This window comes from Leucothrix arctica, from assembly GCF_003172895.1.
GTDB classification, from domain to species: domain Bacteria; phylum Pseudomonadota; class Gammaproteobacteria; order Thiotrichales; family Thiotrichaceae; genus Leucothrix; species Leucothrix arctica.
In genome coordinates this window covers 1-49,006 of record NZ_QGKL01000038.1, presented here as the reverse complement: position 1 = coordinate 49,006, position 49,006 = coordinate 1, and the positions used below count along the sequence as shown (strand labels likewise).

Annotated in this window: 52 protein-coding genes and 2 pseudogenes; 22 read left to right on the top strand and 32 right to left on the bottom strand. The window is 43.5% G+C overall.

Features of this window, described 5'->3' with window-relative positions; all coding sequences use genetic code 11:
* Together DKT75_RS22055 and DKT75_RS14125 are read right to left on the bottom strand one after the other, a co-directional pair.
* Window positions 1-205, bottom strand: a pseudogene (locus DKT75_RS22055) (IS3 family transposase); the annotation flags it as partial.
* 47 nt (window positions 206-252) lie between these two features.
* Window positions 253-564: a transposase gene (locus tag DKT75_RS14125; RefSeq protein ID WP_109821425.1), complete on the bottom strand. Its 312-nt coding sequence runs from the start codon at window positions 562-564 to the stop codon at window positions 253-255.
* Window positions 565-640: 76 nt separating this feature from the next.
* Here DKT75_RS14125 and DKT75_RS14120 point away from each other — a divergent pair, with 76 nt between their 5' ends.
* Both DKT75_RS14120 and DKT75_RS14115 read left to right on the top strand, forming a co-directional pair.
* On the top strand, window positions 641-1,117 hold the full coding sequence (locus DKT75_RS14120) for an IclR family transcriptional regulator domain-containing protein (RefSeq protein WP_109824086.1): 477 nt from the start codon (window positions 641-643) through the stop codon (window positions 1,115-1,117).
* 15 nt (window positions 1,118-1,132) lie between these two features.
* Window positions 1,133-1,981, top strand: a complete 849-nt coding sequence (locus tag DKT75_RS14115) for an amidohydrolase family protein (RefSeq protein ID WP_109824085.1) — start codon at window positions 1,133-1,135, stop codon at window positions 1,979-1,981.
* 16 nt (window positions 1,982-1,997) lie between these two features.
* On the opposite strand, the gene DKT75_RS14110 is transcribed toward DKT75_RS14115, so the two are convergent.
* From DKT75_RS14110 to DKT75_RS14100, 3 genes are all read right to left on the bottom strand, one after another.
* Window positions 1,998-2,327 (bottom strand): L-rhamnose mutarotase, encoded by a 330-nt coding sequence (locus DKT75_RS14110; RefSeq protein ID WP_109824084.1) that lies wholly within the window; start codon window positions 2,325-2,327, stop codon window positions 1,998-2,000.
* Window positions 2,328-2,474: 147 nt separating this feature from the next.
* Entirely contained in the window at window positions 2,475-3,728 is a 1,254-nt protein-coding gene (locus tag DKT75_RS14105) for an ATP-binding protein (RefSeq protein ID WP_109824083.1), read from the bottom strand.
* Between the two features lie 107 nt (window positions 3,729-3,835).
* Window positions 3,836-4,093: an ATP-binding protein gene (locus DKT75_RS14100; RefSeq protein WP_109824082.1), complete on the bottom strand. Its 258-nt coding sequence runs from the start codon at window positions 4,091-4,093 to the stop codon at window positions 3,836-3,838.
* A 113-nt stretch (window positions 4,094-4,206) separates the two neighbouring features.
* Here DKT75_RS14100 and DKT75_RS14095 point away from each other — a divergent pair, with 113 nt between their 5' ends.
* From DKT75_RS14095 to DKT75_RS14070, 5 genes are all read left to right on the top strand, one after another.
* Window positions 4,207-4,470 carry a TraY domain-containing protein gene (locus DKT75_RS14095; protein ID WP_109824088.1) on the top strand — a complete coding sequence of 88 codons (264 nt, stop codon included), beginning with the start codon at window positions 4,207-4,209 and terminating at the stop codon, window positions 4,468-4,470.
* The gene (locus tag DKT75_RS14090; RefSeq protein ID WP_109824081.1) at window positions 4,455-4,760 is read left to right on the top strand and encodes a type II toxin-antitoxin system RelE/ParE family toxin; all 306 of its coding nucleotides are present in this window, start codon (window positions 4,455-4,457) and stop codon (window positions 4,758-4,760) included. Before DKT75_RS14095 ends, DKT75_RS14090 begins: the two co-directional genes overlap by 16 nt.
* Window positions 4,761-4,905: 145 nt before the next feature.
* On the top strand, window positions 4,906-6,450 hold the full coding sequence (locus DKT75_RS14080) for an ATP-binding protein (RefSeq protein ID WP_109824080.1): 1,545 nt from the start codon (window positions 4,906-4,908) through the stop codon (window positions 6,448-6,450).
* 178 nt (window positions 6,451-6,628) lie between these two features.
* On the top strand, window positions 6,629-6,871 hold the full coding sequence (locus DKT75_RS14075; protein WP_109824079.1) for a type II toxin-antitoxin system ParD family antitoxin: 243 nt from the start codon (window positions 6,629-6,631) through the stop codon (window positions 6,869-6,871).
* Window positions 6,872-7,204 carry a type II toxin-antitoxin system RelE/ParE family toxin gene (locus tag DKT75_RS14070; RefSeq protein WP_109824078.1) on the top strand — a complete coding sequence of 111 codons (333 nt, stop codon included), beginning with the start codon at window positions 6,872-6,874 and terminating at the stop codon, window positions 7,202-7,204.
* 97 nt (window positions 7,205-7,301) lie between these two features.
* On the opposite strand, the gene DKT75_RS14065 is transcribed toward DKT75_RS14070, so the two are convergent.
* From DKT75_RS14065 to DKT75_RS14025, 9 genes are all read right to left on the bottom strand, one after another.
* On the bottom strand, window positions 7,302-7,979 hold the full coding sequence (locus tag DKT75_RS14065) for a hypothetical protein (RefSeq protein WP_109824077.1): 678 nt from the start codon (window positions 7,977-7,979) through the stop codon (window positions 7,302-7,304).
* On the bottom strand, window positions 7,960-9,096 hold the full coding sequence (locus DKT75_RS14060) for a hypothetical protein (RefSeq protein WP_109824076.1): 1,137 nt from the start codon (window positions 9,094-9,096) through the stop codon (window positions 7,960-7,962). The genes DKT75_RS14065 and DKT75_RS14060 overlap by 20 nt, the downstream gene beginning before the upstream one ends.
* The gene (locus DKT75_RS14055; protein WP_109824075.1) at window positions 9,093-10,103 is read right to left on the bottom strand and encodes a PD-(D/E)XK nuclease domain-containing protein; all 1,011 of its coding nucleotides are present in this window, start codon (window positions 10,101-10,103) and stop codon (window positions 9,093-9,095) included. The genes DKT75_RS14060 and DKT75_RS14055 overlap by 4 nt, the downstream gene beginning before the upstream one ends.
* A 168-nt stretch (window positions 10,104-10,271) precedes the next feature.
* Window positions 10,272-10,979 carry an urea ABC transporter ATP-binding subunit UrtE gene (gene urtE / locus DKT75_RS14050; protein ID WP_109824074.1) on the bottom strand — a complete coding sequence of 236 codons (708 nt, stop codon included), beginning with the start codon at window positions 10,977-10,979 and terminating at the stop codon, window positions 10,272-10,274.
* The gene (gene urtD, locus DKT75_RS14045) at window positions 10,972-11,802 is read right to left on the bottom strand and encodes an urea ABC transporter ATP-binding protein UrtD (RefSeq protein ID WP_109824073.1); all 831 of its coding nucleotides are present in this window, start codon (window positions 11,800-11,802) and stop codon (window positions 10,972-10,974) included. Before urtD ends, urtE begins: the two co-directional genes overlap by 8 nt.
* Window positions 11,799-12,887 (bottom strand): urea ABC transporter permease subunit UrtC, encoded by a 1,089-nt coding sequence (gene urtC, locus DKT75_RS14040; protein ID WP_109824072.1) that lies wholly within the window; start codon window positions 12,885-12,887, stop codon window positions 11,799-11,801. The genes urtD and urtC overlap by 4 nt, the downstream gene beginning before the upstream one ends.
* A 12-nt stretch (window positions 12,888-12,899) precedes the next feature.
* Entirely contained in the window at window positions 12,900-14,522 is a 1,623-nt protein-coding gene (gene urtB / locus DKT75_RS14035) for an urea ABC transporter permease subunit UrtB (protein WP_245923216.1), read from the bottom strand.
* A 106-nt stretch (window positions 14,523-14,628) separates the two neighbouring features.
* Window positions 14,629-15,933: an urea ABC transporter substrate-binding protein gene (gene urtA / locus DKT75_RS14030; protein ID WP_109824071.1), complete on the bottom strand. Its 1,305-nt coding sequence runs from the start codon at window positions 15,931-15,933 to the stop codon at window positions 14,629-14,631.
* 180 nt (window positions 15,934-16,113) lie between these two features.
* Window positions 16,114-16,773, bottom strand: coding sequence for a response regulator transcription factor (locus tag DKT75_RS14025; RefSeq protein ID WP_109824070.1), 660 nt, complete (start codon window positions 16,771-16,773; stop codon window positions 16,114-16,116).
* Window positions 16,774-17,170: 397 nt separating this feature from the next.
* Here DKT75_RS14025 and DKT75_RS14020 point away from each other — a divergent pair, with 397 nt between their 5' ends.
* Window positions 17,171-17,950 carry a tetratricopeptide repeat protein gene (locus DKT75_RS14020; protein WP_109824069.1) on the top strand — a complete coding sequence of 260 codons (780 nt, stop codon included), beginning with the start codon at window positions 17,171-17,173 and terminating at the stop codon, window positions 17,948-17,950.
* 69 nt (window positions 17,951-18,019) lie between these two features.
* Here the strand turns inward: DKT75_RS14020 and DKT75_RS14015 are convergent, their stop codons facing one another.
* Window positions 18,020-19,168 (bottom strand): sirohydrochlorin chelatase, encoded by a 1,149-nt coding sequence (locus DKT75_RS14015; RefSeq protein ID WP_109824068.1) that lies wholly within the window; start codon window positions 19,166-19,168, stop codon window positions 18,020-18,022.
* Between the two features lie 198 nt (window positions 19,169-19,366).
* Between DKT75_RS14015 and DKT75_RS14010 the strand changes: the two genes are divergently transcribed.
* The 4 genes from DKT75_RS14010 (at window position 19,367) to DKT75_RS13995 (ending at window position 23,309) form a co-directional block, all read left to right on the top strand.
* Window positions 19,367-20,194 carry a DUF533 domain-containing protein gene (locus DKT75_RS14010; protein ID WP_109824067.1) on the top strand — a complete coding sequence of 276 codons (828 nt, stop codon included), beginning with the start codon at window positions 19,367-19,369 and terminating at the stop codon, window positions 20,192-20,194.
* Between the two features lie 128 nt (window positions 20,195-20,322).
* Entirely contained in the window at window positions 20,323-21,234 is a 912-nt protein-coding gene (gene cbiB, locus DKT75_RS14005; protein ID WP_109824066.1) for an adenosylcobinamide-phosphate synthase CbiB, read from the top strand.
* A gap of 10 nt (window positions 21,235-21,244) precedes the next feature.
* Complete coding sequence (cobD, locus tag DKT75_RS14000; protein WP_109824065.1) at window positions 21,245-22,198, top strand: threonine-phosphate decarboxylase CobD; 954 nt, start codon at window positions 21,245-21,247, stop codon at window positions 22,196-22,198.
* A gap of 82 nt (window positions 22,199-22,280) precedes the next feature.
* The gene (locus DKT75_RS13995; protein WP_109824064.1) at window positions 22,281-23,309 is read left to right on the top strand and encodes a LacI family DNA-binding transcriptional regulator; all 1,029 of its coding nucleotides are present in this window, start codon (window positions 22,281-22,283) and stop codon (window positions 23,307-23,309) included.
* 76 nt (window positions 23,310-23,385) lie between these two features.
* Here the strand turns inward: DKT75_RS13995 and DKT75_RS13990 are convergent, their stop codons facing one another.
* The gene (locus DKT75_RS13990) at window positions 23,386-24,033 is read right to left on the bottom strand and encodes a bifunctional 4-hydroxy-2-oxoglutarate aldolase/2-dehydro-3-deoxy-phosphogluconate aldolase (protein ID WP_109824063.1); all 648 of its coding nucleotides are present in this window, start codon (window positions 24,031-24,033) and stop codon (window positions 23,386-23,388) included.
* A gap of 38 nt (window positions 24,034-24,071) precedes the next feature.
* A complete protein-coding gene (gene edd, locus DKT75_RS13985) occupies window positions 24,072-25,892 on the bottom strand; it encodes a phosphogluconate dehydratase (protein WP_109824062.1) in 1,821 nt (606 codons plus the stop codon).
* A 131-nt stretch (window positions 25,893-26,023) separates the two neighbouring features.
* Here edd and DKT75_RS13980 point away from each other — a divergent pair, with 131 nt between their 5' ends.
* Window positions 26,024-26,878 carry a MurR/RpiR family transcriptional regulator gene (locus tag DKT75_RS13980; RefSeq protein ID WP_109824061.1) on the top strand — a complete coding sequence of 285 codons (855 nt, stop codon included), beginning with the start codon at window positions 26,024-26,026 and terminating at the stop codon, window positions 26,876-26,878.
* Window positions 26,879-26,958: 80 nt separating this feature from the next.
* Here the strand turns inward: DKT75_RS13980 and gnd are convergent, their stop codons facing one another.
* Both gnd and DKT75_RS13970 read right to left on the bottom strand, forming a co-directional pair.
* Entirely contained in the window at window positions 26,959-28,407 is a 1,449-nt protein-coding gene (gnd, locus tag DKT75_RS13975) for a decarboxylating NADP(+)-dependent phosphogluconate dehydrogenase (RefSeq protein WP_109824060.1), read from the bottom strand.
* A gap of 165 nt (window positions 28,408-28,572) precedes the next feature.
* Window positions 28,573-29,256: an efflux RND transporter permease subunit gene (locus tag DKT75_RS13970; protein WP_109824059.1), complete on the bottom strand. Its 684-nt coding sequence runs from the start codon at window positions 29,254-29,256 to the stop codon at window positions 28,573-28,575.
* A gap of 385 nt (window positions 29,257-29,641) precedes the next feature.
* Here DKT75_RS13970 and DKT75_RS13965 point away from each other — a divergent pair, with 385 nt between their 5' ends.
* Both DKT75_RS13965 and DKT75_RS13960 read left to right on the top strand, forming a co-directional pair.
* A complete protein-coding gene (locus DKT75_RS13965; RefSeq protein WP_109824058.1) occupies window positions 29,642-30,547 on the top strand; it encodes a hypothetical protein in 906 nt (301 codons plus the stop codon).
* A 45-nt stretch (window positions 30,548-30,592) separates the two neighbouring features.
* The gene (locus tag DKT75_RS13960; RefSeq protein ID WP_109824057.1) at window positions 30,593-30,916 is read left to right on the top strand and encodes a hypothetical protein; all 324 of its coding nucleotides are present in this window, start codon (window positions 30,593-30,595) and stop codon (window positions 30,914-30,916) included.
* A gap of 83 nt (window positions 30,917-30,999) precedes the next feature.
* Here DKT75_RS13960 and DKT75_RS13955 read toward each other — a convergent pair whose 3' ends face one another.
* Window positions 31,000-31,479, bottom strand: a complete 480-nt coding sequence (locus DKT75_RS13955) for a MarR family winged helix-turn-helix transcriptional regulator (protein ID WP_109824056.1) — start codon at window positions 31,477-31,479, stop codon at window positions 31,000-31,002.
* A gap of 230 nt (window positions 31,480-31,709) precedes the next feature.
* Window positions 31,710-32,618 (bottom strand): DMT family transporter, encoded by a 909-nt coding sequence (locus DKT75_RS13950; RefSeq protein WP_109824055.1) that lies wholly within the window; start codon window positions 32,616-32,618, stop codon window positions 31,710-31,712.
* 134 nt (window positions 32,619-32,752) lie between these two features.
* Between DKT75_RS13950 and DKT75_RS13945 the strand changes: the two genes are divergently transcribed.
* Complete coding sequence (locus DKT75_RS13945; protein ID WP_109824054.1) at window positions 32,753-33,631, top strand: helix-turn-helix transcriptional regulator; 879 nt, start codon at window positions 32,753-32,755, stop codon at window positions 33,629-33,631.
* Between the two features lie 10 nt (window positions 33,632-33,641).
* Here the strand turns inward: DKT75_RS13945 and DKT75_RS13940 are convergent, their stop codons facing one another.
* The gene (locus tag DKT75_RS13940; protein ID WP_109824053.1) at window positions 33,642-34,790 is read right to left on the bottom strand and encodes a glycerate kinase; all 1,149 of its coding nucleotides are present in this window, start codon (window positions 34,788-34,790) and stop codon (window positions 33,642-33,644) included.
* A gap of 85 nt (window positions 34,791-34,875) precedes the next feature.
* On the bottom strand, window positions 34,876-35,769 hold the full coding sequence (locus DKT75_RS13935; protein ID WP_109824052.1) for a LysR family transcriptional regulator: 894 nt from the start codon (window positions 35,767-35,769) through the stop codon (window positions 34,876-34,878).
* A gap of 99 nt (window positions 35,770-35,868) precedes the next feature.
* On the opposite strand from DKT75_RS13935, the gene DKT75_RS13930 reads away from it, so the two are divergent.
* The 3 genes from DKT75_RS13930 to DKT75_RS13920 all read left to right on the top strand — a co-directional run bounded on the left by DKT75_RS13930 (window position 35,869) and on the right by DKT75_RS13920 (window position 38,988).
* Window positions 35,869-36,456 (top strand): FMN-dependent NADH-azoreductase, encoded by a 588-nt coding sequence (locus DKT75_RS13930; protein WP_109824051.1) that lies wholly within the window; start codon window positions 35,869-35,871, stop codon window positions 36,454-36,456.
* A gap of 67 nt (window positions 36,457-36,523) precedes the next feature.
* Window positions 36,524-37,114: a glutathione-regulated potassium-efflux system oxidoreductase KefF gene (kefF, locus tag DKT75_RS13925; protein WP_109824050.1), complete on the top strand. Its 591-nt coding sequence runs from the start codon at window positions 36,524-36,526 to the stop codon at window positions 37,112-37,114.
* Between the two features lie 2 nt (window positions 37,115-37,116).
* Window positions 37,117-38,988 (top strand): monovalent cation:proton antiporter-2 (CPA2) family protein, encoded by a 1,872-nt coding sequence (locus tag DKT75_RS13920; RefSeq protein WP_109824049.1) that lies wholly within the window; start codon window positions 37,117-37,119, stop codon window positions 38,986-38,988.
* A gap of 5 nt (window positions 38,989-38,993) precedes the next feature.
* Here the strand turns inward: DKT75_RS13920 and coq7 are convergent, their stop codons facing one another.
* The 3 genes from coq7 to DKT75_RS13905 form a co-directional block, all read right to left on the bottom strand.
* Window positions 38,994-39,638 carry a 2-polyprenyl-3-methyl-6-methoxy-1,4-benzoquinone monooxygenase gene (gene coq7 / locus DKT75_RS13915; RefSeq protein ID WP_109824048.1) on the bottom strand — a complete coding sequence of 215 codons (645 nt, stop codon included), beginning with the start codon at window positions 39,636-39,638 and terminating at the stop codon, window positions 38,994-38,996.
* A gap of 3 nt (window positions 39,639-39,641) precedes the next feature.
* Window positions 39,642-40,604: a thiol:disulfide interchange protein DsbA/DsbL gene (locus DKT75_RS13910; protein WP_109824047.1), complete on the bottom strand. Its 963-nt coding sequence runs from the start codon at window positions 40,602-40,604 to the stop codon at window positions 39,642-39,644.
* 163 nt (window positions 40,605-40,767) lie between these two features.
* Complete coding sequence (locus DKT75_RS13905; protein WP_109824046.1) at window positions 40,768-41,382, bottom strand: c-type cytochrome; 615 nt, start codon at window positions 41,380-41,382, stop codon at window positions 40,768-40,770.
* A gap of 228 nt (window positions 41,383-41,610) precedes the next feature.
* Here DKT75_RS13905 and yihA point away from each other — a divergent pair, with 228 nt between their 5' ends.
* Window positions 41,611-42,249 (top strand): ribosome biogenesis GTP-binding protein YihA/YsxC, encoded by a 639-nt coding sequence (gene yihA / locus DKT75_RS13900; protein WP_109824045.1) that lies wholly within the window; start codon window positions 41,611-41,613, stop codon window positions 42,247-42,249.
* A gap of 333 nt (window positions 42,250-42,582) precedes the next feature.
* Here the strand turns inward: yihA and DKT75_RS13895 are convergent, their stop codons facing one another.
* Window positions 42,583-43,692 (bottom strand): trypsin-like peptidase domain-containing protein, encoded by a 1,110-nt coding sequence (locus DKT75_RS13895; RefSeq protein ID WP_158278878.1) that lies wholly within the window; start codon window positions 43,690-43,692, stop codon window positions 42,583-42,585.
* A 53-nt stretch (window positions 43,693-43,745) separates the two neighbouring features.
* A complete protein-coding gene (locus DKT75_RS13890; protein WP_109824043.1) occupies window positions 43,746-44,633 on the bottom strand; it encodes a DnaJ C-terminal domain-containing protein in 888 nt (295 codons plus the stop codon).
* A 208-nt stretch (window positions 44,634-44,841) separates the two neighbouring features.
* Between DKT75_RS13890 and DKT75_RS13885 the strand changes: the two genes are divergently transcribed.
* Both DKT75_RS13885 and DKT75_RS13880 read left to right on the top strand, forming a co-directional pair.
* A complete protein-coding gene (locus DKT75_RS13885) occupies window positions 44,842-45,900 on the top strand; it encodes a Gfo/Idh/MocA family protein (protein WP_109824042.1) in 1,059 nt (352 codons plus the stop codon).
* A gap of 156 nt (window positions 45,901-46,056) precedes the next feature.
* Complete coding sequence (locus DKT75_RS13880; RefSeq protein ID WP_109824041.1) at window positions 46,057-46,677, top strand: Fic family protein; 621 nt, start codon at window positions 46,057-46,059, stop codon at window positions 46,675-46,677.
* Here the strand turns inward: DKT75_RS13880 and DKT75_RS13875 are convergent.
* From DKT75_RS13875 to DKT75_RS13865, 4 genes and pseudogenes are all read right to left on the bottom strand, one after another.
* Window positions 46,674-47,090: a DUF6896 domain-containing protein gene (locus tag DKT75_RS13875; protein WP_109824040.1), complete on the bottom strand. Its 417-nt coding sequence runs from the start codon at window positions 47,088-47,090 to the stop codon at window positions 46,674-46,676. The genes DKT75_RS13880 and DKT75_RS13875 overlap by 4 nt on opposite strands.
* Window positions 47,091-47,250: 160 nt before the next feature.
* On the bottom strand, window positions 47,251-48,150 hold the full coding sequence (locus DKT75_RS13870) for a polymorphic toxin-type HINT domain-containing protein (RefSeq protein WP_484167220.1): 900 nt from the start codon (window positions 48,148-48,150) through the stop codon (window positions 47,251-47,253).
* Window positions 48,145-48,474 (bottom strand): annotated as a pseudogene (locus DKT75_RS22560) (RHS repeat-associated core domain-containing protein); the annotation flags it as partial. The pseudogene DKT75_RS22560 and the gene DKT75_RS13870, both read right to left, overlap by 6 nt.
* Before the next feature lie 53 nt (window positions 48,475-48,527).
* Window positions 48,528-48,959, bottom strand: a complete 432-nt coding sequence (locus tag DKT75_RS13865; protein ID WP_109824038.1) for a hypothetical protein — start codon at window positions 48,957-48,959, stop codon at window positions 48,528-48,530.
* Window positions 48,960-49,006 lie beyond the last annotated feature (47 nt).

Sequence of the window (49,006 nt, the reverse complement as noted above, 5' to 3'; positions counted from 1 at the left end):
CTGCTTGTTTCATGAGTTTGCTCACGAACCATCGGCTGACGTTAAAACCAGTACTAACAAGCAGTGTAACTAAGCTTCGCTGACCTGCTGACCCTCCACTTAGGCCAAACCAGCGCTTGAGCTCCGCGATCAGTTTAAGGCGTTGTGGTGAAACAGTTTTAGATGGTTTGCACCAGTAACGGTAACTACTTCGGTTGACCGCCAATACTCGACATAAACGGCTGACACTGTGGCTCTCTTGCTGCTGACGGATCAGCGCAAACCTTTGATTGAGTCCTGCATCAAGAGAGCTGAAGCCTTTTTTAGGATGTCGTTATCGCCTTCCAACCGTTTGATTTTACGTTCAAGCTCACGAATTTTAAGTTGATCAGAGGTCAGTGGTGCAGCGCTAGAAAGCTGACCGTTACGCGCTTGTTTAAGCTGTCTTGCCCATTTATCGACCGTCGATTTTCCTAATCCTAAACTCTCTGAGACGTCCTTAACATTGCGCCCTTTATCGACGACCTCTTGAGCAACTTCAAGGCGGAACTCGGGTGAGTAGGTTGGTCTGGTTCGTTTTGTCATATTTACACCTGCTTAGTTAAAGTGAGTTTATCACCTCTAATCAGGTGGCCAAATTTAGTGTGCCACTACACCGTTGATGGATCAGTTTGCCGTCAACAGTAAGCAATCCCTTCACCTTGTTGCACCAGACAGAGGTTCGGCACTGGTACTGGCTCAAGCAAGCCCTCCTGGACACTGGGAGTTTCGATTGAGAGTCGGCGCTAAGCTAAATTTATTCCAAACCAGCTCAGGCATAAGCTTGATGGCTTTTCTAGAAGATGAACATAGAGAAGAACTCTTTGCCGAAGCGGTACTTGCTGGCTATAAAGCACCTGCGAAAAAGACTTTCTATAAACAGTGCAAGGATGTAAAAGCGCAAGGGCATCAGGTTGTCGACAGCAAACAGTTAGTCGGCATGAAAGATATCTCAGTCCCTATTCGCTCACCTTATGGCGAAGGGTTTGCAGTACTAACCTGTCCTTATATGCAGCGCCTAGAAGACAGTAGTGAAGTCGACCCTCAAGCAACACTAGACTTGCTACTCACATTAGCCAATGAGTTATCCATTAATTAACATTAGGAATACGCCATGCCACGTGTAGATGCCCACCACCATTTTTGGGACCCACTCACCCGAACATACCCGTGGATGGTCGGTGATGCGCTATCACCTATTCGTCGGCCATTCTCGCCAGAAGACCTGAAGTCATTACTTGCTAAGGCTAACATTGATAAAACAGTGCTAGTACAAACGGTGTCAGACATTGACGAGACGCGTGAATTCTTAAAAATAGCAGTAGATACTGACTATGTCGCAGGTGTTGTTGGCTGGGTGGATTTAACCGCTACCGATATTACTCAACAACTTAATACACTAAAGTCTGGGGTCGGCGGTGAATACCTTGTTGGCATTCGTCATCAAGTACATGATGAGAATAACCCAGACTGGATTTCTCTACCTGAAGTGATGCGAGGCATCACAGCAATTGGCGAGGCAGGCTTGGTTTACGACTTATTGATTAAGGAACGGGAGCTACCTGCGAGTATCCTCTGTATAAAAGCCAACCCAAACGTTAAATTTGTTATTGATCACATTGCAAAGCCCACTATTGCAAGCGGTGAGCTACAACCTTGGTCTGATTTAATGACTGAAATAGCCGCTCAAAAAAACGTGTGGTGCAAGCTTTCAGGGATGGTTACTGAAGCTAACTGGGATGATTGGACACCACAAACACTAGCGCCTTATGTGAATAAGCTACTCGCCCTATTTGGTGATGACAAACTCATGTTCGGCTCAGACTGGCCAGTATGCCTACTTGCGAGCGATTATGCGGGAGTAACTAACGCGCTAGAAAACCTAACCCAACACCTCGACCAAAGTGCCAAGGAAAAGCTCTGGGGCCAAAATGCAATGCAGCTTTATTCATTAAAAATTTAAGACCCATCCACTGTAATTAATCGTGATAAAACACTGACTCCATCATTGCCCAGTGCTCCCCTTCACCTCTAATTTCCAGTGGCTCCTGACAAGGCGTACACAAATCCCACCAACGGTGAGTCACTTCTTGATCAGAAATGGATTTCATATCTGCTTCAAAATCACTGCCATGATATTCCCAATACCCAAACAATAAGTTTTCAGGCTCACGCAAGAAAATGGAGTAATTCTTAATATTCGCATCGGACAAGCTCTGTAAAATCTCAGGCCAGCATTCGGCATGTAACTGTTTATAGTCCGCAATTTTCTCAGGCTTAATCCCGATTACCATTCCCATACGCTCCATTACTTCCTCCTTTTATTTAAAAAATACTTAGTATTATTAATTACTTAAAGCTTTCAATATTGAGGAAGAAGTATAGTAATACGCATTATCGTAACCTGTATTACTATAATCCGCTCTTCCACTTTCCCAACGATCATAGAGCTATGATTATGAAAACAACCAAGCCGCTGGAAGTGCAGTAATACTTCCCTCATCCCAAGTCTGCACCCGTGGATCGTTCGAGACCACCAAGGAGTGCAATAACGGTTTATCCAGAATATCCCCTAACTTCCGTAGATGCCTAGCATCCGATAGCGATACATTCTTAGTCTTCTTAACTTCAATAGCAATATACCCAGCCTCAAGCTCTAGCAGCAAATCAACCTCTTTACCGTCTGCTGTGCGTAAGTGATAACACTCAACTTCTAAACGATTATTTTTAATTTGCTTATAGAACTCTGAAATAATAGCACTTTCGAACTCTCCTCCTGTTAGCTCACCTGTGCGTGACAACAAGATACGCTGAATACCAGAATCAAGAAAATGCACTTTTGGTGATTTCGACAAACGCTTATTTTGATTACGAAACCAAGGCGGCAGCAAAATAATCTGGTAGCTCACTTCAAGATAGTGAATAAAACGCTTTGCCGTCACATTAGTAATACCCGCCTGCTTTGCCAACGTACTGGTGTTTAATAACTGTGACGTTAACGATGCGAGTGTTTTTTGTGCCCTAACAAAAGGCTCCAGCTCCCTTAAATTGGCAAGGTCGCGAATATCACGCTGCAAGTAGGTGCTCACATAATCACGCAGCCAGTCACGCTTCTCAGTACTCTCCAAAGAATCATCAACAATCGCAGGCATTGCCCCGTATTGAAGATACTCATCAAACTCAACGCAGGCTTTAGCGAACTGTTCGCTAGTTTGCGGGATACCTTGCAAGTAAGTAGTGTTATTGGTGTCTTTTAAAAAACTCACCAACCGAGACTCTTTAATCTCATCATCCCATGAATGAGTCAGTCTCTCTGGCAGTGTCAGCGGATAGAGTTCAATCAAAGCAGTACGCCCAGCAAGACTCTCCTTCACTTGCTCTAGCAGAAGTATTTGACTAGAGCCAAGCAACACAAAACGAGCATCTGCAAATTGGTCGTATACTGCCTTTACAGACTCAACAAGCTGCGGCAGCTTTTGCACTTCATCCAACACAACTAACGGATGTTGCTCATGCCATTGCACAGCAGACAACGCCGCATAATCTGGCCGGGTAATGGGGTCTTCCAAAGAAATGTAGTCAAAGTCAGGAAAAGCCTCTTGGACAAGCGTGGTCTTTCCCGTTTGCCTCGCTCCAGTGAGCGTCGTGATGCGACCAAACTTCGAGGCTGATTTCTTCTGGATGAACTTATAAACCGTTCTATTTATCATAAGCAATACAATTTAGGCGTAATATTTAACACCAATAATACAATATTACGCCCAAATTGCATACCTGAAAAATAAATCACTTGGTTTCATATGAAACTACTCAGCATTTACAAGCTGTCACTGACATCATAAACCTCACTCAAGCGCTGTAAATAACCACCCGTGTTGATACCCAGAACTGACTCAATCTCGCCACGCCCTGTTTTACCGCTAGCAATAAGTTCCAATATCGAGAAATACGTCCCATAGTCCTTACCAAACTCCTCGATGAGTAAATGACGTCCTTCCGATAGAAAAGGAGAGTTTTTACTTAACACGAAGTCAATCATCTCTGCTTGAGAAAAACGGCCGTTATCAATCAACATCCACAGAAAAACTCAGCACCTCACAAACTTTGCTGATTATCATGGTTTCTATTGCTCTACTTACAATAGTGTTACACTTGTTAAACATTGAAAACAAGCATACGGAGTTATCTATGTTAGGTATCCGCTTAGATGAAACATTAGAACACCGCCTCGATGCATTAGCTGAGCGCACTCAACGCTCCAAAAGCTTTTTAGCTAAAGCTGCACTATTAAGATACATCGAAGAAGAAGAGCGCAAGCAATATGAAAATGACCTCACCGTTGCTCGCTGGGAGGAATATCAAGAAACAGGTGAAACCATCAGCAATGATGCAATGACCGATTGGCTTGAGTCATGGGGTACTGATCAGGAAAAATCATGCCCTACGAAGTAACTTGGTTACCACAGGCAGCTAAAGATGTTGAGCGCCTAAGAGGCTTTCTAAAATCTAAGAATCCAGTTGCTGCACAACGGGCCGCGAAACGCATTTTAGAAGGTGCGAAAATACTTCAAGACAACCCAAGTGCGGGCGTGCCTGTGGAAGAACTTATTGATTATCGCGAGTTGATCCTTACGTTTGGGAGTGGTGAATATATTATTCGTTACAGATTAGACAAAGACATAGTCATTATTGTGCGAGTCCGACATAGCCGTGAAAACAACTTCAGCGTAGAGAATATATGATACGGTCAGCACGACCAAACAAAGGCTCTTTATTATTCTGGAAAACCTTGATCATCAAAGAATAAATAGAGCCGATGAACAAATCACTACTCGTAACACAAGGCAATGCTAAAATAAAACCACTAACCACATAGAAACCAATACGATGAGCCGAAAAAAGCTACCCATAGGAATACAAACGTTTAGCGAAATACGCCAAGGCGGCTACTACTATGTAGATAAAACATCGTTGGCGCTTGATATGGTAGAAAATGGCAAACACTACTTTTTGTCTCGCCCACGTCGGTTTGGAAAGAGCTTATTTTTAGATACCCTGAAAGAGATTTTCGAAGGGAATGAAGCTCTATTTGAAGGCTTAGCAATCCATGACAAATGGGATTGGTCGGTTAAGTACCCTGTACTGCGCTTTAGTTTTGGACGTAAGAATTACAACCAACAACAAAGCTTAGCAGAATCCCTAAATCAACAACTCTCACGTCTTGAGCAAACATTCGATGTGAAACGCCAGTTTGATGATGCAGGCAGTCGCTTTGCAGACTTGATGGATAACGTTAGCTCAAAAGCTAAACTACCCGTTGTGGTTTTGATCGATGAATACGACAAGCCTATTTTAGATGCGATCAGCTCACCTGAGCTAGCAAAAGAGAATCGTGACTTTTTACGTGGCTTTTACAGCACAATTAAAGACTATGACTCACACATCAAATTCACTCTCCTCACAGGCGTTAGTAAGTTCTCGAAAGTAAGCCTATTTTCAGGGCTAAATAACCTAACGGACATTACGCTAGACCCTCGCTACTCCACTATCTGTGGCTACACCGACCATGATATTGATACCATATTTGCTCCAGAGCTTACGGGCTTAGACCGCGAACAAGTTAAAGAGTGGTACAACGGCTATAACTGGCTAGGTGGAAGTGTTTATAACCCATTTGATGTGTTACAGCTTTTTGACAGACGAGAGTTTAAAAACTACTGGTTTGAAACGGGCACACCTACCTTTTTGATTGACCTGATTAGCACTCAAAAAGTCCCCACACCCAACTTATCTAGTCGCAACAGTGACGACGCTTTGCTATCCAGCTTTGACCTTGAAAACATGCCTATCGAAGCAGTTATGTTTCAAACTGGCTACCTCACCATCAAAGACTCAACAGACTTAGGTGGAAACCGTTTTTATCGACTAGGCTACCCAAACAAAGAAGTCTACCAAAGCTTAAATAATAGCCTGCTCCAGTACTTAGTTCAGAATACAGAAACACAAGTCACGCAACGTATGAGCTTGTATACATTGCTGCTGGAAAATGACTTTGACGGACTGAAGCAACTGTTTCATAGCTTTTTTGCTAGCATTCCGCACCACTGGTATTCGAATAATAAGATTCAAAACTACGAAGGCTTTTACGCTAGTGTTTTTTACTCATACTTTGCTGCGCTGGGGCTAGATGTCACGGTTGAAGACTGTACGAATGTAGGCCGTATTGACATGACACTGAAGTTTAACAGCCAAGTGTACATATTTGAATTTAAGGTGGTTGAACTAGCACCTGATGGGAATGCATTGCAGCAGATTAAAGATAAGGGTTATGCGGATAAGTACCGCGCTTTAAAGCAGCCAATTTATATGGTTGGAGTGGAGTTTAGTAAAGACTCTCGGAATGTGATTGGGTTTGAGGTGGAGCAAACATAGAAACACTACCAACTATTCCAATACCCTGCGTGCTATGAGTGTAGTTTCACGACCGTAGAATTTCATCATAGTAACCTGTATTACTATAAAAACCCGATAGCCATAAAACGCTGATCACCACAAATTGACAAAGTTTGCCAAAATGGTAGTCTAGTCTCATTAAACTAGGAGTTAAGTCATGGCAACTATGAATGTTTCACTACCAGACAACTTAAAAGATTTCGTTCAACAGCGCGCTAAAAGCTCAGACTACAGCAATCCTAGTGATTATATTCGAGCGTTGATCCGTGCAGATAAACAACGAGCCGCTGAGGAAAAGCTTGAGCAAGCACTTTTAATAGGACTGAGTTCTGAACCATCTACACCCGTAGACAATACTTTTTGGGAGCGCCTTAATAAACGCGCAAGTAAGTTAAGCTAAATGTTAAACCTATACATCCGACCAGTAGCCTCTGATGACATTGATGAGATCGTCGACTACCTTGCTGAGTCCAGCATCCCCGCAGCTCAAGGCTTTGTGAAAGACCTTCAGCAATGCTTTGTCCTACTCACTGAGAACCCCAAGATCGGTATAAAACGAGAATATCACTCTGCTGCGTTATCTGGTATGAAGATGTTTCCACTGAAAAAACTCTCAACGTATCTGGTCTTTTATCTATCGGATGATCAAACCATTGATATTATTCGTGTGTTACATGGACAACGAGATATTGAGCGCTTATTCAATAACTCTTTTCAAGAACCACGGTCATAGGAGGTTTTCAGGATATCAATATTTTCTGAAAAACTACTGGCAAGTATGTGAGTATGATCGAAATACGCGTAACTAAGTACAACTAAAATTACACTCTCTAAGCTAGAAGCAAACATAGTTGCTCAAGCAAAATAGGCTTTAGATACTCTTCGCCATACTTATCACTACAAAAAAAGCCACACCTGTTGTTTATAGTTGCCTTGTGTAAACCCTTATCAGACCTAAACGTGAATTCTACTTTCGTAATTTTCCCGCCATCGGACCTACTCTCAAGTATAGAAATAAGATCCCCTCCACCTCTAAGCGTAACGGTCGCTGAGGCACTTTCGCCAAATCCTACCTGAACAGCATCAACTCTTCTCAAACTAAAATCACTTAACTTTGATTTAAGCTGAGAAACCCATGACTTCAAATCAACTTTAGCATCATAGAAAGTTACTCGCTGACTTGTAACATCTGCAAGTGCAGAGCCGAGCTCGGAGACCCCCCTAGGTGAATCATAAACCAGTAGAGATAACTTATTACTTGTATTTATTTCAAAGTGATAGGTTGCATATATGAAGCGTTCATAATCACTTAAAAAGCCTTGAGGTGATAGTGACTGCTCAGTCACTATTTTTTTAGTCGCGTAGCGCCCAGTGATACAACCCTGTGGAAAGGCAGTATCAATGAAAAAGCCCTGCCCTTCAGACTCAGAATAGGCGTTACTTAACAGCCCCTCTCTTAATTCATCAAAAGGAAGGTTCCATACAACTTTATACCACTGATTCCTCATCTGATTTTTTCAACCTCGCGAAAAGCTCGTAGGCTTTTTCGCCTAACATCGTTTTATATTTTGCTTTATGATCACTACTAATGCTCATAAAGCCTTTACGATACTCAAAGGAACTAACTTTCTCAGGCTTATACCTGAGCACATCATAGCTGAAGTTTTTACGTGTACTACTTGGAGAAGCTTTAATTTCCACCAAAAGTATAGCATTTACAGATGTTATCTTTTCTTTAGGTCTAGCGTTTTCTATTGCTACTGGCTTTGTCTCCCAGCGAAGACTAACAATATAATACTCTCCACTGTTTATAAACTCTTGAACTTGAGGTGATGAAAGTACAGTATCACCAGACAAAGAAGCACTTTTAATATTCCCTAATAGTTCAGCCCCTACCTTTTTAGCCTCCTCTTCTTCCTCTTCTTCATCTCCTAAACTTAGCTCTGCCTTTTTTAATTTAATATCAACAGCTTTCTTAAACTGGAGACCTGTAGTGCTCTTTGTAAACTCTAGAAAGAACTTATTTACTTCACGAGTATTATATGAAGAAAGGTCTATACGTTCAGGCTCAGGGTTTTTACTGGTTTCAGTTTTTATTTGGTTAACCATAAGATTAACCATCATCCTAGTATGCTCAGTGTCTGGGCCATTGATTACTAGCTTATTATCCTTCCCACGAATAATATTTACTACTGCCTCTCTCTCCACTCTCTGCTTTAATCGAGTATGCTTATGATCAAACTCGGTATATTCCGCTCTGATTTGAATCCTAGAACCTTGATGCCTTGTTATTTTAATGCTGTGATTAGGCAAACTTTTCAGTACTTCTGCTCCCAACTCAACATCTTCTTCTGTGATTGATGAGTTTAATTTTGTAGTTTCTGTTTTCGCCGTTCTTTTACTTGATAACAATGAATCAGATAACGCACAAAACTCCTTATAAGAAAAAGGAAGGAGTGATATCCGCTCGCAAAGTTCTTTTCGAGACAACTCAGGCGAAAGCATCAAGCCTTTAACGACCGCAATACGATGTAATTTAGCCAAAGAGTATTGTCCTGCACTGGAAAGCAAAGCATCTTTAATATCAACAGGCATCGGGTAAAAATAACTAGCCTTTTTCCTCATTTTGGCATTCCCACTTCAACCTCATAGAACTTAGGCACCTTTTTATCAAAAGACGTAAATGTAATCATATCAAGTCTTTCCATCATCAATTCTACAATAAAGTCATCATGAGAAGAGTAAGCTGCAAATAACTCTTTAGCTCTTTTAAATAAAGGGAAAGCATCATCAACAGGATCATATGCCCTGATTTGAATAGTATTTGCTTGGCTGACAATTTGATAACTAATCAACTGATCAAAAAGATACATAAACTCTTCATGACTTTCCCCTTTGTCTCGGTAATACACCAAAAAGTCAAACTTCTCACTTTCAGAGTAGTAACACCGAAAAATTATATTTGAGTCTATTTGGTCTGGAAGTAACGGAGTTTCATAGTAGTCAAGAGGCGCTAATAACCTTTCATTATCATTGAGGATTTTATTAGGATGAAAAAAACCTCTTTTACTCATATCAGGGATTTGCTTTTCGCTCTCTAACTCAGCTAAATCTGAGTACATGCTATTCAAAAAAGTAATCGTTTCAGGGTCTATAATAATAATTTCTTGGCGCTTAGTGACCTGAGGCCACTGTTCTGGAAAACTATCAAACAGCTTGCCTTCAACATGCCTTGCTAAATCACGCTTATAAGCATCATCTCTGTTATAAACCAATAATCCACCAATATTGTCATGACTTGCATCACCCGCGTAGCGCCTATTCCATGTTTCACTCACTTTTGAGCAGTCTAAGGTCAACGCCATGCTCTTTAAAGAGCTAACAATATTCGTAGGCTGAATACTATCTGACGCCATACTTTTAAAATCAAAAATGATGTAGTTTTCTCGACCTGTATACGGATGAATAAAACGATAAACTGCATCAGTTGGGTGATCTTTCTTTTTATGCTCAGGCTTCTCACAAGGCCAACTAGTATCAGCAGGGCCTTGAACTTCCTCCCAATATAGCTTTGGCAATATTTTTCTGGCTAATATAGCTGCCATTTCACCGATATTTTTAGTTTCAGCCACTCTTAAACCTCATAGACATTACTCTTCTGATACAGACTTTATACTGATAAAAACAAGCCTATTCATGGCTTTTGAAGTAACAGTCATCAAAAACTATACGGTACTTACAATATCATTACAATAATTCGCCAACCCAGACTATTTGATGATACTGAGTAGAATTAAAATTTAAACCGTCAAATACTTCTCAATCAACCCATCATTCAGCCCAGCAATCTCACCCTGCGCCACAGACCTACCACGATCAATAATACAAAACGTATCCGCAACCCGTCTCGCAAATGGCAGCTTCTGCTCAACCAGCAAAACAGTCAAACCAAGCTCCTCATTCAACTGAGTAATAATGTCTCCAATCTGACGTACGATATTCGGCTGAATACCCTCAGTCGGCTCGTCCAATATCAACATCTTCGGATCAATCATCAAAGCACGTGCAATCGCTAACTGCTGCTGCTGACCACCTGACAAATCACCACCACGACGCTTGAGCATATCCTTCAATACAGGAAACAAGTCGTACACGAATTCTGGCACTTGTTTCACACCATCAGTACGCGCCAGCAACCCTATTTCAAGGTTCTCTTGCACGGTCATCAGTGAGAATATTTGACGACCTTGCGGCACATAACCTATTCCCAATGAGGCACGCTCTTCAGCACGCACACCTTCGATACGAGCGTCATCAAATACCATTTGCCCAGACTCAGTCGGCAGCAAGCCCATAATAGATTGAAGCAGCGTGGTTTTACCCACGCCGTTACGTCCCATTAAGCAGGTACATTTACCTTTAGGAACTTCTAAAGCAAGATCCCAAAGTGTATGGCTTTCACCGTAATACTGATTTAAACCACTGATTTTTAGTAGACTATCACTCACCGAGATACACCTCTATAACGCGTTGATCTTGCTGAACATCATCCATCGAGCCTTCAGCCAATACATGACCTTGGTGCAATACCGTGACTCGCTGTGCGATCGAGCGAACAAAGTCCATATCGTGCTCAACGACAACCACCGTATGATCACCCGCGAGCGATGTTAGTAGCTCGGTGGTTTTATCCATTTCTTGGTGAGTCATACCAGCCGCTGGCTCATCGACCAGCAAGACATGCGGACGCTGCATCAGCAACATACCAATTTCTAACCACTGCTTTTGTCCATGAGACAAAGAGCCAGAACGACCCTTTGCACCATCTTGCAAACCAATCGTTTCAAGCACCTCACCCAAGTAGTCTTGCTGGCTGCCACTGAGCTTAGCGCGGAAGGTCGACCAGACTGACTTATCTCCCTGCATCGCTAACTCAAGGTTTTCCGCAACCGTCAGTGCTTCAAATACCGTTGGTTTTTGAAACTTACGACCAATACCTGCTTGGGCAATTTCAGGTTCGCTCATGCCTAGCAAGTTCATGGTTTGACCAAAACGAACACGACCTGTATCAGGCACAGTTTTACCCGTGATGATATCCATCATGGTGGTTTTACCCGCACCATTCGGCCCGATGATGCAGCGCAACTCGCCTGCATCAATCGCCATGTTCAAATCATTGATCGCTTTAAAACCGTCAAATGACTTATTCACGCCTTCCAGACTGAGAATCACGCCTCGGTCGGTAATCGGCTGAATATTTGCATCGGGCTTTACGAAGGAAAAGACTTCGTCACGGCGCATTGTTTCGCGCAAAGTATCTAGTTGCTTCATGCCCCTATCTCCTTTTGGCGACGACGCATCAAGCCAACAATACCTTTAGGCATGTACAGCGTTACGAAAACAAATAAACCACCCAGCGCGAACAACCAAACTTCTGGCAGCGCACCTGTTAGGTAAGTCTTTGCATAGTTAACAAGGATCGCACCTAGTGCAGCACCGTATAAGGTTCCACGACCACCCACAGCAACCCAAACCACTAATTCGATTGAGTTTAGCGGAGAGAACTCACCCGGATTGATGATACCGACTTGTGGCACATACAACGCACCCGCAATACCGGCAAGCACTGCTGAGAAAGTGAAAATAGCCAACTTAACTTTATCAACACGATAACCGATAAAACGTACACGGTCTTCCGAGTCTCTAATCGCAACGGCAACACGACCTAAACGTGATGCAACAATGGCACGACAGCTCAAGTAACCCAGTATCAATGCGATACCCGATGCGACAAACAAACCTATTCGCGTTTCATCTGACTGTAGGTTAAACCCTAATATGTCTTTGAAGTCGGTCAGTCCGTTGTTACCACCAAAGCCCATTTCATTTCTGAAGAAAGCCAGTAGCAATGCGTAGGTTAATGCTTGCGTGATGATCGACAAGTAAACACCCGTTACACGCGAACGGAATGCTAACCAACCAAACACATAAGCCAATACACCCGGCACAAACATCACCATGATCATGGCAAACCAGAACATATCGAAGCCTTGCCAAAACCACGGTATCTGATCCCAGTTCAAAAACACCATGAAGTCAGGTAGATCAGGGTTTCCATAAACACCACGATCACCAATTTGATGCATCAGGTACATACCCATCGCATAGCCACCGAGTGCAAAAAACGCACCATGACCCAGACTCAAGATACCCAAATAACCCCAAACCAAGTCAACCGACAACGCTAACAGCGCATACGTTAGGTACTTACCCAACAGCGTCACCGTAAACGTAGACAAGTGGAACGGACTGCTCGGTGGCACATATAAATTCAAATAAGGAACAATGGCACAAGCCAATACAACTAGGGCAATCAGGATTTGACCACCGTAATCGCCTCTTAACATTCTAAACATTTCATCACCCCTTTATGAGTCAGCTGCTCGCCCTTTCTGCGGGAATAACCCACGAGGACGTTTCTGAATGAATAGAATAATGAAGACCAGTACGAGTATTTTTGCTAATACTGCACCCGCATACGGCTCCATAAACTTATTGGCAATACCTAATGAGAAGCCACTAATCAGCGTGCCCCACAAGTTACCTACCCCACCAAATACAACCACCATAAAGGAGTCGATAATGTAGCTTTGACCAAGGTTTGGTCCAACATTAGTTAGCTGCGATAGCGCAACACCTGCGATACCTGCAATACCTGCACCTAAACCGAATGTCATCGCATCAACTTTGGATGCTTTCACACCCATCGCGCGCGCCATGCCACGGTTTTGCGAAACGGCACGTACTTGTAAACCTAATGAGGTTTTCTTTAGCACAATAAATAGTGCCGCAAAAACTACTAAGCAGAAGGCAATCACATACAAACGATTTAACGTCAGCGACAACACTTCATTAATTTGAATAGAACCTGACATCCACTCTGGCGTTTCAACCGAGCGATTCAGTGGAGAGAAGATGCTTCGCACCGCTTGCTGCAAGATTAGACTGATACCAAAGGTCGCCAGTAGCGTTTCCAAAGGACGTCCATACAAATGACGAATCACCGTTTTCTCGATAATTATTCCAACTAAACCTGCAACCACAAAAGCGGCTGGAATAGACAAAATAAGCGAGACACCCGGATAGTTCGGCATAATGTAATGCTGAATCGTATAAGTGGTGTAAGCGCCAATCATGATCAATTCACCATGCGCCATGTTGATCACGCCCATCACACCAAAGGTAATCGCTAGACCAATCGCCGCAAGTACCAGCACAGAACCCAAACTCAAACCAAAGAATAAGGTTTCAAGGTGACCGTACCACGTGACTTTTTTATTAATTGCCTCTAGCGTGGTTTTAGCACTCGCCGCAATTTCTGCACTTTCAGACGTCAGTAAGTCTTCAAGCTTAGGACGAACCTGCTGGTTCATATTTCCCTTTAGACCAATGATTGCTGCTTTGACAACGTCTTCATCACTAGACTGAAGCTCTGACAACTGAACCAATGTTTCCATTTCACGCTTAACTTCTGCGTTAGGCTCGCTCTCAGACAATGTTTTGACCGCATCAATTTGATCAGACGTCACCTTCCCCATGATTTCTTTGACCGCCGCTAAGCGCTTAACAGGGTCAGGGTTAGATAACTGAATGTTGGCAATCAATCGCTTGATGACGCCACGCATTTTGTTATTCGTTCTAATACGTTGAAGCGACTTAACATCAGTCACTGGCAGAATTTCACCGCTAACGACTTGCTTGGCTTGAGTTGCATCCGTGTCTTTGTCGAAGAACACCAATGTCTTATCAGATTTGGTAGAAAAGAGCTGTCTGTCGAGTAGCGCTTTTAGAATTTGTTCTGCTCGGTCATCACCGCTTTCGGCAATTTGTTGAGCGCCTTGGGTTTTGTCGTTGAAGCTTTTAGCTAAGAGGTTTTCGATACCACCTTGGAAGATAGCCTCATCAGCATGGACTGCCGTTGAAAAACCGGCTATCAAACTTAGTATGAACGCAAAAACCCAGTGCCTTATGGCAATACTGGTTGGTCGCACTTAACCATCCTCCTTGTATTTCTTTTAACTAAAAAATTCGTACATGTGCGCTGTGGAGGCTACGCGCGCATGTACGAATCTATTTTTGCAAAGTATTCAGAGTGAATTACTTAGCTGCAACTGCACCTACACACTTCTTCTCAACAGTGTTGTAGTTACCGCAGTTCATTGGGTCAGTCCAGTCAGATACTAGATCTTTAGAACCCGGTAGGAAGTCAGACCATGCATCACCAGCTACTGTACCGTCAGTTTCAGAAACAACTTCAAACTGACCGTCTTCTTGGATTTCACCAATTAGAACAGGCTTAGTGATGTGGTGGTTAGGTAGCATCTTAGCGATACCGCCAGTAAGGTTTGGCGTCTCTAGACCGATGATTGCTTTAGCAACTGCATCAGTATCTGTAGTACCAGCCTTCTCAACCGCTTGAACCCAAAGGTTGAAACCGATTACGTGAGCTTCCATAGGGTCGTTAGTGACACGCTTGTCGTCTTTAGTGAATGCCTTCCACTTCTTGATAAACTCAGCATTAGCATCGTTCTCAACGCTCATGAAGTAGTTCCATGCAGCTAGGTGACCTACTAGAGGCTTAGTGTCAAAACCTGAAAGCTCTTCTTCACCAACAGAGAATGCAACAACAGGGATAGACTCAGCGTCTACGCCTTGATTACCCAATTCTTTATAGAAAGGAACGTTAGCGTCACCATTGATAGTAGATACAACTGCTGTCTTCTTACCTGCGCTACCGAACTTCTTAACGTCAGCAACAATTGACTGCCAGTCAGAATGACCGAAAGGCGTGTAGTTGATCATGATATCTTCTTCAGCAACACCTTTACTCTTTAGGTATGCTTCTAAGATTTTGTTAGTTGTACGTGGGTAAACGTAATCCGTACCTGCTAGAACCCAACGCTTTACGCCTTGCTCCATTAGGTATTCAACCGCTGGAATAGCCTGCTGGTTTGGCGCTGCACCTGTGTAGAATACGTTTTTAGAAGACTCTTCACCTTCATACTGTACAGGGTAGAAAAGTAGACCGTTTAGCTCTTCAATGACTGGAAGAACTGATTTACGAGATACTGAAGTCCAGCAACCGAAAATAGAATCTACTTTATCTTTAGTAAGAAGCTCACGAGTCTTCTCAGCGAATAGTGGCCAGTCAGATGCAGGATCAACAACAACTGCTTCAAGCTGTTTACCTAGTAGACCACCTTTTTTGTTTTGCTCTTCAATCAGCATCAACATTGTGTCTTTCAATGTTGTCTCACTGATTGCCATTGTTCCTGATAACGAGTGTAATACGCCGACCTTAATAGTCTCAGCTGAATGACTTCCAGCAGATGCCACAGTTGCCCCAAATACTAATCCAGCAGTCACAACAGACGCTAGAACTCCTTTGAATTGCTTCTTCATTACTTATAATCTCATATTATTGGACTTCAGTAATGAAGAAAGCAAAGAGCGTGCCACTTTGAAAAACGTTTAAATTAAAGCTTAACGCTGACCAAACAAGTTAATTGAACAACGGCTTAACGCACTAAAAATAGACCATTCTTTAATATATGCGCCAAAATAGTGCGAAAGAGATTGCAGCTATATTCGAGGCAATAACCCTAAACTTGAAGCGCGTGTAACGCATTTAAGGCGCTCCTTAACCTCAAGCGCGGCAAATAATGCACTAGTATGACTTTTTATAGTGTTCTCACTTACAAACTGCATTTTAGCAATTTCTACTGTGTTGTAACCCTTATGCATCAGGTTCAGCACTTCAAATTGTTTAGCGCTAATACCAAATTGTGCAAGCAAGCGATCGACTTCGTCAGAAGGCGTAACTTGAGGTAAGCACGAGATAGCCACTTTAATATCATCGGGTAAATAAGGCTCTTTATCACCCTCGATAACAGCCTTCAAGACCTCAAGAAGCTGCTTAGGTTTATTCGTTTTTGGTACAAAACCAGCAGCACCGGACTCCATAACTGCTCGAATTTCCCACAGGTCTTCACTGCCGGAAATAACAATAACGGGAATATCCAGCCCTCTTTGATTAATAGCTTCCAGCATAGAAAACCCATTAATATCAGGCATATCTAGATCCATTAATATCAAATCGATATTTTTTTCTGTATCTAATAATGCCAAAGCCTCTCGACCGCTGGCCAAGCTTAAGACGTCCATAGTGGAGTCATGCAAACTGAGCAGACTGCTCATGCCCTCTGAGAAAAGGGGATGATCATCTACGTGGATTATTTTCATATGCCGCTACCAGTAAAACTAACTATTGATGCTTATAGAACGCGCTCACTCGAGCCCCCCTCTAACTATACCTGAAGGAACAACTCAATATAAATAAACACTACTGGACGGCAGCCGTTACTTATTTGTAAAAAAATCCACACCTTTATCTTACACCCTCTTCGCCCAGCTAATTTCTTTAAAGAGAACTTCAAATGAACTTTTTAAAGTAGGTCTAGACCGTCTTTTAAATTTCCGGTCGCTATTCAACGGATTTGCGCCATTAAAGAAAAAATAGGATCTAGCATTCACCCTACAGGGTGATTAACAAATTGTTAAGAACCCTTAACATAAGCTGTACGGAATATAGGACGATGATATATCGCCCAATTAACTAGACCTGGGGAGGCAAGTAACCGTGAATGAAGCAAACAACGCTAGAGTGTGTAAATTATTTTTACAATTTGATGAGTCAAATATCGAACACACGAATGCAAAAAAACTCTCTGACTCCTACATAAGCTCAGAAAGTTATGACCAAGCGCTAGGTGTGTTTTTAAAGCTCGCGAATACAGGCGATCGATTTTTTCAGCACAATGCAGGCGTATTGATGCAATGCATTGAGTCTGTACGTGACTATGACTCTGCTTTTCGCTGGTTTCGTGCGTCAGTGGAGCAAGACTACGCACCTGCAAAAGAGAGACTAGGCTGCATGTATGAGTTTGGTGACGGCAGCGTACCCGTCGATATGACAACAGCGATGACACTATATAGTGAGTCTGCTGCGCAAGGAAACATTCACGGTATATACAACCTAGGCATGCTGATTTCAGAAGGCGGAACTAACGTACCGCATAACCCTGACGCTGGCGAACAACTCCTTATCCAAGCGGCCGAACAAGGCCACGCATTGATGAAACTAAATTTAGGACTGTTTTACCTTGGCTTCCCCGAGCATCAAGATAAAGCATCAAAATGGTTTAACCTTGCAGTGCAGCAGGATTCAATCGTTGCGATTGATCTGGGCCTTTGGTACCTAGAAATAGCAGAAGACCACCCGCACAACCTGCAACTTAGTCACTTCTGGCTTGGTGTCGCTGCAGCATTAGGACATGAAAAAGGTGTACTAGCAGCCTTAAGCAACGACGATGATGAAGAGATAACACAAAGCTTGGCTTACACCGACACGCTACATTAATACCCCCACCTGCTACAGCCATTCCATAAACCCTTTTAGGAATGGCTGATTTTTTAAGTACGAAGTCGCTTAGTGAGGTGGCTCAGCCTGTACAGGCTTAATGCCCTGCTCTGCTCGTATACGTCGCTCCTCTTCAATGACCTCCGCAGGTAACTGACTCATAAAGCAATGACATAAATGATCATCAACCATGGTGCGCGGCCCGTGTGGGTGCGCTATGTGCTTGTAAACACCATGTGAGTGGCCGTGAGCTTTAACATGCTCTTCTGCACTAACCGCACTTTTGTTTGACGCTGGTTTTTTCTCATGGGTATGAGTATGTGTGTGACCATCATGAGAGTGCGTATGACCACCTTCTGGTTGGTACTCAGCATGGTGATGATGAATATCAATCTCACCTTTCGCTAAACGTTCATGAAAAGACTTCATCAAGTCATTACTTTCAACAATTTCACCTGCAGCACACTCGTCAATGCGCGCCATAAACGTGTCTAGTACATGCGCTTGGTCACTAAGATAGTGCGCAGTCATAATGTTTACATCTGGGTTTTCATTGACTACTTTATCCACATAGTTATGAATACGTGTAATCAAACGTCCAGAGAATAGGAAGTAAGGCGCTACAACGATTTTCTTATAGCCCAACTTCAACGCCATCTCTAAACCACGACCAACTGAAGGAAAGGTAACACCAGAGTAAACTGTCTCAGCCCAACCAAAACCAAGGTCCTCGGCAACAATACGTGTCAATTTTGCTGCTTCTGCATTGGCAGCTGTATCAGACGTACCACGTCCAACGACCACTAACATTGTGTCGTAAAGAGCGCCCGGCGCTGGGACTTCGGTCATGTCCATCGCTTCGAGAATACGCGCTTCAAATGCTTGAATCATTAAAGAATGCAAACCAAGCTCGCGGCCATAATGAATTTTCAAGCCATCATGTTTTTGCTGGTATGTTGTCAGTACTGATGGAATGTCATTTTTCACGTGAGTAGCAGCAAACAACATACCTGGCACAGCGTAAATCTCTTCTACGCCCTGCTCGATCATACTGTCAAGGCCCATATGGATGTTTGGAGAAGAGTATTCTAAGAAGCCATATTCAACAGGAATATGCGGGTAACGGGCCTTTAAACCCTTCGCCAATAAACCAAATTCTTCGCCGGCAATCTTTGAACGGCTACCATGGCCGCAAATCATAATTCCTGTCTTTTTCATAGCAATACTGCGCACTGAGATTTAAAGGTGCCATTATCAACGCTGAACACCCCATATTACAAGAAGACAGACCACACGTAGGAAAATGATTAAAATTGAACCCTTTTATCTGCTTTGTCACTAAAAGGGTAAGTAATTAAGTCTCTTAGCGGCTATTATCAGTACGCTAATTAATAATTTTAAAGAGGAGTACACCAAATGAGTTTAATGGGAACATTAGGAAAAGTCGCGATGGGCGTTATCGTGGCAAAGGGCGTTGGTAAAGTTATGGGCGGCAACAGTGGTAGTTCTACTGGCGGTCTTGGCGGCATGTTAGGTGGTCTTATGGGTGGCCAGCAAGGCGGTTCAACGGGCGGTCTTGGTGGACTTCTTGGTAGTTTGACGGGTGGCAGCACGTCACAAACAGGTGGCAGCGCTGGTGGTCTAGGTGGTTTACTAGGTGGCCTTATGGGCGGCCAACAAGGCGGTTCAAGCGCTGGCGGTCTAGGTGGTTTACTATCTGGTCTTGCAGGTCAAGGTCAGCAAGGTGGCGCAACAGGCGGACTTGGTGGACTTCTTGGTCAACTAGGTGGCGCAACAGCTGCAACTAGCGGCAGTACTCCAGACTTCGGCAGCATGTTTAATGACGCACTTCAAGGTAATGCACCTGAGCAAGTGTCTGATGCTGACGAAAGAAATGCTGCGGTTCTACTTCGCGCAATGATCAGTGCAGCTAAGTCTGACGGTCAGCTAGACGCAGACGAAAAAGCGAAAATCACTGAACACCTAAGTGAAGATGGCGTGACTGAAGAAGAAGCTGAGTTTGTTCGTAACGAACTAGCAGCACCTTTAGACCTTCAAGGTTTAATCGCTGACGTACCAAGCGGCCTAGAGCAGCAGGTATATCTTATGTCTCTAATGTCTATCACTCTAGACACTAAAGAAGAAGCTGTTTACCTAGACGCACTACGTCAAGGTTTGAACATCTCTGAGCAAGCTAGCAACGAGATTCACACACAGCTAGGTGCACCAACACTTTACTCTTAAGTTAAGTCGTTAAAGCATCATAAAAGCGGCTCAGTAGAAATACTGGGCCGTTTTTTTATGCTAAAAAATAGTGATAACCGTTACCGCTACTGATACCCTCTGCACCATTATCGCTACTCGCCAAATCAATGCTTCAGCTTTTAACTATTCCACTATCATTAGCCTTCGACCGAGTACTTGGTGAGCCTTCACGCTTCCATCCGCTAGTGGGCTATGGCGCGATAGTTGATCGTATCGAAAAAACACTCAATCATGGCAACGCCAAAATCAGCAAAGGCGTTATTGCTTGGACACTTGCTGTCATTCCTATTGTTTTTATCACATGGATAATCGACCAACTGCTAGGCGGATGGTGGATGAGCATTCTATGTGGATACCTAGCGATAGGCTGGCAAAGCCTCAGGCAACATGGCCAATGGGTTGAACAAGCCCTACTCTCTGGCGACATAGCTACCGCACGCACCAAACTAAGCTGGATAGTCAGTCGAGATACTTCATCATTAAACGAAGAAGAGATCAGCCGCGGCTGTATTGAGTCTTTATTAGAAAATGGTAGCGACGCTATTTTTGCTCCTCTGTTCTGGTTAGCCATTGGCGGTGCGCCTGCTGTCGTGCTTTATCGCTTATGTAACACGCTTGATGCCATGTGGGGATATCGTAACGATCGATATGAGCAATTTGGAAAATTCTCTGCTCGCGCTGATGACGTACTTAACCTAATACCTGCACGCCTTACCGCTTTTAGTTACGCCCTCACCGGTAATTTTATGGGCGCAATGAAAGCATGGCGTGCCCAAATAGGTCAGTGGTATAGCCCAAATGCGGGCGTAGTAATGGCTACTGGCGCAGGCGCTCTTTCTATAAGTCTTGGCGGCAATGCGACTTATCACGGTAAACAAAAATCTCGTCCGACACTCGGCTCTGGCTCTGCACCTAAGGCCAAAGACCTTAGTCGAGCACTCATTTTGATTGATCGCTGCGTATACCTCTGGAGCAGCATCGCTTTAATTTTAGCAGGCACCTATGCCCTGCTTTCGTAAGGAATAACCAATGCAACCAAGCCACCAACACGGCGGGCAGCTCAAAAAAGCCAGTGAACAGTACAATATTCCACTGGACAACTGGATCGACCTCTCAACAGGTATTAATCCTAACAGCTACCCATTACCTGCCGTGCCTGCCGCTGTTTGGCAGCGACTACCAGAAGTGAATGATGGGTTAGAGGCAGCGGCAGCTGTCTATTATGGAAGTGCTCAACTATTACCTGTAGCAGGCTCTCAAGAAGCGATTCAACGACTACCACTCCTTCGAAACACTAGCCGTGTCGGCATTATTACTCCGGCTTACCACAGCCATCAAAAAGCGTGGGTAGACGCTGGGCATACGGTTACTAGTATTGCAGCGGAAGATATTGAAAGTGCTATCCCTAATCTAGACGTGCTGCTACTCGTTAACCCGACCAATCCAACCGCCGAACGTTATTCGATAGAACAACTACAGTATTGGCACGCCATTATTAGTAGAAACGGTGGCTGGTTAGTGGTCGATGAAGCCTTTATGGACCTAACGCCAGAAGGAAGTCTTATTCAATCACAAGCAGTAGAAGGCCTTATTGTTTTGCGCTCTATCGGTAAGTTTTTTGGTTTGGCGGGTGTTCGTTTAGGCTTTGTGTGGACTGACCCTAAGGTATTAAAGGGTTTAGTGGGTCTGCAAGATGATTGGTCTGTGAGTCACCCTGCTCGCTGGGCTGGACGATTAGCCTTAAGTGATTTTGAATGGCAACGTAAAGAACGCATTCGAATTCCTAAGGCAATGGCGGGATTAAAAGCGCGTCTACAGGCTATTTATCAGTGCGAAGTGTCAGAAGCAGGATTATTTGCCTACGTTTCTATGGGTGAAGAAATGGCGGCAGAAGAACACGAAAGACTTTGTACAAATGGTGTACTAACACGAATATTTAAAGAAACTGGCGCACTAAGGTTTGGACTAAGCCCCACTGATTAGACTAATATATTAGATAGACAAAAATAGATATCTGTAAATTGGCCTGTGGTCCCCCTCAAGCCCAGACAAAGGACCACTCGCCATGGTTACACTAAAACAAATAGCTGAAAAAGTTGGCGTATCGACGTCGGCAGTCTCACGCGTATTAAATTACGATGACACGCTATCGATTTCAGAAAAAAAACGAGTCAGCATTTTCGACACGGCAGAGTCACTCAATTATTCAACGCCTCGTCGCCGTAATCGCTCAGAACCATTACGCTCGATAAAGCAGCAATCTCAACTACGAACCGTTGCTATTGCTCACTACCTAACACGCGTAGAAGAACTGGCTGACCCATACTTTGTAGGCATTCGCTTAGGCATAGAGAGCCGCTGTGAAACACTCGGTATAGAGCCGATTATGCAATACATGACTGACGGTAAACATAGTTTGTCTACCATGGCCGACTCCTCTGCAGTGATTGCCATCGGCCCTCATAATGCCGCTCAAGTTAAGCAGCTTAAGTCTTTAAATATCCCAATTACGTTTATAGACGCAGAAAAAGAAGACGATGAGACATTTACGGTTTCATGCGACCTAGCCTTGGCAATGAAGAAAGTAGTTCGCTCATTACAACAGTATGGTTATAAAAGGATTGGCTTTGTAGGCTCACCGCTTCCAGAAAATGACCTTTATAATAATTTCTCAGAAGAACGCTATAAAGCATTCCTTCGGCACATGCATGACAGCCAAGAACTCAACCCTAACTGGGTACGTTTTAGCCCTGACACGTCAAGTGGTTACGAGTTAAGCAAAGAGATTTTATCTAACCCTAAAGAGCTGCCTGATTCAATTATCGCGGCGAATGACACAATAGCGGTTGGTGCTTACCGTGCTATTAAAGAAGCTGGGCTAGAAGTTGGAAAGGATATTGGGGTCATTGGCTTTAATGATATTCCAGCAGCTCAATTTTTGGAGCCACCCTTATCTTCAATACACTTACCGGCTCAACAACTGGGTGAGGCTGCTGTTGACTTGGCAGTTGAGTCTAGTATTGAGGGGAAAGTTGCCCGCAAAGTAACACTAGCAACAAGTTTGATCTGCCGCCAAAGTATTATCGAAAGATAAACCTATCACTTAGAACATAAAAAAAAGGCCGTACCCAATTAAGAGTACGACCTTGGTGTGACTACTTAGCAGTTATTTAGCTCGCTAAAATGCCATCTGCTTGAGCACGTGCTTCAGCAGCGATACGAGTGATTTCACTCCACTCGCCATTGTTCATCATTTCAGACGTTACCAACCATGTACCACCAACCGTTACAACGTTTGGTAGAGACAGGTAGTCAGCCATATTACCCGGCTTCACTCCACCTGTTGGGCAAAAACGAACGCCAGCAAATACCGTTGAGAAACCTTTCAGTGCCGCTGCACCACCCGATGTTCCAGCAGGGAAAAACTTAAGATCAGTAATCCCAAGCTCCATTGCTCTAATGACTTCAGATGCTGTCACAGCACCTGGTAGGTATGGCATTTCGTTATCAAGTGCTGCTTGAGCTAGCGTCGGTGTCAAACCTGGGCTTACAACAAACTGTGCGCCGGCTTTTTTCACCTCATCAAACTGCTCAGGGCGAGTAACAGTACCAACACCAATGATTGCTTCTGGTACTTCATTTGCAATACGCTCGATTACTGAAAGCGCACAATCAGTACGCAAAGTAACTTCTAAAGCCGTTAAGCCTCCAGCAACTAGCGCTTTTGCCATTGGTACCGCATGCGCAACATCTTCAACCACTAGTACTGGTATTACAGGGTTACCGCCTAATGCTGCAAACACATCAATCTTTGACATCAGTTCTTCCTCTATTATCACATATATAAGTTAAGTAGTTATTCTACATCAAATACACAAGCTCCGGCCTCTGCATCGCCTGCATTTTTTCTGAAGGCCGAAAATAGTTCTCGACCGAAGCCAAAGTCTTCTTTTTCTGAAGGTGTCGTTTGTAGCTCACGTGCATTCCACTCAGCATCATCAACTAACGCACCTACCGTACCATTTTCACAATCAACACGAATAACATCACCGTCACGTAGTCGTGAAATACCACCACCCACCAAACACTCTGGCGTCATGTGAATAGCCGTTGGCACTTTACCCGACGCGCCTGACAAACGACCATCAGTGACCAATGCAACGCGCTGGCCACGATCTTGAAGCACACCCAACACTGGCATCAACTTATGTAGTTCAGGCATTCCGTTAGCTTGTGGGCCTTGAAAACGAACTACAACCACGACATCATGATCTAATTCATTCGCTTTAAATGCTTCTTGTACGGCTTCTTGTGAGTCAAAAATGCGACATGGTGCTTCAATTAACCAATTCTCAGGATCAACCGCTGAAATTTTTGTAACAGAGCGACCCAAGTTACCCGCTAACAATTTCAATCCACCCTTCTCACGGAATGGCTTAGCCACCGTTGAAAGAATTTCTGCGTTATCGCCAGCTGCTGGAGATGGACGCCAAGTTAGCTTTCCTTCTTCGAGGAATGGCTCAGTCGCATAATCCGCTAGACTAGAACCCGACACTGTTTCAACATTTTCATGCAACAAGCCTGCTTCCAATAGCTCACGAATAACCGTACCGACACCACCAACGGCGTGGAACTGATTAATGTCAGCTTGTCCATTTGGATAAACCTTCGCAATCAACGGCACAACTTCTGACAACTCAGTAAAGTCATCCCAGTCAATTTTGATACCTGCAGCACTCGCAATCGCAACCAAATGGATCGTGTGATTAGTCGAACCACCCGTTGCCATCAAACCAATCATGCCATTTACAATCGCACGCTCGTCAATGATGTCAGTCAATGGCTTGTAAGTCCCACCCGCTTTTGTCATTGCTAAAAGCTGGTCAACAGCTCGGTTAGTCAAGGTATCTCGTAAGCCTCCATGCGGTGGTACAAATGCAGCACCTGGCACATGTAAGCCCATAATTTCCATCAGCATTTGGTTACTATTCGCCGTACCATAGAAAGTACAAGTACCTTCGCTGTGGTAAGCCGCTAACTCAGAGGCAAGTAACTCTGCACGCCCTGCTTTACCTTCTGCATAACGCTGTCTAACTTTAGCCTTGTCGCTATTACTAATACCTGTACCCATCGGTCCTGAAGGTATGAAGATAGCTGGAAGGTGACCAAAACGTAGCGCACCGATCAATAAACCCGGTACGATTTTATCGCAAATACCAAGGTACATTCCCGCATCAAATACATTGTGAGACAGTGCAATACCGGTACTCATTGCGATCAAGTCACGGCTGAATAATGACAACTCCATGCCCGGCTCACCCTGTGTCACACCGTCACACATAGCAGGTGTAGCGCCTGCAACCTGCGCAACTGCTCCGCCTCGACGTGCTGCTTCTTTAATTAAGTCAGGGTAGCGCGCATAAGGAGAATGAGCTGACAACATGTCGTTGTAAGATGTGATAATACCAAGGTTAGCTGGACGCTCTTGAACAAGCATGATCTTGTCACTGGCAGGAGCAGCAGCAACACCGTGCGCAAGGTTGGTACAACCAAGGCCGTGACGGCCTGTATGTTTTGTGGCCTCTTGCATACGTTTTAAATATAAGCTGCGAGACTCAGTACTACGTTTACGAATTCGATCCGTGACACGATCAACCACTGCGTTTAAAATAGTCATTTGTTTGACTCTACTGGTAAATTTATATTTATGTAGTTTAACTACATTTTACTCCTAAAATCAAGGAGAAAACTAATTCACCGTCACCACAAGCAGACTAATTGTAGCTAAACTATTGGAATTTTTGATTAATGAGTAATACAAGCATGCTATCCCACATTGAGACGTCACTAAGCACTCTAAGCAAGTCTGAGCGTAAGGTTGCAGAGTATGTGCTCGACAATGCTAAAAGCATTATTGATCAAAATATAGCTCAAATTTCTAGCGCCATTAGTGTGAGCGAGCCGACTATCATTCGCTTTTGTAGGCGACTAGGCTTTACTGGCTACAAAGACTTTAAACTCAAACTAGCTCAAACCATGTCGCAACCTAACCATCACTTGTTAAGCGACATTAGTGAAGACGACACGCCGCTTAACATTGGTCAAAAGATCATTGATCGTGCCATTTCTAGTTTGAGCCAGACGCGTTCGACACTGAATGGCGACAACCTAAATGAGGCGGTTATCGCACTACGCAAGGCAAGCCGCATTGAGTTTTATGGCCAAGGAGGCTCGGGAATTGTTGCGAGCGATGCTCAACAAAAGTTCTTTCGTTTAGGTACACCAACGGTTGCCTATAGTGATCCCTACATCCATAGCGTCTCAGCGACATTGTTAGATAGTGAGTGTGTTGTGGTTGCGGTCAGTCGATCCGGTACATCTAAAGACTTACTCAAAAGTATCTTGTTAGCCAAGCAAGCGGGCGCAACGACTATTGCGATAACCGCCAGCGGCTCAGCATTAGCAAAGGCCTCTGATATCACTTTGCATATTGATGTTAAAGAAGACAGCGACTACTACGCGCCCATCAAGTCACGCATGTCGCAGCTCGTTATTCTAGACACTTTAGCCATTGCAGTTGCGTTAGAAGATGAAGAAACACTGACTAAAAAGCTACTGACCGCTAATTTAGCGTTGAGCGACAAACACGTCACCTCTGATTAATTTATTATTCTATAAACACTAAAAACAAAAACGGCACTATCAAAGTGCCGTTTTCTATATCTACTTAAACCCGTCAGATGTTAAACATCGTAACTTGTACTCGACACATCACCACCGGTACCTGTCCAGTTTGAATGGAATCGTTCACCTTCTGGCTTGTCTACACGTTCATAAGTATGAGCACCAAAGTAATCACGCTGAGCTTGTAGCAGGTTAGCAGGTAACGTTTCTGTACGGTAGCCATCATAGAATGCTAATGCTGAGGTCATCGTAGGCATTGGAACACCTGTCTCAATTGTCTTAGCTAAAACTTTGCGCCAGCCCGCTTGAGATACTCCAATCTTATCTAAGAAGTAGTCATCTAGTAACAAATTAGCCAGTGCTGGGTTTTTATCATAAGCCGCTTTGATGTCATCAAGAAAGACAGAACGGATAATGCAACCACCGCGCCATAAATGCGCAATTGAACCGTACTGTAAATCCCAGCCAAAGTTTTCAGAAGCGGCGCGCATCAACATAAAGCCTTGTGCGTATGAAACAATTTTCGAGGCTAGCAGTGCCTGACCTAAAGCTTCGACCAACACTTCTTTCTGACTAGACAAGTCTTGTGCCGCTGGAGCGTTTAATACTTTGGAAGCTGCAACACGCTCACTCTTTAGTGCCGACAAGCATCTTGCGAATACTGCTTCACCGATCAATGTCACTGGCATACCAAGCTCTAGCGAGTTAATCGCCGTCCACTTACCTGTGCCTTTCTGACCTGCTTTATCTAAAATCTTATCGACGACAAACTCACCGTCTTCTTTGAAGCCAAGAATATCAGCCGTAATTTCGATCAAGTAGCTACCAAGGTCACCTTGATCCCACTCTTTAAAAACTGCCTGCATTTCTTCGTTGCTCATGTGCAACTGGTCTTTCATGAATTGGTAAGCTTCGCAGATTAGCTGCATATCACCATATTCGATGCCATTGTGAACCATTTTCACAAAGTGGCCTGCACCATTTTCACCTACCCACTCACAACAAGGCGCACCGGACTCAGTTTTAGCACTAATCGCTTGGAAGATATCTTTTACTAATGGCCATGCTTCTGGGTTACCACCTGGCATGATTGACGGACCAAAACGAGCGCCCTCTTCACCACCTGACACACCTGCACCGACAAAACGGAAACCTTTTTCTTTAAGGTCAATGGCACGTCGTTGAGAGTCAGGGTAATTTGCGTTACCACCGTCAATAATTACATCACCCTTTTCTAACATAGGAAGCAAAGACTCAATCACAAGGTCAACAGGATCGCCTGCTTTAACCATGATCATGATTTTGCGGGGTACTGACAACTTTAAAACCATCTCTTCCAATGACTCAGCACCAACAATATCTGTTCCCTTTGCAGGTCCCGCTAGAAACTCTTGGGTAACAGAAGCTGTACGATTATAAGCGACCACCTTGTAGCCATTATCATTCATGTTAAGGACTAGGTTTTGACCCATTACAGCCAGACCAATTAACGCGATATCACAACTCATAGCAACCTCTTGCAGGGGAATTTTAAAGCAAAATGTTATTGAAAACGGTAGGTAAAGTAATCACTTGGAACATTACATAAGATACCATTCAACAGCAGTCGTCAGTATCAGCAACGTTGGGGGTGATTTGAAACCATTTTCAAAAAAGAACGTGTATTCTAACACTTACTCCCCAGCAACTGAAACCTCTACACCCGACCACTTAAAATTTTCCGGCTGATCACCCACACTCCACTTTGCAGTAAAGTTTTTGAAGTCATCACTAAAGGCAAAGGCCACTTTTCCTGAGCCATACTTATCCTGCCAATAACAATCCAATACTTGGGCAAGTTTACGCTTACAGTTGAACAAACTGCCCCGTATAACTTGCTTTGCTTCGTTCATTAAGTAGCTACCAGCGGAGGTAGCAACGAGGTCATTACTTTCAAAAAATGTCGTGATAATGGGTAATAATTCATTAGAGCTTTGTATGTGCCCTAAGTAACTCCCTGAGTGTGATCGAACAAGTGCTTCTCGTACTTTATCGTTAGAATTTTCAGGCAATAGATTGGCTAAGCTGACCGATAGCGTCACTATGTTTTCAGGCAACTTATTCATATTGTCATCAAGCACCTTGCGCACTTGATCGACTAAGCCTGCCTTAGCGGCAGCACTCTCATTAAATTTAACCGTTATTTCAGCTTCGTTATCTTGGTATTTCGCTGAAATCAACAATACATCCGTTAGGTTACTCATCAGCATCTCAATCGGGTTAGCGATGCTTTCTTCAACCTTATCTGCGGTCATGTGGTTAGTCACCACCTCAATCACTACAGAGTGCTCAAGCTCTTGTGCATGCGCCATAGACATATAAAAACAAACCCCTGCCAAACAAATCGCGTTAATTAACTCCCTAATCCCCATCATTAATCTCTCGTATGCCGCCCATAAGATGTACGCACTAAGATTCGCATAAGCATAAGCAACAAACAAGTACTTCAATAATGAGGCTGCTCATTTTCATACATTATCGTCTTTAAACATACAATCAATTCGCTTAAAAATTAAACTTATTTAATTAGTATAAGTAATAACAAAGAACAACGCAGACTATTACTAGCTCTCCTCTGAAACTGAACACCAGCTTAACTATTGGTAAGTTTACAGACTACTGCTCCACAATTTAATGTTTAAGTGCGCCCAACAACAAGAAAACACCAAAAAGGCGTCATAATATAAAACTTGAGGCAGGAATATGACCATTAGCACCTACTTAACCATAGTTGCAAGCACAGTACTCGCTACTGCTTGCGCGACAAATAACGCACAAAAAAACCAATATATCACCAAAAATGGCCTTATTTATATTGAGCAAGTCGATAGTCTATTGACTGAAACGCTTGACGTTATTATTGACGTCGACTCGACTGAGTTATGGCGTTCGCGTCCACACAGCCCCAAAAAAAGTCGTAAAAAGGTCATGCTCCACGAGAAAAACCACGAAACAACGAAGTTGACCTATGAGATCGCTGAGTTTCGTAAAGGCAACGCTAACACTAAGCGCTACTTTCTCGCGCTTGAAGCGCTTATCAACGACCCTGCTCGACAAAGTATCGCAAACACTATTGGAGATGCTAGTACTGCGATAGCACGAGAGCAACACCGACGAGCCAACAATAGTCGCTTTTATACGGATAGCTACGATAGAGAGGGCTCTATCAGCAAACTGTCTCACATTGCTGTTAACGCTCATTACTCAAAGCGGATACAAGATATTTTACGAAAGGATGCCGCCATCATCGGCCCTCACCTAGACTCGCAAGAGGCTCAGTTAAAGAACATTGTGTCCATATTAAAAGACCGCATGAAAACTGCAGAACTGCTCTACCTTATAATTAATATCGAAAAGCCGTACCTAGGAAACCAACCTTTACCACTGGGTACTTGGAAAGCTAATCGACGTGAATGGTTTGAGATGCAACAAGCAGCACCCGCGCTTGATGATCTAATACAAGCACAGCTGGATGTTAGAAAGGCATGGGACCGTGTTTTATTTGGGGATAACAAAGTCACTTCAGTCAGTCATATGCTTAATGACACAAGCAAAATCACCCAGTCGATAGGAAGCTTTACCAACGCACCACAATCACTAAGTTACTAGTGATTGACCAATAAAAACGCCATTAATAATAAAAGAGGTAACAACATGAGCACACACTTAGCAGATTCAAAGTTGTCTTTAACAGAGTCTTATCACACACTTTTGTTAGTCGATACAGATGGTTATACAAGCGAATGCTTAGAAAAATATTTCGATAATTTACACCGCGTCAGTGTAGAAATCACCAAGCTTGATACAAGTGAACTTCAATCAGTGAACGAGCTAATCAGTAAGGAAGCACAGAACCTGCACCTGATTATCGAAAAATTAACACTCACAGCCGTTAATGATGATAGTTATTTGATGGTACTCAATGCAGTTAACCACAGCCTTCAGATTATGGAAAGCTTTCTTCCAATAGCCCTATAACTCGGACATAACTTGTTTAAAGATAATATCGTTGCAGCACAAGACTCGTTTTTTCTTGGCTGCAATTCTGTTACTGGTTGATACTATTTGGTACTGTAAAAGTATTCACTCTCGTTTTCTGCGTACTTTAGTAGTCTATCAAGTGACTCATTAAATGAACTTTGCTCTTCCAATGTAGCTAACATCCGCTCATCTCTTTCAAGAAAGATGGGATGAATCCGATTGAATAACTCCTGTCCAGCAGGTGCTATACTTAGAATAAGTAAGCGACCATCAGCAGGATCAGGCTCACTAAAGATAGCGTTTGTACTTGTTAACCGCTTCACTACTCGGCTAACCATTGCTTTATCCATCTTAGATATCGCTGAAAGTTCACGAACGGACATTTGCCTCCCACCCGCTAAAATCGCGATCACTCTCCAGTCTGGAATAGCGATATTATAATGTGTTTTTAAATAACGCTCTGCGTGCCGATTTATTACACTGGTTAATACATTTAACCGAAATGAAACAGAGTCCTTCATTGGCTTATTATCTATTTTTTCTTTGTTTTGCAGTGTCATTTATTTTATCTTATCGAAACATTTGTACGCAAATTGTAGCAGACTGTTGCACAATATTTCACAAAACAGGCTAAAAAACATCGTTAATCAGTCAACAACGATATATTTAAGCCTATTAATTAACAATATAAGACATAAACTACAATTCGGCTACAAAAATAAATAAAACCACAAAGTGCAGAGCCACATTAGCTGACTTAATGAATTAATTACTTTAGTTAATTAATTCATCAAACAGCGTGTTTTAGTAAACTTTTACTCATTCTTTTAATGCCAATAAGATTCATCGCCACCGCATTTCCGAGCAAGATCAACGTTAAACCTAAGCCATTCATTATTTCCCAAGTATACCCCTCATAAACCGATGATAAGGCTAGGGCAATAACAGGAAAAACGACTGTCGCATAAGCAGCCTGGTTAGCACCTATCCTATTCACTAATGATAAATAAGCCGTAAAACCAATGACCGATGCAAAGACGGCAAGGTAGACCAAACTATAGAGGTATTCAGTTCTCACATCCCAAGTAATAGGTGTCTGTGTAACGGTAATAATTAATAACAGAGTTAATGCGCCATAAGACATACCGTAGGCCGTGCTGGTCAGCGGATTAATATTATTTTTCTTATGCCTTACTGTGATCATATTTCCTAGAGAAAAACCAAACGTGCCTAAGGCGGAAAGCCCGATACCCAGTAATAACTCACTGGATGCTGAGGTACTCTGTAACTCTGGCCAAAACAATAGAAGTAGCCCGATAACACCCAACACCCCTGCGCCATAAACGGATGAACTTGGCTTAACACCCCAAAACACTCTGTTATTGATCGCGTTATAAAAAATGGCCATCGAAAATACAATCGACAGTAAGCCACTCGGCATATAGGCAGATGCCTTATAAAAACAAATGAAGTTAAAACAAAATAAACAACACCCTTGTAGAAAGTACCAAACATGATCAATGCGCCGTGACTTTTGTAAGCGCCCGGTCAAATACAAAAATGGAAGCAATAGCAGACTCGCTAAACCAAAACGATAGAATATAGAGACTAAGCTATCGACTGAGCCATTCTGGAAGGAAATCGCAATCCATGATGTTCCCCACACAAGTACCGTTACAATGTATAAAAAGATAGTCATGGTCGTACTCGTTAAGTAGAAAAACAGTAGTGTAAGAGCAAAACCAAGACCACTTAGAACCAATTCTTGTGCTTTTTAAACGAGCTAGTCTTAACGGCATTGTCGTTATAACTCAGTTGACTTACTGTTAGCCTATGAGTTTAAAGACCGAATCAAATACCAAGCGACTGTTATCACAAGCGATGCTTCAATCTAAAGCAACGTGCTTAGACTATGCGGACATCCAAAGTGATGTTTCGCTTGCTGTCTGGAGTAATCAGCAAGACCGAGTCATGACTCATAACAAGCATATTCATACATTGAGCATGTATATTGAAGGTGGCCAAAACACTTACCGTACCGATCAGAAAAATCGCCTAGGTAGCCCTGAAAAACTGTGTTTTTTCCCCGCTGACCACACATCTGACTGGGTTGTAGGGCAACCACTAAAGCTTGTTCACTTGTATTTTACAGAAGCCCATTTGAATTATCTTGGCATAACAGCTTTTGATAAAGACTCCCGCACGCTTGAGATACCCGACTTAACATTCGAGTCTGACTTCGTCATGACAACTGGGCTGCAGGCATTACTTAAACTTCTTGAACCATCGGACACGAGTAATCGCTTACAACTACAAGAGTTGCAGCAACAACTGATTTTGCACTTACTAGAACATTATAGTGAACACTCGAAAGAAGTAATCAGAGGTGGGTTGTCGCCCAAAGTGAAGTCACGTGTCCTGACCAATATGCACACACATATTGGTCAGGACATTACGCTTGAGCAATTAGCGGAAGAAGCCTGCATGAGCACTTATCACTTCGCGCACATGTTTAAACAGAGCATTGGTTTATCGCCGTATCAGTTTTTATTAAAGCGACGCATGAGTCTTGCGGCTTCGGAGTTACGTAGCACAACCCCCATTGGTAAGGTCGGAGAGTTGTGCGGCTATAGTAGCCCAAGCCGTTTCGCGAGAGCCTTTAAAGCAAACTATGGTGTCACCCCCAAAGTTTACCAAGGCGCTGCGCAATAACGACAAGACTTTAGCTGGGCAAGCTTTGCCCTAGCTTCAATAACTGTGCGGCATTGCGTGCTGTTTTAAACAGGTTTTCATCCGCATTAGATAGTGCTTCGTCTAATGTAACAACACCTGGCACAACACTAAACAGGGCATCTATCCCATGCTCAAATACAACATCTGCGTCTGACGCCACTGAGCCTGCTAAAGCAATCACTGGAATATCGGCAAAGGCCTTCGCACGCTTACTAACACCAACTGGTGTTTTTCCTCGTACGGTTTGACTATCTATGCGTCCTTCACCTGTGATGACCAGAGACGCACCCGCTAAGTTTTTCTCAAATTCCACCGTATCTAAAACGATATCAATACCGCTTTTTAACTGAGCATTTAAGAACCCAAGAAAAGCACCGCCCAAGCCCCCTGCTGCACCTGCACCTGCAATATTTAGTATATTTTTATCTGTAGCCGCTAAAGTTATCGCAGCAAAGTGACTCAAATTTTTATCTAACAAAGCAACTTGCTCAGGTGTTGCGCCTTTCTGTGGCCCAAAAATAGCCGACGCTCCTGACTCGCCCACTAAAGGATTATCTACATCACAAGCCACATTAAAGGTGACATCTTTAAGTCGGGCATCCAAATTCGTCAAGTCGATACGGTCTAACAGTGCTAGCCCTGCGCCACCTACTGGTATTTCGGATCCATCAGCATCTAAGAATGAAGCCCCTAGCGCCTGTAGCATTCCAGCGCCTGCATCATTTGTGGCACTACCGCCTAGGCCTACAATAATGTGTCGCGCACCTTTATCAATCGCGGCCAATATCAACTCACCCGTACCACGAGTCGTTGCATTTAACGGATCACGTTGAGCGACTGAAATAAGGTCCAACCCAGAGGCAGCAGCGGTTTCAACAACGGCAGTTTTACCGTCACCGAGTAATCCCCAGAAAGCGTCAACGGGTGTACCTAATGGCCCAGTAGCTGACTGCTTAAATAGCTCACCGCTTGTTGCAGCAATCAACGCATCAGTTGTACCCTCTCCGCCATCCGCGACTGGCAACAAGACCTGCTCTGCCGATGGAAAGATGCTCGCAAAGCCTTTAGCAATGGCTTGGGCTACTGCTTCAGACGACAGACTCTCTTTAAATGAATCAGGTGCTATGACAATTTTCATATAATTAATTAAACCCCAGCTCGTAATGGCTAATAACTGACATTTAGAATACCTCTTCAGGCACATTACCGAAAGGGCTTTCGGTTTACTTGATTTGCGTATTGAGTTGAGACTTCAAGAACTCAATCAGTTGCTTTACTTTTAACGGCAAGTAATGACGGCTAGGGTAGACCGCATAAATATGTAACGTTCCAATACTGTAGTCTGTCAGTAACGGCACCAACTGACTCGTATCCAGCGATTTACGAGCAATGAATTCAGGCAAGCACACAATTCCTTGATGTTCGCAGGCCGATTGACAAAGAAAATCACCACTGTTGGACAGTAACGATCCATTCGCTGTCACTGATGTTGATTGACCATCTTTACTAAATTTCCACGTCGAAAAAGTATCATCCTGCTGGTACACCAGACAATTATGACTGTTTAAAGCTTCTGGAGTTTTAGGCTCACCATGCTGCTCTAAGTAACGCGACGATGCACAACAGACAAGATTCATACTCGCTATTCGTCGAGTAACTAGTGACGAATCAGCAAGCTCACCAATACGTATCACTACGTCATAGTCACTGCTAAAAATATCAATAGTGCGGTCATCGAAGTGCAGCACGACCTCAAGCTCTGGGTACTCTCCCATAAACTTATTAATAGGCTTAACCAAGTCAGCAAGACCATAACTTAAGGGAGCATTGATTCGAATCCGCCCAGATAGCTGCTCGTTTGCAGAGGTAACACTACTCTCAAGATAATTGAACTCCTCAAGCAATTGCTTACCTCGACGATAATACATCTCGCCAACTTCAGTCATACGCAGGTGCCGCGTTGTTCTAACGAGCAAGGTTACATTGAGCCTAGCCTCCATTAGACGAATACGCTTACTAATGGCCGCACTAGAGATGCCATGCTTGTTCGCGGCAGCAGTAAACGTGCCCGCATCAACCACTTCCACTAGCCAAAAAAGATCGTCAAAACCACTCACATTATAAACTTCAGGTTAATACAGTTACGTCAATATAGTACTTATAGTGACTTTAGGTAAAGGATAGACTAATCGAACACATACACTATAGGATCAACCATGACTAACAAAACAGTACTACGCATTGACTCAAGCATGCGTACAGAGGGTTCAATTTCTCGAGAGCTAAGCGACAAAGTTGTTTCCGCACTTGGCGCAGATCAAGTGGTAACGAATGACCTACTACTGACACCTGTCCCTCAAATAGATGAGCAATGGATTGGTGCAAACTTTACCCCTTTAGAGCAACGCAGCGCTGAGCAAAATGAAAAGCTAAGTCTATCTAATGAACTGGTTGCTCAATTAGACGCTGCTGACGTGATCGTTATTGGCGTACCGGTTTATAATTTCGGTATACCTGCAGCACTAAAAGCATGGGTAGATAATATTTGTCGTGCTGGTGTGACATTCCAATACACTGAAAATGGACCGCAAGGATTACTAGTCGGTAAACGTGCAATTCTAGTCGTTGCTTCAGCGGGTGTACCCATCGATAGCCCAGTAGATTTTGCAACGCCTTATATGCGCCAACTACTTTCATTTATTGGCATAACTAATGTACAAATTATCGAAGCAGATAACTTAATGTCAGACCCTAAACAAATCGATCAGGCCAATCTACAAATAGCACAATTACAAGCGGCTTAGCACTTGTATCTAGTATAAAATAACTCTACATTGATCAGCTTTGCAACACAAAACAGGGCTGATCATTGTGAATCGTATACTTATTCTTTTTGCACATCCTGCACTTGAGAAATCACGCGTGCAGCGTCGCTTACTTAAAGCCGCGGAAGCAATTGAAGACATTACCATTCATGACCTTTATGAGACCTACCCAGATTTCATGATAGATGTTCCCGCAGAGCAATCGCTACTGCTAGAGCATGACCTCATTCTGTTTCAACATCCTCTATATTGGTACAGCTGCCCTTCTCTTCTTAAAGAATGGCAAGATCTCGTCTTAGAATATGGCTTTGCGTATGGCAGAGAAGGCGACGCGCTAAAAGGAAAAACACTCGGAAGCATTATCAGCTCCGGTGGTAGTCGCATGTCATACTCGAACGAAGGCAGAAATCACTACAGCATGAAGCAACTACTGCAACCCTTTGATCAGACAGCAAGACTGTGTGGCATGGACTACCTGCCGCCCTTTGCCGTGCACCGTACGCATGACATGCATGAGTCAGTGATAGACGAACATTCAGAACATTACCGTCAAATACTGTGGCGCTTACAACGTGGGCTGCCCAGTAAAGAAGAAACAAACTCATTAGAATACCTTAACGACTGGGCTGCGGAATAACTATGGAATCGTCACTACTACAAGCATTCATATTTCTTGCCGCAGGTGTGATTGCCGTCCCCATCGCTAGTCGACTGGGCTTAGGCTCGGTGCTGGGATACTTGATCGCTGGCGCACTCATAGGCCCATCAGTACTAGGCTTTTTGAATGATGCAGAAAGCCTGATGCACTTCTCCGAATTTGGTGTCGTCATGATGCTATTTTTGATCGGACTAGAACTGAAGCCGTCACTCCTGTGGCGCATGCGTATGCCAATTCTTGGACTTGGCGGGCTGCAAATGGCATTAACGACCGGCGTAATTACCGGTATTGCCTACTTCTTTGGACAGCCTTGGCAAACCGCGCTAGCGATCGGATTAATTCTTGCACTGTCCTCTACTGCGCTTGCCCTACAAATATTGGGCGAGAAAAAGCTAATGAATGCGGCCAGCGGAAAGTCCAGCTTTGCCGTACTACTCTTTCAAGATATCGCCGTCATCCCTATTATTGCAATATTGCCACTACTCGCGGTAATAAACCCAAATGACCATACTGGGCCTCATGCAGAAAGCCATGAGAGCGCAAGCCTGATTGCTCACTTACCCGGCTTTCAGCAAGCGCTCATCATTATCTTTGCCGTCAGCATACTAGTGCTCGTTGGTCGATTTCTATCTCGCCCATTGTTTCGCTACATCACTGAAAGCAAGCTGCGTGAACTCTTCACCGCAACTGCTTTGATGATGGTCATGGGTATTGCACTACTCATGGACATGGTCGGTTTATCACCTGCACTAGGTGCTTTTATCGCTGGTGTTGTACTTGCCGATAGCGAATATAGGCATGAGCTGGAAGCAAACATCGACCCATTTAAAGCACTGCTGCTGGGACTCTTTTTTATCTCAGTCGGCGCGAGTATCGACTTCGACTTAATCAGCACCGAGCCGCTATTACTTGGCCAAATAGTTTTTGGTTTAATCACTATTAAGTTCTTCATTCTTTTGGGGCTCGCGAAGCTCTTCAAAATCCCTGGGGGCGGCAAGTACTGGTTTTCATTCGCCTTAGCTCAAGGTGGTGAGTTTGGTTTTGTACTTCTGTCTTCAAGCTTAGAAGGCCGTATATTACCTAAAGAGACCATCGATATATTGACCGCAACCATCGCTATTTCCATGGTAATGACGCCGCTGCTAATCTTACTTAATGAAAAACTCATTATCCCAAGGTTTAAAGAAGCAAAGGTCACTGGCCCTGAAGCTGATGAAATAATGGAAGAACAAGACAGCCCAGTCATTATTGCGGGCTTCGGACGCTATGGGCAAATCGTAGGTCGCTTGTTATTTGCCAACGATATACCTGTGACGATTTTGGACCATAACGCAGCCCACATTGAAAGACTCAGAAGCTTTGGATATACCGTGTTTTATGGTGACACCGCTCGCTCTGACTTGCTTCACACTGCAGGTGCGGACAAAGCTAAAATATTAATTGTTACGGTGGATGATCGAGAAAAAGCCATAGAAATAGTTAAGATGGCAAAGCACAGCTTTCCTCATTTAGAAATTCATGCGCGCGCTTATGATGCGCTTCACTACCACGCACTTAAAGCGGCTGGTGCTGACTACATAGAGCGTGAACTTTTCTTATCTTCACTTAAAATGGGTGAGAAATCGCTTAAAGCACTTGGTATGCGCGCTTTTCATGCAAGGCGTCAAGCGTTACAGTTTGCAGAGCATGACCAACGAACAACGGATAGATTGGGTAAGCACCTGAATGATAACAAGCGCTATATTTCAGAAGCACGTCAGGCTCAGGAAGAAGTATTGAAGATATTACGTCGCGATAAATGGACGAATCGCACGACAGAAGACCATGCTTGGGATTCAACAGGGCACAAGTAAGACACTTAAATCTTAGCCGACAGGCCTGTCATTATTTTAGAAGTTAAAGGCATAAGAATTTTGCGGATTGGGAATGGCAATTTAGCTGCTCCCGCCGCCTCTGCGATATCAGCGTGATGCTGCTCATCTTGCTTCATTTGAAGCAGGACAGAGTGACTCACTTTATCTTGAGGTGGCAATTTTTGAAGGTGGTTGTTGATATGCTTCAAGACTTGATCTTCAGTCTCTTTAACAAATCCTAAACTCCAACGGTCACCCGCTGCACCCGCTAGCGCACCCAGACTAAATGAACCCCAATACCAGACTGGATTCAAAAAGCTCTTATGGCTACCTAACGCTGTTAGACGCTCTCCACACCAGTTTAGGTGGTCATTTTCTTCAGCAGCAGATTGCTCCATCTGCAGCTTAACTTCAGGGTCACGCGCTTTCATTGCCTGACCGCGGTACAAACCTTGAGCAGCAACCTCACCCGCATGATTAATGCGCATGAGGCTGGCAGCTAACTTTCTTTCTTTGTCTGTTAGATCAGCTCGCGAAGTTAAGTTTTCCGGTGTCACAGATCGACCAGATACAGGCGGCTTAGCATGTACTGTTCTCATGGACTGGTCTAACTCAACCAACAAGCTGTCTAACAAACTTAAACGTCGCATAAATTACTTCTTGTCTAGCTCACGCTTTGTAAGCATTTCAATAATCTGTAGCAGTTTCTTTTCATTACCTGCTGCATATGGGCTAGTACGGTACTTACCGTTAATAATAACGCTTGGAACCGAGTTAGCTTGAGAATCAGCACTTACTTGACGTGCGCGATTTAGCTTAGCCGTCAACACCATAGAGTTTGCCGCATTGTCATACTCTTCTTCAGTGATACCTTGCTGCATGATGAATTGCTTAACAACCGTTGGCGAAGCCATGCGCTTACGCTTCTGAACATGAATTGCGTTGAAAAGCTTATCAATCAGCTTCTTCTCACCTTTAGGGTCTAACAACTCAGCAATGTAGAACGTCTTAGCATCAGTAGCCCAACGAGGGTTTAGCATCGCAGGAACCTGCTTGAAATCGATATAGTCAGGTAGGCTCTTTTTGTACTCTTTCATTGTTGGCTCAAGCGCGAAACAATGAGGACATGCTAGCCACAACAACTCTACAACTTCGATTTTTCCGCCAACAGAATCTGTTTGCATTGTTGGGAAGATTTCAAAATAATGAGTACCTTCTTTAAACTGTGACTCGTCAACCTTCGCAACAACTGCCTGAACAGCAGTCTCAGGTGCAGCAGCAACAACCGCTTCAGTAGCAGGTGCGCTTGTCACTTCAGCAACAACCTCATCTTTCACTTCAACTGCTTTAGCTACAACATCAGCTTTAACTTCTTCAGCTTTAGCAACAACTGCTTCTTTAACATCAGCAGCGGCAGGAACAGCCTCAACAATTTTCTTAACTTCTTCTTGAACTGCAACAGGTGCTGCTTCAGCAACTTTTTGCACTTCTTCAACAACTGTCTTTTTAACATCTACAGTAGCTTTTTCATTAGTCGCTGTAGCAGAGTCACACGCTGTCAAACCAACAGATGTAAATAGCACTACAGACCCTAGCAACGTCAGGTGAGATTTCATTAGCTTTTCCTATAATTAAGTCTTGTTTTAATGACTACAATGATACTTGAAAGTTCGATAGATGGATGCAATAAACGCACAAAAGGTGGCACATTGGCCACCTTTTGATATATTCCATCTAGCAATATAGTTACCGCTTGGCAACTAACGCTTTGGCAGAAGTTTAGTCTTTCAAGCCAGAAACATATTCTACGATAGCATCCATGTCTGTGTCAGACATCTTACTCGCAATATTTCGCATCATCTTACCTGCGTCATTCGCACGCTCACCTGAACGGAAAGCCTTTAATTGCGCCAACAAGTAAGTCGTATGCTGACCAGCAAGTCTTGGGAACTTAGCTGCGTCATTACCGACACCGGTTGGACCATGACACGCTGCACAAGCAGTAATCTTAGCTGAAACCTTACCGCCTTTATAAATCAGGCGACCTTCTTCAACTTTATCTTTATCACCAGCACCGGCTGTTGTTTTTTGAGAGGCAAAATATGCTGCAAGGTGCTCAACATCTTCATCAGAAGCAATAAGTCCTGCTTGAGCACTCATCACTGCATTTACACGAGCACCGCTTCGGTAGTCATTAAGTTGCTTAGCTAGGTAACCTTCACCTTGGCCTGCTAGTTTTGGCCACTCAGGGTTACTACTATTACCGTCAGCACCATGACAAGCGCTACATGTTGCAGATAAAGACTTACCCTTAGCCGGGTCACCTTTTGCAAAACTGCTAACAGAGGCCATCATTGCCAAACCTGCAAATACAACTACTAATGCTTTTTTCATTACTTGCTCCAAAATTCTAAATAAATGCTTTTAGACCTGCATTACTGTGTTGAGCGACACAACACTTGCAAAACGACGCAACCCCGCCTAGTCTGTAGCGCACTCAATTTTATAGTGCACTGAGTATACGATGCACTACGTGCACACACCACCAAATAGCAGCAGTTTATATCATAGATCCCAATATTTCTGCAAAAACACCAGACTAAAAAAAGAGATTATTTGAAAATGGCTTCAATCTACAGAGACGCGCGCTTTTTAACTAGCGCGAATACCAGCAACACCCTTCCTCCAGAGCAAGGGTTTGAAGTCGCATTTGCCGGTCGCTCAAATTCAGGTAAATCAAGCACTCTAAATTGTCTTTGCGAGCAAAAAGCACTGGCCCGCGTCAGTAAAACTCCTGGTCGTACCCAGCTCATTAACTTCTTTGCCCTGAAAGATGGTAACTCTTTAGTCGACCTTCCGGGTTACGGCTACGCGAAAGTACCAGAAGCGATCAAAATCGAATGGCAGAAATTCATTGAAAGCTACATGAATGGTCGCGGAAATTTAGCAGGCCTAGTGATCATTATGGATATTCGTCACCCAATGCGTGACTACGATCATGTCATGCTGGAATGGGCTGAGTCTCGCCAACTGCCTGTACACATCATATTAAACAAATCGGACAAACTGAAACGTGGCTTGATGATGAAGTCATTGCTTGAAACTAAAAAAGCACTGAAAGACTACGACCTACCTGTCACCGTCCAAGCCTTTTCATCATTAAAGAAAGTCGGACTTGAAGAGTTCACTGAACAACTTGATAGCTGGTTCTACCCTACACAAGATGATGCTCAGGACGAAGAGACTGTAGTAGAAGAGTAAATCTTTTCTGTTAACACCAGACATAAAAAAGCCCTAACAACGGGGGGTCCATTGAAAGGGCTAAAGAACAAACTTGGATTGGGGACACCAAGCTTGCTTCCGCTAAGAGATATAAAGACACCGGGCTTAAGCATCTATAACTTATACCTCCCGTACAGCGGAAAACTGTTTGGTTGAATAACTTGAGCAGAAAACTTAACGTAAGCTGAACGCCTTAATTTTGGCGCAACAAGTGCCTTCAAAACCAATAAACAAATGGTATACCTTATTTAGCCACTTGTCACTACTGAAAATCATTCCTATTTTCTATGCTTAATGTAGTATTTTTTAATACTACGGCCTAAAACCACTCCTGCTATCCACTTTTTCTATCTCAGCGACTGTAATCAGTGCTCTTCCCTCTCGAACAAACTCGATGGATGCACGTGTACCAATACGCAAATTACCGATAATATTTTTTAAATTAACGCTATTTTTTACACGGTTTCCATTTGCTTGGATGATTACATCGCCGCTTTTTAACCCTGCATCATCGGCAGGTGAGCCAATAACCACTCGGGAAATCAACGCACCTTCTGTATCTTTAAGCTTATATTTTGCGATCATATCGGACGATAAATTTTGAATTTCAACGCCTAACTGACCGCGAACGACCTCGCCAGATTGAATCAACTGACTTTTGATATTACTCACCATATTAGATGGAATCGCAAAACCAATACCAACACTACCGCCACTACGTCCACCCAAAATAGCGGTATTAATACCCACTAATTCACCGCGTAGGTTAACCAAGGCACCACCAGAGTTACCCGGATTGATCGGTGCATCGGTTTGGATAAAATCTTCATAGGACTCTATGCCCAAGCCAGAACGACCTAGCGCACTAATAATGCCTGAGGTAGCTGTCTGCCCCAGACCAAATGGGTTTCCAATCGCCACGACAAAATCGCCAACACGCAACGTATTGCTATTGGCCAGCTTCATTGCGATTAAACGTTCGGGTTGGATCTGGATGACACCAACATCGGCCTCAGTATCTTGACCAATGACTTCTGCTAAAAACTCACGACCGTCATTCAGCGTTACTTTGATCTTAGCTGCACCTTGGATGACATGTGCATTGGTAACAATGTAGCCCAGCTTTGCATCAACAATAATACCAGAGCCTGTACCTTTTGAATCTTTAGGTGCCACACGGCCAAATAAACGCTGATAAGCATTGTTATCAACCGTATTACTGTTTCGGCCTTCTGTTGAAATATCAACAACCGCAGGCATTGCGCGCTCCAGCATATCAGCTAAAGACGGCAATGGCTGACCATTTACCGAGCTAGGCAGTGCGGCAGAGACCACTCCCGAATAACTTAATGTAACGGCAAGCAGCAAGCCACACAGGCTCTGAGTACTTTTTGAAAACCAATCTGTTGTCCACTTCGTCATGCACACTTCTCGTTTAAGCATTTAATTTGCCAACAGATCGGTCCATGACCTGCTTAACTAGATTGGCGTGGATCCCAAGCAAACATCTCCTGCATTTGCTCATATAACGCTCGTTGCTCATCAGTGGTAGGCACTGGCACAACGATTTTAAGGACAACATACTGGTCACCTGCAACTTTAGCGGGCAATCCACGTCCTTTTAATCTCATTTTATTCCCTGACTTTGAACCTGCGGGAATAGTAAGCTTTATACTACCATTTAAAGTGGGCACGGTCACACTTGCACCTAAAGCAGCTTCCCATGGCGCAATAGGCAAATCGATATAAATATCTTTACCTTCTAAACGGTACTTTGGATGCGCATTGAATTTGATTTCTAGGTGTAAATCACCGCCATTATTCGCCTTACCTGCTAAGCGAATCTTCTTCCCTTCTTCAATCCCTTTAGGGATTTTAACTTCAACACTGCCACCGCCCTGAATACGAATACGCTTATTCGCACCTTCGAAAGCGTCTTCAAGGTCTAAGTAAATCGTCGCATTTTGAGGTTCAGGTTTCTGCTGTCTATACTGCTGCCCACCACCTGGACCAGCACCACCGGCTCTTCCACCAAAGAACGTATCGAAGAAGTCACCAAAGCCAGAGTTATCATCAAAACCACCACCGGGATGACCACCATAACCGCCTTGTCCTCCAGCACCGAATGGGCTTCTCCCATTACCGAAACCTGCGCTATCCATTTGGTCGTATTCTGCGCGCTTTTTAGCGTCGCTCAGGACCTCATAAGCTTCACTAACTTCTTTAAATCTCGCTTCAGCATCAGACTCTTTACTTACGTCAGGGTGGTACTTACGCGCTAACTGGCGATAGCTCTTACGAATCTCATCTTTATCTGCCGTTTTACTGACACCAAGAATCTTATAATAGTCTTTATATTCCATAAACTTACAACAAATAGCCTGGTTGATCGACTGGAAACAGTCATGATGCCTATTAAATGGCTGCTGAATGTTAGAATTCAAGTGCTTATTTCACATTTAGTCCATTTAAAGCAAACATATAAGTGAAATACACTATCGTGAACATTCTTCCAAAGATAAAAAACACAAGGTATGCTGCTAATCGGCATTAATTCTACGAGGGAGTCACATGTCATCTACGCAAAATACCAAACCATTAAATACAGTGTTAATAGGTCTCGGCATGGTTGCCGACACTCACGTTGAAGCCATCACCGGACTTAACGGCAAAGTTAACCTAAAAGGCGTTTTCGCTCGCGGGCAAGAAGCAGCACGCGAATACGCAGCGAAAGTAGCATCAATAACTGGCCAGCCTTGCGAGGCCTACCCGACTATCGAGTCAGTTGCTAACGATGACACACTAGACTTCGTCATTATCGCAACACCGCCCAATGCACGGATTGAGATCATAAGGCTCTTTGCCTCCAAAGGCCTTCCGATATTACTTGAGAAGCCAATTGAACGAACCACTGCCGCAGCGACAGAAATCGTTGAGATCTGCGAACAATATAACGTTCCGCTAGGAATGGTTTTTCAACATCGTGCGCGACTGGCCTCAATACAACTACAAACAATGATTGCTTCTGGTGAACTCGGAAAACTCGGCATGGCCAATATCGAAGCGCCACTTTGGCGCTCTCAGGCTTACTACAACGAGCCAGGCCGTGGCACGTATGAGCGAGATGGCGGTGGCGTACTACTGTCACAAGCTATTCACACTATGGACTTAGCGTTAAGCATGACCGGTGATGTTTCGGAAGTTCAGGCGATGTCACGCACGACTGCTTTTCACCAAATGGAGTCTGAGGACTTTGTGACTGCAGGTTTAACATTTGAAAATGGCGCTATTGGCAACCTATTCGCTACTACTGCTAACTACCCCGGTGGAACCGAGTGCATCACCCTGCACTTTGACCATGCAGTTGCAAAACTTGAACGCGCTAAGCTAGATGTATTTTGGCGCGATGGGCGCAAAGACAGCTATGGTGAAGATGAGCTGCCGATAGGAGGCGCGGGCAATCCAATGTCGTTTAAATCAACGTGGCATGGTGGGATTATTTCTGACTTTGCGGATGCTGTTACTGAGGGTAAAGCCCCAATGGTTACTGGTCGTGAAGGGTTGAAAGTACACCAGTTGATTGATGCGTTAATCGCTTCTTCGGAGCAGAAGAAAGCGTTAAAACTTTAAACAATGATACGTCGATGCAATCGACATAAGCCTACTTAAACATCAAGTCATGTCGATAAAACAGGGAAAAATCGACACGTTATCTTGTCATGTCGATGCCATCGACATAAACTGACTTTACGATGTTATGTGTCGATATTTTTAAGGAATTTCAACATGACTTGGCAAACCAACCAACCTTACAACCAATTACCCTTACTTCCACCCTCTATTGACCTGCTTGAAACACGTACTGTTTTGAAAGCTTGTATTTCAGCACGCACCGCATTAGCAGAGCTGAAACAGTCAGGCGAATTAATTCCTAACCAAAGTATGCTGATCAACTTGCTACCTATACTGGAAGTAAAAGATAGCTCTGAAATAGAAACTATTGTCACGACCACTGACCGTTTGTTTCAGTACGCTCAAGAGGACAACGGAGCAGATAACGCCACTAAAGAAGCGTTGCGCTATAGAACTGCGCTTTATCAAGGTTTTGAGCAGTTAAATAGAAAACCGCTGTGCAGTGCTACAGCGATTGAAGTATGCAGTACGCTCAAGCATATCGATATGGATGTTCGAAAAGTGCCTGGCACTCTCATTGGGAACCAGACGACAGGTGAAGTCGTGTATACACTACCTGTGAGAGAAAGGGTTATCCGAGACTTACTATCTAACTGGGAGAACTTCTTGCATGAAGAAGATGATATAGGCCCACTAGTTAAGATGGCGGTGAGCCACTACCAATTTGAAGCTATTCACGTTAACGAACCATCGGCATATATATTAATGCTTTAATTGTCATGCAGACAATAATACAGATTACAGTGAGGGTTATCTAACTTTCCAATATCTCTTTTTTTAACTGATAGCTCAAAGTCTCTCTTTAGAAGATCGTTATTCTTATAGTACGGATACTTTTCAGAAAAACTTTCGACAAACAAACTCAAGCGCCATAAATCAAAACCATCAATTCTACCTCCATAGCCAAAATCAAAATCAACTTTATGGTCGGAAAAAATTAATAAACAACCAATTCCATGAAATTCATATTCTATATTTTCAGATAATTTACCATTCTGAGGTAAACCACCATTCCGCCATGCTGATAAGGGATGGGTATCACCAATTTTTTCTTTAAATAATACCATTCCTTTACGAACATCGGCCAAATAACATTCAATAACCGTCTTTAAATTAGAGCTACACATTACCCATACCTATCATCGTCGTGGCCTAATATTATTAGGACCAACAGAATTTGATGACCTAATAACATCTCCAACGTTATCAAAGTTACTCTTGTGGCCAGCAATATCTGTAACAACATTTACATGTACTTTAGTGCCTGTCATTTTTGCTGCTGCCGCCCTATGATGCCCATCTATGATGCCCATCTATGATGTATTGCTTACCGTTATGTTCAACAACATCAATCGGATCTCCAATATAACCATCATTTCGCATACTATTCGCAATTCCCTCAACTCTTTTTCTTGAGCCCTTACCAGAAATACTATGTGTTCGCCCTAAAGTCCCTGCATCTACTGGTAATAAACAATTATGAACCCAAACCGAATCTCCATCACCTTCACCTCTAACAAAAAAGGTCTGCGTTTGGTCTACTGTCAGGTTATAAGCCTCAAGTTCCTCAACTCTAACTTCAACACTAACAACTTCAGCAAATGTCTTATCATCATTAAGCAGTAAGTGGCCTGCTTTTAGATTACTAGCATCAACCCAATAACCATTGTCAATCACGCCATCATAATGATGACCTTCAGATGAGGCGGGTACTTCTTTTTTGCCTTCAGATAGTTTTACAAAGAACTGATGTATTTTATTCGATGTGACGACTTGGGTCAGGCCTGATTCAACGTCCTTAATGGTAATATAAACAGTATCATCATAGTCATTGCTGTATTGAGCTAATACAGATTCAAAACTATGCTCACCAGTCACTACATTTAGACTAAGAACGATATCTTCTTCAGTAATATCTTTAATTTTCTTATAGCCATCGATGGTCAGTACTTCCGTTTCCCCATCGAAACTACATGATTGCTTTGCTGCTAACTTGAACCCTCCTCCCCTAGGGATACTCGCAAGGTCACCAGCTATTGCACCAGCACCATAAGAACCAGAGCACTTATCAACTGAAGAATTAACATCAAGCTTATCTCGAACCCAGTCCGTGACACCAAATGAAACTGCAGCAGCAAAGTCAACTAGACCTTGCGGAAGACTAGGCAACAAACCATCCTGATCCACAAAGTTAATCGGATCATTCAGTACATAGCCATAAAGATTACTATCACCACCCGCAAAACCAATCGGATCTCTTGCAGTCCAACGACCAGTCTCAGGGTCATAGTCTCGATAGCCAAATCGAACTAACCCCGTATCTGTATCTTGCAACCCACCTGCAAAACCAAATGGAACATTCAGTGTTGGGTTAGTATCAGATAACACATTACCAAAACTATCGTATGTCATACGCTTAACCACCACACCTGTACTATCAGTGATAGCGCGTGGCGTACCTAAATGGTCGGTAACGATATAGTAAGTCTGGTTGTTCTGAACAAAACTGCTAGGTACATGACCGTCCGCATATTAAAATGCTGTTTCAGATTATTACTACCATCTTAAGTGGCTAGCAGCAGGGTTTTATTCAACCATAGATACTTTTCAGTAATAATCCCATCCACTCGCTTAGCAACACGATTACCCAATGCATTATGCAGATAGCTAATCGTTTGGCTGGGGGTTTCTACCTGTAGTAAGCGACCCTGTGAGCTGTATTGATAGTTTGTCGTGCCGTTAGTCCTTACTTTTTTACTTAGCTGACCATCTGCATCGTATTCATAGCTCGTATCACCGCTACTTTGTAGCTGATCCCCTACGTTATAAACAGACCCTTGGTTTGAAATACCGCGTTGCGTGCTACTGTGTGTGGTGCGGTTTCCATTCGCATCGTAACTATACTGCTCAACCGTCGTACCGTTCAAAGCAACATTAACGAGCTGACGCTTATCGTCATAAGTGTAGTCATACTCATTGAAATTGCCATCATCCAATACTGCAGAGAGACATTATGGCCAATTTCACTTGACCACTATAGGTT

What these genes read in the sequence shown, in the direction of transcription:
- DKT75_RS14125 (WP_109821425.1), bottom strand. Translation starts at nt 564, where the DNA reads ATGACAAAACGAACCAGACCAACCTACTCACCCGAGTTCCGCCTTGAA.
- DKT75_RS14120 (WP_109824086.1), top strand. Translation starts at nt 641, where the DNA reads ATGGATCAGTTTGCCGTCAACAGTAAGCAATCCCTTCACCTTGTTGCA.
- DKT75_RS14115 (WP_109824085.1), top strand. Translation starts at nt 1,133, where the DNA reads ATGCCACGTGTAGATGCCCACCACCATTTTTGGGACCCACTCACCCGA.
- DKT75_RS14110 (WP_109824084.1), bottom strand. Translation starts at nt 2,327, where the DNA reads ATGGAGCGTATGGGAATGGTAATCGGGATTAAGCCTGAGAAAATTGCG.
- DKT75_RS14105 (WP_109824083.1), bottom strand. Translation starts at nt 3,728, where the DNA reads ATGATAAATAGAACGGTTTATAAGTTCATCCAGAAGAAATCAGCCTCG.
- DKT75_RS14100 (WP_109824082.1), bottom strand. Translation starts at nt 4,093, where the DNA reads ATGTTGATTGATAACGGCCGTTTTTCTCAAGCAGAGATGATTGACTTC.
- DKT75_RS14095 (WP_109824088.1), top strand. Translation starts at nt 4,207, where the DNA reads ATGTTAGGTATCCGCTTAGATGAAACATTAGAACACCGCCTCGATGCA.
- DKT75_RS14090 (WP_109824081.1), top strand. Translation starts at nt 4,455, where the DNA reads ATGCCCTACGAAGTAACTTGGTTACCACAGGCAGCTAAAGATGTTGAG.
- DKT75_RS14080 (WP_109824080.1), top strand. Translation starts at nt 4,906, where the DNA reads ATGAGCCGAAAAAAGCTACCCATAGGAATACAAACGTTTAGCGAAATA.
- DKT75_RS14075 (WP_109824079.1), top strand. Translation starts at nt 6,629, where the DNA reads ATGGCAACTATGAATGTTTCACTACCAGACAACTTAAAAGATTTCGTT.
- DKT75_RS14070 (WP_109824078.1), top strand. Translation starts at nt 6,872, where the DNA reads ATGTTAAACCTATACATCCGACCAGTAGCCTCTGATGACATTGATGAG.
- DKT75_RS14065 (WP_109824077.1), bottom strand. Translation starts at nt 7,979, where the DNA reads ATGAGGAATCAGTGGTATAAAGTTGTATGGAACCTTCCTTTTGATGAA.
- DKT75_RS14060 (WP_109824076.1), bottom strand. Translation starts at nt 9,096, where the DNA reads ATGAGGAAAAAGGCTAGTTATTTTTACCCGATGCCTGTTGATATTAAA.
- urtD (WP_109824073.1), bottom strand. Translation starts at nt 11,802, where the DNA reads ATGAAGCAACTAGATACTTTGCGCGAAACAATGCGCCGTGACGAAGTC.
- urtC (WP_109824072.1), bottom strand. Translation starts at nt 12,887, where the DNA reads ATGTTTAGAATGTTAAGAGGCGATTACGGTGGTCAAATCCTGATTGCC.
- urtA (WP_109824071.1), bottom strand. Translation starts at nt 15,933, where the DNA reads ATGAAGAAGCAATTCAAAGGAGTTCTAGCGTCTGTTGTGACTGCTGGA.
- DKT75_RS14025 (WP_109824070.1), bottom strand. Translation starts at nt 16,773, where the DNA reads ATGAAAATAATCCACGTAGATGATCATCCCCTTTTCTCAGAGGGCATG.
- DKT75_RS14015 (WP_109824068.1), bottom strand. Translation starts at nt 19,168, where the DNA reads ATGAAAAAGACAGGAATTATGATTTGCGGCCATGGTAGCCGTTCAAAG.
- DKT75_RS14010 (WP_109824067.1), top strand. Translation starts at nt 19,367, where the DNA reads ATGAGTTTAATGGGAACATTAGGAAAAGTCGCGATGGGCGTTATCGTG.
- cbiB (WP_109824066.1), top strand. Translation starts at nt 20,323, where the DNA reads ATGCTTCAGCTTTTAACTATTCCACTATCATTAGCCTTCGACCGAGTA.
- cobD (WP_109824065.1), top strand. Translation starts at nt 21,245, where the DNA reads ATGCAACCAAGCCACCAACACGGCGGGCAGCTCAAAAAAGCCAGTGAA.
- DKT75_RS13995 (WP_109824064.1), top strand. Translation starts at nt 22,281, where the DNA reads ATGGTTACACTAAAACAAATAGCTGAAAAAGTTGGCGTATCGACGTCG.
- DKT75_RS13990 (WP_109824063.1), bottom strand. Translation starts at nt 24,033, where the DNA reads ATGTCAAAGATTGATGTGTTTGCAGCATTAGGCGGTAACCCTGTAATA.
- edd (WP_109824062.1), bottom strand. Translation starts at nt 25,892, where the DNA reads ATGACTATTTTAAACGCAGTGGTTGATCGTGTCACGGATCGAATTCGT.
- DKT75_RS13980 (WP_109824061.1), top strand. Translation starts at nt 26,024, where the DNA reads ATGAGTAATACAAGCATGCTATCCCACATTGAGACGTCACTAAGCACT.
- gnd (WP_109824060.1), bottom strand. Translation starts at nt 28,407, where the DNA reads ATGAGTTGTGATATCGCGTTAATTGGTCTGGCTGTAATGGGTCAAAAC.
- DKT75_RS13970 (WP_109824059.1), bottom strand. Translation starts at nt 29,256, where the DNA reads ATGTCTATGGCGCATGCACAAGAGCTTGAGCACTCTGTAGTGATTGAG.
- DKT75_RS13965 (WP_109824058.1), top strand. Translation starts at nt 29,642, where the DNA reads ATGACCATTAGCACCTACTTAACCATAGTTGCAAGCACAGTACTCGCT.
- DKT75_RS13960 (WP_109824057.1), top strand. Translation starts at nt 30,593, where the DNA reads ATGAGCACACACTTAGCAGATTCAAAGTTGTCTTTAACAGAGTCTTAT.
- DKT75_RS13955 (WP_109824056.1), bottom strand. Translation starts at nt 31,479, where the DNA reads ATGACACTGCAAAACAAAGAAAAAATAGATAATAAGCCAATGAAGGAC.
- DKT75_RS13950 (WP_109824055.1), bottom strand. Translation starts at nt 32,618, where the DNA reads ATGACTATCTTTTTATACATTGTAACGGTACTTGTGTGGGGAACATCA.
- DKT75_RS13945 (WP_109824054.1), top strand. Translation starts at nt 32,753, where the DNA reads ATGAGTTTAAAGACCGAATCAAATACCAAGCGACTGTTATCACAAGCG.
- DKT75_RS13940 (WP_109824053.1), bottom strand. Translation starts at nt 34,790, where the DNA reads ATGAAAATTGTCATAGCACCTGATTCATTTAAAGAGAGTCTGTCGTCT.
- DKT75_RS13930 (WP_109824051.1), top strand. Translation starts at nt 35,869, where the DNA reads ATGACTAACAAAACAGTACTACGCATTGACTCAAGCATGCGTACAGAG.
- DKT75_RS13920 (WP_109824049.1), top strand. Translation starts at nt 37,117, where the DNA reads ATGGAATCGTCACTACTACAAGCATTCATATTTCTTGCCGCAGGTGTG.
- coq7 (WP_109824048.1), bottom strand. Translation starts at nt 39,638, where the DNA reads ATGCGACGTTTAAGTTTGTTAGACAGCTTGTTGGTTGAGTTAGACCAG.
- DKT75_RS13910 (WP_109824047.1), bottom strand. Translation starts at nt 40,604, where the DNA reads ATGAAATCTCACCTGACGTTGCTAGGGTCTGTAGTGCTATTTACATCT.
- DKT75_RS13905 (WP_109824046.1), bottom strand. Translation starts at nt 41,382, where the DNA reads ATGAAAAAAGCATTAGTAGTTGTATTTGCAGGTTTGGCAATGATGGCC.
- yihA (WP_109824045.1), top strand. Translation starts at nt 41,611, where the DNA reads ATGGCTTCAATCTACAGAGACGCGCGCTTTTTAACTAGCGCGAATACC.
- DKT75_RS13895 (WP_158278878.1), bottom strand. Translation starts at nt 43,692, where the DNA reads ATGACGAAGTGGACAACAGATTGGTTTTCAAAAAGTACTCAGAGCCTG.
- DKT75_RS13890 (WP_109824043.1), bottom strand. Translation starts at nt 44,633, where the DNA reads ATGGAATATAAAGACTATTATAAGATTCTTGGTGTCAGTAAAACGGCA.
- DKT75_RS13885 (WP_109824042.1), top strand. Translation starts at nt 44,842, where the DNA reads ATGTCATCTACGCAAAATACCAAACCATTAAATACAGTGTTAATAGGT.
- DKT75_RS13880 (WP_109824041.1), top strand. Translation starts at nt 46,057, where the DNA reads ATGACTTGGCAAACCAACCAACCTTACAACCAATTACCCTTACTTCCA.
- DKT75_RS13875 (WP_109824040.1), bottom strand. Translation starts at nt 47,090, where the DNA reads ATGTGTAGCTCTAATTTAAAGACGGTTATTGAATGTTATTTGGCCGAT.